The sequence below is a fragment of the Pseudobacillus sp. 179-B 2D1 NHS genome (assembly GCF_045370945.1).
Lineage (GTDB): Bacteria > Bacillota > Bacilli > Bacillales > Domibacillaceae > Pseudobacillus.
In genome coordinates, this window is sequence record NZ_JBIQDP010000011.1 from 1 (window position 1) to 57,671 (window position 57,671).

Consider the following 57,671-nt stretch of genomic DNA (forward strand, 5'->3'; position numbering starts at 1 on the left):
AGCCCCCATTCACAAGCAAAATAAAAAGGACTGTAGACAAACTCTAGAATTTCATTGAGTTTGTCTACAGTCTGAAAGGACCTCATAAGGTCCTTTATTTTATTGGTATGGGAGTAAGTTATATCGCATTAACAGAAGAAGCTCGAAAAACGGCTGGAAAACCAATTGGAGCGGCTTTTATTGTCTAAAGACAGCAAGCATATTGCTGCTAAAAAAGTGGATATTTCCTGCAACTGTCAGAGCCCAAAAATTGTTATTGATCGCATAAAAAATGCGTGGAAAAAATAAATAAAAAAAACTATAATTTATAAATGTGAAATCGTTTGTTTAGGATATGGCTCGCTCTGAGATTTCAACAAATTGAAATGTGGTAAGTTTTAAGAGGATTACTGACAATATAAATTTTGTAAGTTGATGAGAAACTAAAAAACCTGTATCAGCATAGTAAAAACCTCTTGCACTCCGTGGGATTCAAACGGATGTACAGGGGTTTTTCTAATTGTAATGAAAGCTAAAATAATGAGTGAAAGAAATTCAACCTGTGAATATTCCATTCAACAGGCTATTTTTTAGGTTGAAAAGCCAGCCTCTCAATGGATTTCTGCTTTGAAATTCAAAATAGCAGTAAAGAGATCTACGTAATTGGCACAAAGGGTATACGAAACATTTGAGTCAGTCTACAATAGGATAGTTGATATTTTACTGCATGGGGGTGACAACGATAGTAAAAGCGTATACTTGGCTGACCTTTTGTGTGGTTGTGTGGGGAAGTAATTTTGTTTTTGGCAAAATTTTAGTCCAGGATTTCTCACCAGCTTTATTAACTGCATTAAGGCTGCTATTTATTGTACTTTTTTTAGGTGGAGTTTCCTTCTACAAAAAACACTTTAAACGCATAAGTAAATCAGATTTTCTTGCAGTGTCTCTTCTTGGAATTATTGGTGTGCTGATAAATCAGTGGTCTTTCTTTGTCGGTCTGCAAACAGCTGATCCGACCACGTCCGCATTGATTTTAGCAATGACTCCCATTTTAACTGGCTTATTAGCAGCCCTTTTTTTAAAAGAGAAATTAACAATCCGGATGTTAGTAGGATCTATCGTAGCGATTACGGGAATTTATTTTGTTGTAACAAAAGGTCATTTATCGTCTTTGCACGTGGATAAGGGACTGGTATGGATCATAGTAACAATGATAACGTTCGCTATTATGATTATTATGACAAGGGTGCTCTCTAAAAGAATAGATGCACTGACTATTACCTTATATTCGAATGTAGTAGGTTTTGTTGTGTCGATTCCATTTGTTTTTCTATTAGATATCCCTTTACGAATAACTTCTAATAGCAAGGGTTGGGCTTTTCTAGCTGCAACGGCTATTGTAGTGCACGGTATAGCTACGCTGATTTGGAACAGTAACATTAGGTATGTGGATGCTTCAAAGGCTTCTATGTTATCTAATTTAGAACCATTTGTAGCCATGGTTACGGGATTAATCATTCTGCATAAACCAATAACTAAGATAGAACTTTTAGGCGCTTTATTCATAGTAAGCGGAGTTGTGCTATCTACCTATCAGCGAAAGAGTGCACAGGAACAAACGAAGGCTAGCGGTTAAGAGGAAATGTAACTTTTCTGCAATGAAAAGGCATGGTTTTATTTATGAGTTACCATCAGGAAAGGACTGTCTCAAAGAATGATAAAACATACAGCTCAGACAAAATTACTCATGGAATATTTATCTATTATCATTGGCTCGGCCTTAGTTGGCTTGGCATATAATATTTTTCTGCTGCCGGCTCGGCTCGCAGCAGGCGGTGTTTCTGGTATAAGCACGATCCTGTATGAGCTATATCAGTACAACCCCGCTTATGTACAATGGGCTATTAATATTCCACTCTTTTTTATTGGCCTTTTGCTTCTGGGAAAAGATTTCAGCTTAAAGACGTTAGTAGGGATTTTCTTTGTTCCATTTACTATTTGGCTCAGCGCTGATATTCCTTTTAAGATTGATAATCCTTTACTGTCCGCTATCTATGGAGGAATTCTCCTGGGGGTAGGGCTAGGAATTGTTTATAGAGGAAAGGGATCAACAGGGGGACTAGCTACTGTTGCGCAAATTGTTAAAAAATATACAGGACTCTCCAGTGGCTATTCCCAGTTAATCGTTGACGGATTTGTTGTTATTAGCTCCGCCCTTGTTTTTAACTTGGAGCTTGCTCTTTATGCCATGATGGCTATTTATGTTACGAGCAAAGTCATTGATTTTGTCCAGCTGCAAACCTCACCCTCAAAGCTTGTTCTTATTATTACTGAACAGGAAGAGCAGATTCAATCCATTATTAAAGACGAAATTGACCGAGGATTGACAAAAGTGCGCTCCATTGGCGGGTTTTCCAATAAAGAAAAAACGATGATCCTATGTGTGGTTGAACAGCAGGAGGCTATTTATTTGAAAAAGGTATTACAAGAGCAGGAGCCATCTTCTTTTGTTGTATTTCTTAATGCTTCTGAGATTCTTGGAAGAGGTTTTTCTCTATCTAAGATTTATGGAACAGAAAAGTAATGGAAGAATCAAAAGGCTAATCATAAAAGGGGCTTCAAGGAGAAAACTCAGAAAGTTTGCCAGTTCGTTTTATGAGAACCTGTAGAGTAAAGGGGTGTCCCATGAGGACAACCCTTTTGTTCTTTCCACAGGAAAAAGAGTGTGGATGAAAAATAGTGCGGATCATTCGATCGTTTGATAACTGTTTATATGAATAGCTTATTTCTATTCAAGTTCCACTTGACGCGTTTCTCGGCCGAAAATGACCAATACAGCTACGCCGATAAAGATGCTGATGCAGAACAAACCGAAGATGAATGCAATAGAATAGTCGGCAGCAATTAAAGCTCCAACGAGAAGCGGTCCCAATATGCCGCCAATCCGGCCGATGGAAGCGGCCATGCCGGCACCTGTTCCACGAATGACAGCTGGATATTGTTCTGGCGTATAGGCATATAAGGCTCCCCAGGCACCAAGATTAAAAAAGGATAGTAAGATACCAGAGGTGATAAGCACAGCAGTTGTTTCTGCATTTCCGAATACAAGAGCGGAGGCAGCCGTTCCAATTAAATAGGTAGACAGGACAAACTTCCGACCTACGCGCTCAATAAGCCAGGCTGCTGTAAAATAACCAGGCAGCTGAGCAAGAGTCATGATTAACACGTATTCAAAGCTTTGGATCATACTAAATCCTTTCATGACCATGACACTTGGAAGCCAGAGAAACATGCCATAATAGGAAAAGACAACAGTAAACCAAACGGCCCATAGTACGAGAGTGGACCGGGCATATGCTTTCGACCAGACATCACGGATATTTTGGCCGATGGTGCGTTTTTCTGCTTTTTTCGGTGAAAATGCAGGAGAATCAGGCATGTTTAGGCGCAAGTAAAGGGCATAAAACGCTGGAAGTGCCCCAAGTACAAGCGCAATTTGCCAGCCGAATGACGGAATAATAAAGTAAGAAATTAATGCAGCCAGCAGCCAGCCGAACGCCCAGAAGCTTTCGAGCAGAACGACTACTCGCCCTCGGTCTTTTGCTGGTACGCTCTCTGAAACAAGCGTCGAAGCAACCGGCAGTTCGCCGCCAAGTCCCATACCGACAAAAAAGCGCAAAATAAGGAAAGCGGCGAGTGTGGTCGTCAGTGCGGATAGGCCGCTTGCCAGTGAAAAGATCAGCAGCGTAATAATAAAAATATTTTTCCGACCCATACGGTCAGCCCAAAGACCGAATAGGAACGCACCAACAGCCATTCCGATTGAGTTCACGCTGCCGATCCAGCCCATTTGCTCTGGTGTCAAGTTCCAATCTACTTTTAGAGCAGCGATAATAAATGACAGCATGCCGACATCCATTGCATCAAACATCCAGCCAAGGCCGGCGATGCCAAGCAGCTTTTTCTGTGAAATTGTTTTTTCTGACATTGTGTCTATCTCCTTGTCTTGACAGCTATCTTTATATAAATATAGACGGGTGTAATGAAAAAAACAAGAAGTTTGTTGGAATATCGTTGAATTTGAAGGTTAGCAATTCTAATCTAAATTGCACCAATAGTATGGGAAAAACAAAAGAAGAAAATACTTAGGATGAAAATCGGCATTTCTTGCATGAATTACTCGCCCTTTGGAAATAAGATGACTAGAGGTCTTATTAAAACAAGAGGAATTTAAAAGGAGAGGGGTTATTGCATGGAAAATATTGAAGTAGGAGAAGTTTTCACGATTAGCGGTGAGAACGACGAAGAACAGAGGGTTGAAGTATTGGCCGCTATTAATATCGAAGGCACGCAATATGCGGCAGTCGGCTTTGTAGAGGATATTGAGGATGAAACAGAGGAAGACATTGACGTTTTCTTTTTAAAGGTCGACCAAGAGGGCGACTTTACCTCCATTGAAAGTGAGGAAGAGTTCGACAAAGTTTCTGCCGCCTTTGATGAAATTATGGAAGACTGATGGGCGCAGGAGGATAGACAAAGCAAGCTAAAGCACATGTACCCAAAGCCAACAAATTCTTGTTGGCTTTTTTTGGTGAGCAGGGAAAAAAGATAGTGTCATTGAGGTAAATCATGTAAAATCGATCTAATTAACATATTTTAGTATGGGGAAGGAAGGATCTTATGGAACATGAATTAACAGAGCTTATTAAAAAGTGTGATCTGGCAATTAAGCAGGAAGATTTTGATACATTGATGAATTACTATACCGATGATGCTATTCTCGTTATAAAGCCCGGAAAGGTAGCACAGGGCAAAGAGGAAATCAAAAAAGCATTTATCGCTATTTCCCAATACTTCAATAATACTCTCGTGCCGACACAGGGGGAAATGGTTATTCTGGAAGCTGGCGATACGGCGTTAGTTATTTCTCAGACGCTTTTGGATGCGGATAAACAGGAAACCGAATATTCAATGGATCGAAGAGCAACATACGTATTTCGGAAAAATTTACAAGGCAGCTGGCTTTGTGCGGTTGATAATTCATATGGAACAGAATTGATTACTAGATAGTCAAAAACGATCCCGTTAAGAAGTCTGTTTTTACTCCGAAAACGGAACCAGGTAAAGAATTATTCAGCAACTTTATATAACTCATTAAAAAATGATTTAGAAGCAGATGTTAAAAAGATTTTAATGACGGGGCTTAAAAGACTTTATTCGACAAGCGGATACAGAGAGTATAGGTCAGCGCATAGTATGCTGGCTTTTTTATTATGGTTATAAATGGGTGAATTGTAAATAATACCATTTATCTACTATGAGTCTATGTTTCTGAGGATTAATTTCCTTAAAATTCTACTTTTTCTAGTAAAATGGAATTAAATTGAAAAAAATAGTATAAAAATAATTTTCAGCATGGTATGATGATTTCTGAATTACCATTCATGTTAACCAAGGAGGACTTAAAGTGAACAGAAAAGTTTTAGCTCTTGGATTGTCTCTCGGTTTAGCCACTAGTGTCTTCTCTCCTGCCTCATCGCTTGCCGCACCAAAAAATGTTTTGTCAAACTACAAGTATAATCAGTCAGTCGGTTCGCCTGAATTTGTCTCGGGTAACCTGACAAAACCAGCTAAAAAAAATGCAGAAAGCGTTGTGCATGATTATGTAAGCGCTAACAAAGACAAATATAAGCTCGGATCTAAATCTGCTAAAGAATCCTTCAAAGTAACATCAAGTAAAAAGGAAAAGGACGGGTCCACTGCTCTTCGACTACAGCAGGTATACAACGGAGTCCCTGTCTGGGGGTCTACACAAGCAGCCATGGTAACAGATAATGGCATCTTAACTGTATTCTCGGGCACAGTCACCCCTAACCTGGAAGATAAAAAAGGGCTAAAACATGAAAGGAAAGTTAATGCCAACCAATCAATTAAAATTGCTGAAGCTGATCTTGGTTTGATTCCTGAATATGAAAAAGAGCCAACGTCAGAGTTGGTTGTGTACGTGCAAGGCGATGATGCTACTTATGCTTATCTAGTAAACTTGAACTTCCTATCTCCAGAACCAGGAAACTATAATTATTTTATTGAAGCTTCAACTGGAAAAATACTGAATAAATATAACGACCTTCATGAAGCTAACACTCAGGAAACAAGCAAAAAAGAGGCCGCTAAGCCAGGTGCTGCAGCATCTACCAATACAACAGGCACTGGAAAAGGGGTGTTAGGGGATACGAAAAACCTGAATATGACGCTTTCAAGTTCAACCTATTATTTACAAGATAGAACAAGAGGCGGCGGGATCGTTACTTATGATGCGGCAAACCGTTCCCAAGTTCCTGGCACACTTTGGACAAGCTCTGACAATCTTTTAAATAGCACCTATGAGGCTCCAGCTGTGGATGCTCATTTCTATGCGGCTAAAACTTATGATTATTATAAGACAAAATTCAATCGTAATTCCTATGATGGTAGAGGGGCTGCCATTAGGTCAACGGTTCATTACGGCAGCAGATACAACAATGCGTTCTGGAACGGAAGTCAGATGGTATACGGAGACGGAGACGGTTCGACTTTTATTCCGCTATCCGGCGCGATTGATGTGGTCGCTCATGAAATTACGCACGCCGTGACGGACAGCAGCTCAGATTTAATTTATCAAAATGAATCTGGAGCCTTAAATGAAGCGATTTCAGATGTTTTCGGTACTCTTGCTGAATTTTACCATAACAGTAACGCTGATTATGAGATTGGAGAAGACATCTATACACCCGGGGTTGCAAATGATGCGCTTCGTTCAATGAGCGACCCTGCGAAGTATGGAGATCCTGATCATTATTCTAAACGCTATACAGGTACAGCAGATAATGGCGGCGTACACACGAATAGTGGCATCATAAATAAAGCTGCTTACCTTCTGGCCAAAGGAGGGACTCATTATGGCATAACAGTACCAGGTATTGGCAACGAGAAGGTAGGGCAGATTTATTATCGTGCGAATACCGTTTATCTAACAGCATCTTCGACTTTTAGCCAAGCTCGAGCTGCGCTGGTGCAGTCAGCAGCCGACCTCTTTGGTGCCGGTTCGGCGGAAGTAAATGCCGTCAGTAAATCTTTTGACGCTGTGGGAGTTAAATGATTAGGTCCTTTTGAAAATATAGAAAATACAGGCCGCTTCTCTTTATGAAAAACCTGTTCTTCTAAACTCCCGTGAAAATGTTCACGAAGAAGGTAGTGATTTCCCTGTTATCCTATCCTTTTATTAATGAAATCAAGCTAGAGTGAGAGATGAATAGATCGCGAGTCGAAGAATTGACTTTTCTAATCACACAGCAGAAAAAAGCACCGCTTATGGTGCTTTTTCTTTTGGTTAGGCGCGTGCGCTCTGTGCGGAGTCTCACTAATACTCGCTTTTCCCGCTGGAGTCACTGTCTTCTGTTACAACTAACTCTCAAAAGAATATCCTTTCTTTTTAACAGAGCCTTTGTTTATAACAATAAATAAAGGAAGACCGATTCCATAAGCGGATAAGGTGCAATCAACAAATAACCTCTTCTTTATTTAAGTATGATTGATATTTTGTATACAACTGCAAGAGGTAAAAGTAACCTGCCAATCCTTTTATAGAAATGATTGGCAAGTTGAAGTGATTTCATTAACTTAAAAACTTATGTCCAAACAAATAATAAAGAACTAGCGAAGAGCTCATAAAAAAAACAAAAAACAGCACCTGTTGAGGTTTAGAGCGGTTTTTCAGCCACTTCCATCTTTTGCTTTCCACATCAAGCCAGAAGAAGTCAATCATTAATGCGCCTATGATGACGATAACAAATGACATTAAGCTCAAGTATTTATTCACTCCTTTCCTTATTTTTTTCATGATACCATAATAAGGAATAAAAGATGGAGAAGTCGATGCTTTTAGTTAGGCACAACAGCGGCAAGCAAAGACAATGACCCTCTTTATTAAAAGAGGGTCATTGTTAATAATAGAACCATTGCCGGTTTTGACAAGGAGGAAATCCGTTGATATCTTGGACCGACCGATAATCATACTGCTTCAATGCAAATTGAGATTTATATAAATATTCGATGACAGAAACTTTCCCTCCAGACACACTGCATAAAATACCGGACACTCCCCGGCCGTTGGACAATGAGACGCCCACGGGCTGACCGATGAGCTCGCTAGCTTTATCCTGCCACGGCATGCTGATCACCCCTTTAAAAGCATCTTATGTATCCAATAAAATTAGGTGCTGGCAACGATTTAGCCGCTAGAAGAGAGGCCACACTTTGTAAAGAAAGCAACACTATATTTTAGGGATAAGAGCTAGAGGCAAAGAAAGGATTGTTCGGAAAAGAATGATTCACTCCCTTTTTTACTTCCTGTTCGTGAGAAGAAATCTCTCTTTTACAACAGAAGTGGTCGTGCTATTATTTTAGTATATTTATTTCCAGTACTAGCTAGAAGGAGAAAGAGCCATGAGAAATAAGCTGAGTATAGGGGAAATGGCAAAGTTAAGAGGTATAACGGTGGATACACTGCGTCATTACGATAAAATTGGATTGTTAAAGCCCTACTACATTGACCCTGACACCGGATATCGTTATTACTCCATTTCCCAGTATGAAGTTCTCGGAACGATAAAGGAACTGAGGAAAATCGGTTTTTCCCTAGAGGAAATCAAGCAATTCTTAACAAACCGTAACGTTAAAAAATCCATTCAAACACTTCAAGAATCACTGGCTAATATAGAAGAAAGAATAAAGGGATTGCAAGATATCTATGATACTTTGAATACTCGACTATACAATATTGAATATTTCACTAATAGTTATAAGAATTCGGATATTGTAGTTAAACAATTTGAAGAGCGCGAATACATTCAGCTAGCTAGACCAGTAAGCTGGGGAGATAAAGAAAATCTTTATTTTGGACTATTAGAGCTCGAAAATAAAGTTGGTGGGATCATCCCAGTGTTGGCTAGTAACAAATTTGGGGATTTTATCAAAAAAGATTATTTTAACGACATTCGCCAATCAGCGGATGGACCTCTTAACCTTGATAAATATCAATCGCAACTATTTATTCTTGTAGAAAATCAATCGTCTGGACAATCAACACAAAAAATAGAAAAAGGGATATTTGCATGCTCTTACTATGGAGGGCTCACGAGAGAGAAAATGCTGACTCAGCTTAAAAAGCTGCTTCATTATTGTGATACTCATGGTTATATGATTACTGGTGACGCTATTAGGGTTATGCAAGTCGACATTTCTTTAACAGATCAATATGAGGAAGCCTACTATGAAATACAAATCCCTGTCCAAGAAAAACAAGTTCGAAGAAACCTTTGAAATGATAACGTTATCATTTCAAAGGTTTTTTCTATGGAAACAGTTGACTCTAGGGTTAGACGAGACTTTATGATGAAGTCATGCAGATGGAATGGGGGGATTCTTTAAATTCAGAATAATTGGATTTAAATAAAAATAGTCATTTTTCATTTTTATTATCAAATGTTAAGGAGAAACACTTTATAAGGAGGTTTAAGCTATGAAAAACATTGACTCACCAACCCTCAAGCGTTCGCTTACTCTTGTACATGTCGTTTTCTTCGGCTTAGCTTTTATGGCGCCTAAAACATTTTTTGCTACTTACGGGGTTGCCGTGCATAGCACCAATGGGATGATGCCAACTGCTTATGCAATCGCCTTAGTGGCTATGCTATTTACAGCTTACAGCTATGTCCAATTGGTGAAAGCGTTTCCGACTGCCGGGGCGGCTTATACGTTTACACAAAAATCAATCAGTCCGCATATTGGATTTATTGTTGGTTGGACGATCATTATTGATTATATGTTTAGCCCAATGATCAGCGCCCTAATCGTCGGAATTTCATTGAAAGCTTATTTCCCATCCATCCCGATAGTCGTTTGGATCATTTTGTTTATTGCGGTGATTACCACGGTCAATATTCTTGGTATTAAATTAGCGGCGAAACTTAATATTTATATGCTTCTTCTACAGATCTTATTGTTTGTGCTATTTTTTATTTTGTCGATTAAAGGGCTTCTTGAAGGAAAAGGGGCAGGTACATTATTTTCAACCGTTCCATTTTATGACCCCGGAGTTAGTGTACCGACGCTTCTATCTGTTGTCCCTATTCTCTGCTTTAGCTTTTTGGGTTTTGATGCAGTCACTACGTTGTCAGAAGAGACAAAGAATCCTAAGAAAACATTGCCAAAAGCGATTTATCTTGTAACGCTAATTGGTGGATTTTTATTTATTACGGGTTCGTATTTTGCTCAGCTGATTTTTCCGGAGTTCCAATCTTTTAAAGACCCTGAATCTGCTTATTTGGAGATTGCAATGTATGTCGGTGGAAGTCTTTTTGTGAGTTTCTTTATTGCAGTAGGACTAACCTCTACCACTGCTTCGGCCGTTGCCTCGGGAACGAGCGCCTCTCGCATTTTATATGCGATGGGAAGGGAAAATGTATTGCCGAAGAAGCTCTTTGGCTATGTGTCCCCTAAATATCATACACCTGTGCTTAATATTTTACTCATTGGCGCCGTTGCGTTAAGTGCTCTTTTTATCAATCTAACAACAGCCGTCTCATTTGTTAGTTTTGGGGCATTGTTCGCTTTTTTCTTTGTGAATCTTTCAGTGATCGCTCACTACTTCTTCAGAGAGAGAAAAAGGTCTTTCAAAGGAACGGTTCAATATTTGATCATTCCATTGATTGGCGCTGCTCTTATTGGACTGTTTTTCATAAAATTAGACCAGCATTCATTATTACTAGGCGGGGCTTGGCTTTTTATCGGATTTATTTATCTATTAAACTTAACGAAAATGTTTCGGCAACCGCCTCCTGAGCTTACCTTTGAAGAAGCTCAATAAAAGGGAGTAGATCTATATAATGAGAGGATTGATGAAGAATGAGTCAACAACTAGCTGATGTAATTATTTCAAGTAAGGCTGTATTTACAGGGCTTTGTGATCAACCGGAACCCGCGTCCATTGCGATTAAGGACAATAAAATCCTTGCGGTTGGTTCAGAGAAAGAGATAAAGGCTTACTTGGGTGAAAATACAAAAGTGTATCAATTTAAAGATCAACTAATTATGCCGGGATTCCACGATTTTCACCTTCATATTATGCAAGGAGCTGTTTCCCTTAATAGTGCGAATCTATTCGCGGCTCGTTCAGAAGATGAAGCGTTGGAAATGATCCAGGAATTTGCTCGATCAAATCCGGAAAATCCATGGGTCATCGGGTTTACATGGGATGCAGGGTACTGGGATACCCAGCAATTGCCGAATCGTTATTCATTGGACCGTATTCTTCCGGATCGCCCAGCGCTCATGTTTCATGCGGAAGGGCATTACGCATGGGTAAATTCAAAGGCGTTAGAAATCGCTCAAATTACCCGCAATACAAAAAACCCTTCTTACGGCATAATCGGCAAGGATGAAGAGGGAGAACCTGATGGTATTTTATATGAAAAAGCAATGAATGCGGTCGTGCATCATGCATTTAATTTTTCAAATGAATATAAAAGTAAAATTTTCTCTCATTTTTTAACCCATGCAGCAAGTTTAGGGATAACGGCTGTTCACGATTTACACGGGTTGAAAACAATAGAATCTCTCGATGTTTTCAAAGAATTTGAAGATAAAGGGGAATTAACCGCCCGCATTCATTTATGGCCTGCATTAAATGGCAATTTGGAGCATGTGAAACGGCTGCGGGAGACGTATCAATCGGACAAGCTTCGTGTATCGGGGTTGAAGCAATTTATTGATGGCGTGATTACCGCCCGTACGGCTTATTTAATAGAACCGTATGCAGACCAACCTGACACACGCGGAGAGGCGTCTTTTCCTCCGGAAACGATCAAAAAATGGGTAGTTGAAGCAGATCAGGAAGGGTTTAGCGTTCGCTTTCATGCCATTGGCGACGGAGCGATCCGCCTGGCTTTAGATGCTTATGAGGAAGCGCAAAAGACAAATGGCAAACGGGATTCCCGCCATTCCGTGGAGCATATCGAAGTGATTCACCCTGATGATATTCCGCGTTTCAAAGAGCTTGGCGTGACGGCGTCCATGCAGCCGGATCACTTTGCGATGTCTGAACGGGGGGTGTACACCGATCGAATCGGCCTTGAGCGTGAAAAGTATGTGTTTCCGATCAAGACATTGCAGGAAACTGGTGCAAACTTGGCCTTTGGAACGGATTTTCCCATCGATGTTTTGAACCCACTTCTGCAAATTTACCGTGCGGTAACGAGAATTGACAGCAGCGGAGAAACCGTCTGGCATCCGCATGAGCGCATCACACTTGCCGAAGCATTGAAAGCTTACACAGCCGGTCCTGCATATGGTTCATTTAGAGAGGGAGAGTTAGGAACATTGGAAGCAGGGAAGCTAGCGGATATTGTTGTGTTAGAGAAAAATCTCTTTGACTTACCTGCAGAAGACATACCTGATACAAAGGTGCAGGTAACAATTGTTGATGGGAAAGTAGTGTATGATCATGCCGGAGAATTAGTGAAATAATGAGTTAATTGTCCTATCAAAAGAACGGAAAATAAACAAACAAAAGCAGACCACTCATACTATAGAAAATGCAGGCGTAGAACAGATTAGCTATGAAATCACAAAGACGTGGAATAAGAACGGCTGAGAAGCAGTGCTTGAATAAGAAAGCAACTATTGATCTGTTAATTTCTTATGATCGGCCAGAGAACACACATAAACTAGGAGGTTTAGTCAGAAGTTAGGAACTTGAGCGATTTATCTGAAGCAATAGGGCTGCTGGCGAGACTTTGCAAAAAGACTGAGAATAGAAAAATATGAAAGGAACTTCTTGAAAAAGTGGAGTCTCGTCATCTAAAAAATATATGTGGGATAGAGAGCATCTTCATTTAAGCCATATAACGATTGAAAGGAAGCTAGAAACAGAGAATTAATTCATATATGAATTGTAATGCAAAAACAAATCAATCCTCCTGTTGTTAATTCAATTTTGCATTAGAGTATTCACATAATGACCTGGTTTTAAAGTAATCTAAACATTGGCACTATTCTTGCAAGTTATTAACTGAGCAAATATTACTAGTAGGAGGTTTATTAAGTCTTTTTGCATCACTAGGGGCTAAGCTCTTATAATGTAAAAATCGGTTTAGTGTTTTTGGAATATTTTTGACATCAGTTAAAGGGAGGATTTTATTATGAATCAAGTAACTATCGCATTAGCACAACTCATTTGTGAAGATGGGAAGGTTGAAAACAATCTTACTCGTTTGGATGAGGTCGTTAATAAGTATGGTCATTCTCACGACCTCATTTTGTTTCCTGAGACATTTATCATGGGGTTTCCTTCTCCAGAGGTTGCTCGTACATTAGCCGAGCCCTTGGATGGACCTCTTGTCAAACATTTAGAACGTAAAGCAAGAGAAGCTAATACTTCCATTGTTGTGGGCTTATACGAAAAGGAAGGAGAAAACATTTATAATACCACGATTCTAGTGGGACCGACAGGATTGTTGCTTTCTTATCGTAAGACTCATTTATGGGTGGGGGAAGAGGCAGTCGTCAATCCTGGAAATTGTTTCCGAAGCTGCGGCTGGCAAGACACAAAAGTCGGGCTGCTCATTTGCTACGATATAGAATATCCAGAAACAGCCCGGGCAGTTGCCAGCATGGGAACAGAGCTATTGTTAGTGACAGATGGAAATTGGGATGGTCCAGTACATCGTGTTGCCGTTCAAGCCAGAGCACAAGACAACCAGATGTTTGTTGCTTTGACAAATCGACTTGGAGAGCTGGAGGAAATTACGTTTTGCGGAGGGAGCATTGTCGTTGATCCATATGGACGGATAATTGCTGAAGCAGGATGCGAAGAAGAAGTATTATCAGCAACGATCGACTTGTCGCTTGTCCAGGAGAGCAGACAACAGTATCACTATCTGAAAGAGCGCAGGGTGTCACTTCCTACACCTTCGCAGGAAATTGGAGAGGGAGTTTGGGAAATTAAAATTTGATCATCTGAAGTATCTGCTTACTAAAAATGAATGGAAGTAAGAATATTAAGATGTAGTGTATGAATAAAAAAAGGAGGATTGATTAATGAATGCAAATTCCCCAACTCTTAAGCGTACCCTGTCATTAAAGTATATCGTGTTTTTTGGTTTGAGTTTTATGGCTCCCACCACTATGATCTCCACCTATGGAGTAGCTGTCACTAGCACAAACGGGATGATGACAACGGCTTATATCATTGCTCTAGTCGTTATGTTATTTACAGCCTATAGCTATGCACAAATGGTGAAAGCGTATCCAACGGCGGGTGCTGCTTACACGTTTACACAAAAGGCCATAAGTCCTCACGTTGGTTTTCTCGTAGGTTGGACCATTTTACTTGATTATATATTTAGTCCAATGATTAGCTCTTTATTTCTAGGAATAGCTATGAATGCTTATTTCCCTTCCGTTCCTATGTATGTTTGGATTATTATGTTTATTGTTATAGTTACAACTATAAATGTACTTGGTGTAACGGTTGCTGCCAAATTTAGTACCGCTATTCTGTTTATGCAATTTGGAACGTACGCCTTATTCATTATCTTTTCGATAAAGGGTCTTTTAAACGGTCAAGGAGCAGGAACGCTTTTTTCGATCCTTCCGTTTATGGATTCAAATGCGAATATATCTGACGTAATGTCCATCATTCCTGTTTTATGCTTTTCTTTTTTAGGATTTGATGCCGTCACAACCCTATCAGAAGAAGTGAAAAATCCTAAAAAATCGATCCCTAAGGCCATTTATCTGATTACAATCATTGGCGGGGCATTATATATCGTCGGTTCCTATTTTTTGCAGCTTGTCTGGCCAGACTACCAATCTTTTAAAAACCCGGAAGCTGCTTATATAGACATTGCCGCGTATATTGGCGGCAACTTTTTAATAAGCTATATCCTTGCAGAAGGAACTATGGCATGCTTTGCCTCTGCCATTGCATCAGGGACAAGTGCATCTCGTATTCTTTATGCAATGGGACGTGAGCGGGTACTTCCTGCCAAAATATTTGGGCATCTTTCACCTAAACATCGCACCCCTGTATATAACATATTAATCATAGGGTGTGTTGCTTTCAGTTCACTGTTCTTAAGTCTTACATTTGCTGTATCTCTCATAAACTTTGGGGCATTGTTTACTTTTACCCTTGTTAATCTTTCGGTTATCGCACACTATTATATCCGAAAAAAACAGAGATCCCTTAGGGGGACTATTCAGTACCTTATTATTCCGTTAATTGGCGCTTCGCTTACAGGATTATTTTTTGTGAAATTAGATATTCATTCACTAATACTGGGTGGAGTTTGGTTTACGTTAGGGTTTTTGTACCTGCTTAATCTTACGAAAATGTTTAAGCAGCCCCCGCCCGAGCTTGTTTTTGAAGAGGCGCAATAATAGCTGAGTACACAATTATAGATAAAAGGATGGATTAAAAATGAGTCAACAACTAGCTGATGTGATTATTTCAAGTAATGCAGTATTTACAGGGCTTTCCGATCAACCGGAACCAGCTTCCATTGCCATTAAGGATAATAAGATCCTTGCGATTGGTTCGGAGGAGGAGATTAGATCTTATTCGGGTGAAAGGACGAAAGTCTATCCATTTCACGACCAATTAATTATGCCGGGGTTTCATGACTTCCATCTTCATATGATGGATGGAGCTGTTTCGATGAACGGTGTTAATTTATTCTCAGCCCGTTCTGAAGAAGAAGCATTAGAGATGATTCGTACATTTGCCGAAGCGCGGCCGGAAGATTCATGGATCATCGGCAATTCCTGGGATGCAGGATACTGGGATACCCAGCAATTGCCGAATCGTTATTCATTGGACCGCATTCTTCCGGATCGCCCAGCGCTGATGTTCCATGCGGAAGGGCATTACGTATGGGTGAATACGAAAGCTTTAGAGATTGCTAACATTAATCGAGATACAGAGGATCCTTCTTACGGTATGATCAGCAAAGACAAAAATGGAGAGCCCGACGGTCTGTTGTACGAAAAGGCCATGGATACAGTATTCCGTCATGCTTATAATTTTACAAAAGAACAAAAGCGGGAACTGTTCGCTAATTTCCTTAATCATGCCGCAAGCTTAGGAATAACGGCTGTTCACGACTTATTTGCAATAGAGGCATTGGAAATGCTTAATGACTATGATGTATTCAAAGAGTTCGAAGAGAAAGGAGAATTAACCGCCCGCATTCATTTATGGCCTGCATTAAATGGCAATTTGGAGCATGTGAAACAGCTGAGGGAGACGTATCAATCGGACAAGCTTCGTGTATCGGGGCTGAAGCAATTTATTGATGGGGTGATTACCGCCCGCACCGCTTATTTACTTGAGCCTTATGCTGACCAACCCGACACTCGGGGAGAGGCATCCTTCCCTCCGGAAACGTTTAAAAAATGGGTGGTTGAAGCGGATAAAGAAGGATTTAGCATTCGCTTTCATGCCATTGGCGATGGAGCGATCCGTCTGGCTTTAGATGCCTATGAGGAAGCGCAAAAGACAAATGGCAAGCGGGATTCGCGCCATTCGGTTGAACATGTCGAAGTGATTCACCCTGATGATATCCCGCGCTTCAAAGAGCTTGGCGTGACGGCGTCCATGCAGCCGGATCACTTTGCGATGTCTGAGCGGGGGGTGTACACGGATCGAATTGGTTCTGAGCGAGAAAAGTATGTGTTTCCGATCAAGACATTGCAAGAAGCCGGGGCGAAATTGGCGTTTGGGACGGATTTTCCCATTGATGTCTTGAATCCGCTTTTACAAATTTACCGTGCGGTAACGAGAATTGACAGCAGCGGAGAAGCTGTGTGGCATCCGCATGAACGCATCACACTTGCTGAAGCATTGAAAGCTTACACAGCCGGCCCTGCGTACGGCTCATTTAGAGAGCAGGAATTAGGGACATTAGAGGCAGGGAAGCTGGCGGATATTGTTGTGTTAGAGAAAAACCTTTTTGACATACCCACTGAAGACATACCGGATACGAAAGTGCAGGTAACAATTGTTGATGGAAAGGTTGTTTTCGATCATACCGATTCATTAATAGAAAAGTAAGATAGCTCAAATTTCCAATTTAGGGGACAAGAAGATGGGTGTGAAAGGCAGATTAGGTGGATTAGGCATAAAGATAGCTAATATTGCTGCAATTATTATTGTTATCTTAACAGTTGTAAGTGGGAGTATGATATATCATACTGCTCAAGAGGCGGCAGAGCGTGCTATCTCAAATGTTAGTATAGACACAGCCGAAACGATTGTTAGCCATATAAATCCTGAAACTTATAAACAATTCTTACAAAATCAGAAAAAAAATAAAGTATATTGGGAATTGAGACAGCAACTGAATGATTTTAGAGTAAAAACAGGAGCATTATATGTATATACACTTGGTGTAACAGATACAAAAGAGATTGAGATTCTAATAATCGGAGAATCCGCCAAGACTGCATCAACAATAGGTGAGACAACTAATGCCACGACTTACAAGTCTATTGAGCCGGTACTTAAAGGAGAAACGGCAAGCACTGAAATCGTAAATGATCCTAAATATGGCGAGTTTTTATCAGCTTTTGCGCCGATAGAAGATAAAACAGGAAAAGTAATCGGTATTTTAGGTGTTGATATTAATGCGGAGAAAGTAGGCTCAATAACAGATAAAGTAGTATTGGAAAGTTTACCGACCTTTCTGGTGACTACAATTATTTTTATGGTTATCGCTGTGATCATTTTATATGTATTTATTATGAACGCGTTGAAACCACTTAATATCGTGAAATACACGGCAGAGCATGTAGCGGAAGGCGATTTGAGGGGCGCTAATAAATATATCGCAGGCTTGCCGGTGAAACGCAGAGATGAGATTGGCCAATTAAGTCAATCATTTCACCATATGGTCTATCAATTAAAAGAGATCATTCAAAAGGTTACTTTTACATCTGAGCACATTGCCGCTTCTTCGGAGCAGTTGTATGCAAGTGCCGAACAATCAACACATATGAATCAGCAAATTGAGCAAGCAATTGAAGAAGTTGCCACCGGCTCTAGCAAGCAATTAAACGCTTCAGAAGAAGGATTTCAAGCGATAGAAGAAATGTCATTGGAGGTTCAGCAAATTGCAAAATCTGCTTCTTTTGTTTCAGATATATCGATGGGAGCATTGAAAGAGGCACAACAAGGGAAAGAAGCGATAAATAAGGTTCTTTCGCAAATGAGTTCAATTAATCATTCAGTTGAAGGAACCGCCAAAGTTGTTGAACGATTAGGTGAACATTCGAAGGAGATTGTTCAAATATTAGATGTCATTACAAATATTGCAGACCAAACGAATTTGTTATCTCTTAATGCCGCTGTTGAAGCAGCACGTGCTGGAGAACATGGTAAAGGCTTTGCAGTAGTTTCCAATGAAGTCCGAAAGCTGGCCGATCAGTCAAGGCAATCAATAGATAAAATTGCCGGGCTAATTAGGGGCATTCAAGAAGATACACAAGAAGCGATAGTGGCAATGGAAACAGGAGAAGAAGAAGTACGTTCAGGTTTGACTGTTGTAGAGGAAGCAGACCGATCCTTCCAGCGCATATTAGAAAATATTGAATATGTCGTAAAACAGATACAGGACGTTTCAGCCTCATCACAAGAAATGTCTGCCAGATCTAAACAAGTAACAGGCTTAATAGAAGAGATATCAAAAGTCGCTAAGAGCGCTACAGTAAATTCTGAACATGTAGTATTTATCACAAAGGATCAGTTTGCCTCGATGAATGAAATATCCAGCTCTTCTGAAAGCCTGGCCCATATCGCTCAGGAGTTACAGAAAGCCATTCATCGATTTAAACTGTAAGGTTGAAATAAAGCCGGTCGTTAAGAGAACGGAGCATTAAGAGCATTGAAAGCAGGGAAACTTGCAAATATTGTTGTCCTAGAGAAAAATCTCTTTGAAATACTCATGAAGGAGATACCTGGTACAAAGGCGCAGTTACGCACGTTTATAGTAGAAAAGTGAGTTTCCCTAAATAGAGAGGAAGGGAAAATACAATAGAAGGATTGGCACACTTGACAGTTCCATTAGATTCTATTTTATATTCGTTGCCGTAGCTAGGTTGATTTAGGATATAAAATCGCTGAAATTCTAAATGGATTCTTGAAAAAGGCCTGCTCTTGGTGAGCAGGCCTTTTTCTTGCTAGGGGAGTCCATATTAATAAATTACTTGAAAGGACTTATAAAAGAGGAGCCAATTTATTCAATCGATCTTCCAGCAGCTCTTTCCACTCATTGGCTAATTCATCAACAGCCAGCATCTTTTTCATTCCTTCCGCATCTTTCGGTTTACGAAAGTAAATTTCATTCCCTTCGAGGATGGATACCTGTTTTGGATGTGATTCTAACAGCGTTATGTTAGAGTCATTGCGAACGGTACCTTCTTCTAAAACCCGGCACAAATAGCCCGTGAAACCTGTTTGGACCATCCTTTTTAGGAGAGCTGGATTATTACTCCTCTTTGTAATCGTGCTGCACGGAATGCGGCCTTGAGTTACTTGGATGACGGCTTCACCTAGACGAAAAACGTCCCCAATATACACGTCTTTTTCCAGCATATTCGTTACTGTTAAATTCTCTCCAAAAGTGGAAGAGGACAAGGGGATTGCAAACTCCTTTTCCCAAAGTGAATAATGCTCATACGGATATACACATACGGCGCGGTCGGGCCCTCCATGATACCTTAAATCTGCTACTCCATCGCCCCGGAAGCCTTCTTTCGTTAAGAAGGCTTCTTCAACCGTTTGTTTACAAATACCAGTCTCCATTTCTTTGCCGTTTCCGTACGTCAATTTTTTAGGCAAGCCAATGGAGAAATTTTTTAATTCAATCACTTGGCTGTTTCTCATTTCATTTACACCTGCTCCATACTGTTAATAGATGATTATTAAATTTTACCATTTATACAGTTTATTTCTATAAAAACTTTATTAATTATCAATGACAATCAGGTAATGAGCGTCTGAAAAAGCAAAAATAACAATAGCACACAAAAGTTCAGCCAACCTTAGCAGATTGATGGGAAGAATAGGGATATTCCTTTAATCAATAGCAAAATGCCGTATTGAATATTCAGAATAATTTTGCTACATTTAAGGATAACTAATGATTCTAGAGTTCAACAAAAACATTCATCGAGACATATATCCTCTATTAAAGTCTGGGGAGGTAGTAATGATGTTAGAAAATGATCATGTTTTGAGACAGAAAGGTGTAAAAAAAACAAACAACCTTTCTAAACAATTATCAGGAAAAATAGATGATTTTCTTATTCTGTGTGTTTATGAACAGGATAGTAGATTAGGGCTCGATCACAGATTTGGAGGCAGATCAGAGAGGACAGCATCCGATTTACCGATCTTTATTGAAAATGAAGGGTTTAATTCATTTATCATTTGGGAGCGCGTCTACCGGGAGAGTGCCCAAGTGTTTAACAGTTTGCGTGTGGCTGCACGCAACCGGTTCATTAGACAAATTGCTGATAACATTGTTACCCACCTGTTGATGAAATATAAAAAGTTTTCCCCATCCCTATCCTCCATCTTGAATGATAAGACGTTGAAAAGCTCATCCATCCACTACATAGAGAATATTTTGAAAAGGGATACTTTTTTAGTGAATGACGAAGTGTGGGAGAATTTTTGTAGGTGGTGCCGAATGCATTTAACTGAATGGGTCCTTGAAGAAATGGCACAATCTCTTGGTCCTCATGGCTTAGAGGCATTAAATAGGAAAGAGTTAAATGAGCTTTTTTATGAGTATATATCAAAAAATTTATCTGAGGATCAAGAATTTATTATAAGGTTTACAAGTATAGTGAACACTTACACGTTAGAATGGATTAAGAAAATTAGTAGGATGTTAAATCTAGAAGATTGGACGATGCACGAAATTGAGGCCATGTTCAATTTAAAAAAGAATGCTTTGTTTCAACCATTTTCTGCATTGTCGCTTGAATACGACTCAACTCTAGCTACAAAAGATTTTTTGTCTGTCATGAACAATGCCCCCTACCAATCTGTTCGGGAGGCTCTTTATAAGAACCATTTTCTACATGAACAGGGCTTTTGGCCAACCATGCCGCTTTCTAAAGGAAACATGACGGGCGTACTTCAAATCAAGCCCTTTAAAAAAGATCACTATCGATTTCACGCTACCCACCCCATTATTAAGGAATCGTGGAAGCAAGCTGAAGGATTATCAGACTTAGATGCAGATGTATTTGATGCGCTTTGTGCTATTTTCTTGTCTAAAGCAAAACACTATAAAGATGTAGTTGAAGTGGAGATCGATGATTTGTTATCTATTCGTGGCCTAAAGCCAAAGTTGGGCGGGGAGGGGCGACGGGGCGGCTATGAATTAAAGCAACGACGCCAAGTGTTGAAATCGCTTTCAATCATCCAAAATCTATGGATTGAGCTAGATAAAGCGATAGTATATGAAAAAGGAAAACCAGTAGAGACAAAACTCGAAGGACGAGCCTTTTTATTTGTTGATCAAGAAAGACAAGACTGTCGGATAACGGAGGAAATGAACGGAAAAAAACTAAGGTATACAGTCGATCAAGTATTTGCAAAGTATTTAAGCGGCTCTGGAAGGCAGGTAGCACTTCTTCCTATAAAAACTTTGCATTATGATCCTTACCGTAAAACGTGGGAAAAGCGGTTGGCCAGATATTTAAGCTGGCGTTGGCGGATTCAGGCAAGAAAAGGAGACTTTCTTCAGCCTAATAAAGTCAACACGTTACTAGAGGCGATAAGTGTCAATACTAATGAACGTATGCCTTCGCGCACGAGAGATCGATTGGAAAAGGCACTTGATACCTTACAGCAAGATGGCCTTATTCAGTCCTGGCATTATGAAAAGTGGAATGAGTTGATTGCCGATCAAAAAGGATGGGGCCGTGTTTGGGCTCATTCGACGATTGTTATCGATCCACCTGAATATGTGAAGGAACAATATCGGCCGATTAAGAGAAATCAATCCGTACAAAGCATACCAAAGGCTCAGCCAGATCATTATAGCGTAGAGGGATCAACAGAAATCATGGGGAGCCGAGTAAGGGAAATAAGAGAAAGATTAAACCTATCTTTGCATGAGGCAGCGGAAGAAATTCAAATCTCTTCTTCTTATTTGAGCAGCATTGAAAGAGGAAGGAAAATTCCGTCAAATAAAATTCAGGCAAGATTGATCAAGTGGCTGGAACGATTTCATTAACAATCAAAAGAACGGTATCTCCATTTTGAAGATTGGAGATACCGTTCTTTTTTGTTTGTAAAAGCGGAGGTCCTCATAAAGCAAGAAGTCTATCTTATTCATTTGTCGAGGTTATCAAGCATAAAGTCGGGGTTATCGTGTACACAAAAATTGTTCTTTATTATTTTACCTCTTATATAACAAAGGATGTACGGATTTTTTTAAAAACTTCAAAGCCTAATAATTAAATAATCTAAGTATCTTTTTTTTCTGAATTATTAAATCGGGTTTTATATGATAGCAATCAAGGATGGATATCTATTCAAATTATGTTAAATCGGGGTGAAAAGCATGAGTAATGAAAGCGTTGCCGAAAGAAGTCTCGAATCATTATTTTATCCTCGTTCTGTTGCCGTATTGGGTGCATCAAAGAATCCTAACAAGCTTGGTTACATTCAAATGAAAGCCTTAATCGACGGAAAGTTTAGCGGAGAGATTTTTCCGATCAATCTAAAGTCTACAGAAATAGAAGGATTGCCGTGTTACTCGTCTATTACGGACGTACCGAAGCCTGTAGATTTAGCGATATTTTGTGTCAGTGCGAATCAAATTCAGCAAAGTCTTGAAGAGTGTGCGCAGAAAAAAGTAAAAGCTGCCATCATCTTTGCTTCCGGTTTTTCTGAAACTGGCGAGGAGGGGGCAAAGCAGCAGGAGCTCCTTGCTGAGATTGCCAGAAAGAATGGCATTCGATTGATCGGCCCGAACTGTGTAGGCATGGTAAATACACTGAATGGGCTCGTTGGTACCTTTTCACCTGGCGTGATGGCCTATCCATTAAGTGACAATCGCGCCGTTGGGTATGTTTCTCAAAGCGGGGCTTTTGGCGTCCTTACTTATATGGCGGCAGCCCAACATGGTTTAAGCTTTAACTATTTTGTTACTGTCGGGAATGAAATGGAAACGGAATTTGCGGACATCGTCGAGTATATGGTTCATGATCCAAATACGAAAGTGATCAGCGGCTATTTAGAAGGCGCAAAAGATCCTGCTAAGCTGCGCCGATTAGCAAAAGAAGCACTTGACCGCAATAAGCCTATGATCGTGATGAAGACGGGACGAAGTTCGGCAGGAAGCCGGGCGGCCGCTTCTCATACCGGGTCTCTGGCTGGTTCAGACCAGGTTTATGATGCTTTCTTTAAGCAGACAGGCATGATTAGAGCGAATGATTATGAAGAAATCATTTCTTTTTCCAAGCTGTTTCTTTCGGGGAAATTACCTACGGGGCGCAATACCGTCATTATTACAAGTTCCGGCGGAAGAGGGATCAACGAAGCGGACCGTTGTGAAGCGAACGGCCTTACAATCATTCCGCTTAAAGACGAGACGAAAGCAAAAATTAAACAAGCTGTTCCGTCATTTGCCAGTACATCTAACCCTATTGATTTAACAGCTGCTGCGGCAGTGACGAATCCAGAACTATTTATCGCACCATTGCGGGCACTGAGTGAAGATCCGGAAGTCGATAATATCATTTTAACCGAGTTCCCTATGCATTGGGAGGCTGATCACCCTTTGCTTCAGGAATTTATTGAGATTTGCAAAAGCTCCGATAAATTCATTTTGGTTACGACATTTCCACTGCAAGGAATGTCTATTCCTAAAGGGGCCGCTGAAATGGAGAAAAATGGAATACCGGTAATAACAGGGGATTTACATCCCGTCTCAGCTCTTGCCAAGCTGGTCGATTACAGTGAGAAATATCGCCGTAACAAACAGGCGAATGAATCGGCAGAACAGCGTGAGACAGCAGGGAGCGAGGCAAAAGGTATTTTGGAGAACTTGCTAAAGCCGGGTGTTACATTAAGTGAATTTGAAGCGAGCGAAATATTAGAGATTTACCAAATTACAACGGCTCAAAAAGCCCTGGCAGCTACGGCTGAGGAAGCTGTTCAATGTGCCAGAAGCATTGGCTATCCGGTTGTGCTGAAGGTAGATTCCAAAGATATTCCTCACAAAACAGATGCTGATGCAATCAGACTTCATTTGCAAAACGACCATCAAGTGATCGATGCGTATGCTGATATTTTGCGATCTGCTAAAGGGTACAAGCCGGATGCAGTTATTAATGGTGTATCTGTTCAAGAAATGCTTCCTAAAGGCACAGAAGTCATCATCGGTGTCACGAAGGACCCTGCCTTTGGTCCGGTCATCATGTTTGGTCTAGGTGGAATTTTCGTAGAAACACTCAAAGATGTGTCTTTCCGAGTGGCTCCGCTTACAAGGCAGGATGCTATCGAGATGGTGGAGGAAATCAAAGGAAAAGCCATCCTTTCCGGAGTGCGTGGTCAAGCACCTGCCGATCGTGAAGCCATAATCAATGTGTTACTAAGAGTCTCAGAACTCATTGCTGACTCGGAAGGCAGGATTGATGAGTTAGACATTAATCCACTCATTGTCTATGAGAATGGCTTGAAAGCAGCCGATGCGCTTATTGTGACAAACAGCCATATGGCTGAAAAAACAGAGGTTGGAGGGTAAACCAATGGATTTAGATAAAAGCATCATCGGTTTAACAGGACCGGAATTTACGTTTGAAGTGGACAAGAGGCATATTCGGCAATTTGCCCAGGCCATCGGTGATCAAAACCCGTTATACGTGGATGAAGAGTATGCAACCGGCACGCCTTATGGAGGAATCATTGCTCCACCTACCTTTCCGATTGTCATTGGTTCAGAAGGTGAGGGCATTGATCTTGAGCTTGATCCGAAACGAATGCTTCACGGTGAACAGGAGTTTATTTACACTCGTCCAATCAAGCCCGGAGACCGCCTGACCTGTCAGATGAAAGTAACTGATTTATATGAAAAGGAAGGAAGAAGCGGACGAATGCAGTGTTTAGTGCTTGATACAGAAATCAAGGATGAAAACCAAAACAGAGTAGTTATTAGCCGTATGAATATTATTTACCGCTCAAAAATGACCGTTCAATAAGCCAAAATATAACAGTTATTTTTGGAAAGAGAGAGGAGGAGCAGCGATTGCTGACATACAGTGAATTGCAAGAAGGACAAGTATTAGAATCGCTTACAAAACCGGCCGTTACAAAGGTGCAACTCGTTAAATATGCTGGCGCTTCAGGAGACTTCAATCCGTTGCATACGGATGATGAATTTGCCAAAAGTATCGGAATGCCGGGCGTTATTGCCCATGGCATGCTCATCATGGGGTTTCTTGGCGAATATGTGATGCATATAGCCGGTGTGACAGCTGAATCAACAAACTTTCGTATGAGATTTGGAGCGATAACAAGACCAGGGGATGAGATTACCTGTTCGGCAGTTGTCCGCAGTGTCTATGAAGAAGAAGGAAAGCAATATGTCAATCTAGAGATTAAAGCTGAAAAAGCACCTGGGAAAGTTGTTGGATCAGGTCAAGCTACTTTGCGTTTTTTCTAAAATGAAGAGGGGTGTTTTGTATGGCACAAATAAAAGACCGCTATGCCATTGTTGGTGTAGGAGAAAGTGAGCGTTCAAAAAACTCTGGCACGACACCGCTGCATCTGGCGCTAGATGCAGCAAGAGCGGCCATTCAGGATGCGGGACTTGAAGCGAAGGATATCGATGGATTTATGAGCTATAGTGAGAATGACTCTTGTACTTCCCATCAATTGGCTACTTATCTAGGTGTTCGTCCTAAATACGTTAAAGATATTATGGGGGGCGGCAGCAGTACGGAAATGCTAATTGCAGATGCAATTGGGCTCATTGAAACAGGACAGGTGAACACGGTGCTCATTTATCGTTCGATGAATGGACGCTCGGGAGTGAGAATGGGCGGCGGCGGATGGGACATCAATATGCTGCAGTCTGCTATTGACGGCGGCAGCTTTATCATCCCTTACGGAGCAGGGGGGCCGGCTCAATGGTTTGGGCTTTTTGCTACTCGACATATGCATGAAACTGGGCTTACACAAGAGCATTTAGGTCACGTGTGCGTCAGCTTTTACGAACATGCCCAGCGAAATCCGAAAGCTTATTTTTATGGAAAGCCATTAACGATGGAGGCTTATAAAGAAACCCCTTATTTAAGCTACCCGTTCAATAAACATGATTTTTGCCTTGAATCAGATGAAGCGAATGCCATTATCGTAACATCGGTTGAAAGAGCAAAGGATTGCCAGTCAAGGCCGGTTTATATTATGGGGATAACCGCCAGACAATGTGTATCCCACTCTCATTACTGGTCCGACTTATCAGAAGTAGCAGCCGATTACGTAGCTCCTGAATTGTATAAAAAGGCCGGCATTTCTCCGGAAGATTTAGATGTCGCTTCCATTTACGATTGCTACAGCTGGGTTGTTTTGCGGCAGTTAGAGGCTTATGGCATCGCGCCGCGCGGAGAAGTAGGGGACTTTGTAGCAGCAGGCAATCTGAAAATGGGCGGAAAACTCCCAAGCAATACAGCCGGTGGCATGCTCTCAGAAGGCTATACACATGGAATGAACAACGTTCTTGAGATTGTCCGCCAGATTCGTCATGACTATCAAGGAACAGACCGCCAAGTGGAAAATTGTGAAATCGGTCTCTGCACGGGCTGGGCTGGTCCGGATATTGCTGGTGCTATGATTCTTAGAAACTAGGAGGGGAAACTATGGACTATCAAAAACCAATACCATTAAAAAATCAGGATAATCACCCATATTGGGATGCAGCCGATCGTCATGAGCTGATGATCCAAACATGTGAAAATTGTAAGCATTATTCACATCCGCCTGGACCGGCCTGCTCCAAATGCGGCAGTACAGAACTCAGCTGGGAAAATCTCGGCAGTGAAGTGAATGGAACTGTCTATTCATTTATCGTTTCCTACCGGCCGTTTCTACCTGGATTTCAAGATGACCTTCCGCTTGTCATCGCTGTTGTAGAGCTGGAAAAAGCACCACAAGTAAAACTGATTGCCAACGTGTTGAATTGCAGCCCGGAAGATGTAAGCATCGGGATGAATGTAAAAATGACGTGGCAAGACATCACTGAAGAACGCGCTCTGCCACAATGGATTCCTGCGTAATTCGATAATCGTTTGATTTGAAAGGGGAGAAAAAGAATGGATTTTTCTTTTACAGAAAAAGAAGAAGCATTTCGCCAGGAATTTCGTACATGGCTGGAAAGCAATTTGCCCGATGGCTGGTTGGAAGGAAAGAGAGACATTCCGGAAGACAAGGAACAATATTCAGAGTTTTTGAGAAACTGGCAAAGAAAGTTATACGAAGGTGGCTGGGCAGCCATTGCTTGGCCGGAAAAATACGGGGGCAGAGCAGCCAGCTTAATGGAGGAGATCATTTATCAGCAGGAGCTAGTACGCGTTAAGGCTCCGCCGCTCGTAAATTATGTTGGCATTCATATGGTAGGACCCACGTTAATGCAAATCGGGACGGAAGAACAAAAGGAGGCGTACATCCAAAAGATATTGACTGGTGAAGAGGTATGGTGTCAGGGCTATTCGGAGCCGAATGCTGGATCAGACTTAACTGCTATTCAAACATCAGCCGTCCGTGACGGAAACCGTTGGAAAATTAATGGCCAAAAGGTGTGGACGAGTTTCGGACATCTAGCTGACCGCTGTTTTCTTCTCGCCAGAACAAGCCGGGGAGAAAAGAAACATAAAGGGATTACGGTTTTTCTTTTAGATATGAATCAGCAGGGGGTGGAAACGCGGCCAATTATTCAGATGGACGGAAAGCATGATTTTAATGAGGTGTATTTAGAAGATGCTATTGCCTACGATGCAGATATTGTTGGTGAAGTGGATGAAGGCTGGAGAGTCATGATTGCTCTGTTGATGCATGAAAGATCCGGCATTGGGGCCCAGGTATTCACCCTTGAGCAGCAATTTGAAGATTTGGTCGTATTGGCGAAAGAGTTGCAAGAAGACGGCCAGCCTCTGATCGAAAACCCGTTTACCCGCAAAACAATGGTGGATTTATATACCCGCTCCAGGGGCTCGCTCTTAAACTATTATCGAAACCTGACAAAAACATTAAAAAATGGGCAGCCGAGTGCAGAGGGATCAATGGATAAGTTAATAGTGAGCGAATTGACGAAAGAACTGTTCTCTCAATCACTCTCCATACAGGGCCACCAGGGCGTATTGTGGAAAGAGGATGCGATTTTCGGAGATTCCTATTGGCAAGATAACTTCCTGTATTCATTCGGCATGACGATCGGAGGAGGAACGAGCGAGGTGCAGAAAAATACGATTGGAGAGCGCATTCTCGGCTTACCTAAGGATCTGGGACGCTAAACATAATGGAGGTGGCATAGCATGGATTTTTCATTAAGTGAAGAGCAAGAAATGTTTCGCGGGTACGTGAACAAATATTTAAATAGTATGGGTCACACGAAAACAGCTCGCGAATTTATCAAAGGGGAGACAGAGTCTTACAAAACGATTGTTGCCGGGCTGGCCGAATTAGGCTGTACAAGCATTAACATCTCTGAGGAATATGGCGGTATGGGGCTCGGAGCACTCGATTTAGTTCCGGTACTTGAAGAGTTAGGACGCAGTGTTCTGCCTGGTCTTTATCTAGAGACGAACAGCTTTGCCGTACCTGTGCTTGAAAGATTTGGTTCACACAGCCAGAAACAAAAGTACTTGCCAGCCATTGCAGAAGGCAATCAAACTTTCTCGATTGCCTGGCTGGAGCCTGGTGGCAGCTACTATCCGGCTGGTATTCAAATGACGGCCTCTTTGGAGGGGGAGTCCATTCGATTAAATGGGACAAAAACATTAGTACCAGATGCGGAACTGGCGGATAGCTTATTTCTCCCTGTGCGCACAAGTGGAGAAAGAGGAGAGGAAGGAATTTCGCTTGTTATCGTAGATTTGGCTGAAACAAATATTGCAATACGCAAGCAAAAAAATATTGATGACAGCCGGCATTTGGCGGAAATTACGTTCCATAATGTCCAGATCCCTCAAGAGCAAATGGTGGGACCGCTTCATAAAGGATGGGACATTCTCCAGGAGGGGGTGATCGCGGTTAATGCTGCTCTTGCTTCCGTCATGGTCGGCGGAATGGAAGCCATTGTAGAGATGGCTGCAGAATATGCAAAAATCCGCGAACAATTTGGTCAGCCTATTGGCCGTTTTCAAGCGATTAAGCATAAAATCGTCGACATGAAGGTAGACCTTGAGATGGCCCGTTCGCTCGCTTACTACGCAAACTGGGCATTGGAGAATGAGCCCGAAGATCGGGTACAGGCAATAGTATGTGCCCGGCTATTTGCGGCAGAAGCGTACAATAAAGCAGCCGCTAATAATATCCAGATTCATGGAGGGATCGGTTTTACCGAAGAAATTGACTGTCACCTCTATGTCAAACGGGCACGCTTTTATGAAAATTACTTGGGAAGCACACAATCGTACTATGAAAAAGCGGCCGCTGCATTGGGCTGGTGTGAACCAGAAAAGGTGAAACAATTTTAATACGCAAGAGGCGAAAATCCATTTATAAGCAATGAAAAAAGTAAAGAATTTCATATACAGCCAATCATCTTTGTTCATGGAAAATGCCCGCGCAAATACATGTGTTGTAAATGGGATATGTGGAGAGCAGCTGAGCCGGCTGTTTCGGCTTCAAAACAGGTAAAATAGCTGGCTGCAATATTAAGCAGGCCGAGTGTTGTTCCCCCCGCTTATCCCAATTGCACACACTGTTATAGTGTTTTTTAAAACAAGGAGGAAAGCTAATGGAAGAAAAATCAGTGAGGAAAGCCTTTCATTTTTTGTGTCTTGGAATTCTTCTTGTTGTTTTTGCGGAAGCAACACATATCCCCGCCTATCCTAAAATGCTTGAACACTTTGGTTTAGGTACAGGGTATTCGGTCTATATGCAATTGGGATTTGCGCTAGGGTTAACAGGATTTCAACCACTCATGGGGTGGATGTCAGATTCCTTCGGGCAAAAAATAGTCATCTTATTCGGAGCTGCCTGTATGGCACTTGGTTCACTTTTTATTGCGGCTGCTCCTACTTTTTGGATATTGGTTGCCGGGTTGTTTTTAAAAGGATTCTCCGGGGCCGCTGTGATTCCTGCTGGTGTCACCTTCGTTGGGAGATATTTTACGAACGAGCAACGGGGAAAAACCATGGGGCTTTACGGATTTTACACAGTTATTGGCGGCTTGGCAGGTCCGCTGTTAAGCGGGATATTCGTTGACCGCTTCGGTTGGTCTTCTATTTTCTTCCTATGTGCGGCATTGGGTGTGATTTCCTTTTTATTGTTTGCTTACGGAGTACCCCATGTAAAAGGTAAAAAGTCTGAACATTTCGACTTTGGTGGTGTAATATTAGTTTTCTTCATATTAGGAGGGCTTTTAACCGTACCAACGTTCATTAACAACTATGGCATTTCTTCGTGGATGTGGGTGCCTGCTTTTGTGATTTCTGTCATTTCTTTTATTTTATTACTCGTTGTTGAAAAAAGACAAAAAAAGCCTTTGCTGGATATCGATTATGCCAAGACGAGAAATTTCTGGGTGCCGTCTGTTATTGCTGTCATTATGTACATGTCATTTAGCAGCGTCATGTATCTATTAACGTTCTTTGTACAAAGTGTGCAAGGAAAGCCTTCAACAGTTGTCGGCTTGCTGCAGTTTCCTCTTTTTTTAACGATGGCACTGGCCAACTTGTTGAGCGGCCGGTTAATGGGCAAGCTCTCGGCACGAGCGCTAATTGGCACGAGTATTAGTTTGTTAGTGGTGGGGATCGGCATGCTGACTGTCGCCAAAATCGACACGTCCTTTTTCTATCTATTCGTGTCCATGAGCTTAATCGGCACAGCAATCGGGACAGTTGGACCAGTCGTGAAATCTGTTATTGTATCAAAAGCACATGAGGCTCGTCTGGGGGTTGTGTCATTTACCTATATTACGATTGAGAATGTAGCTTCTCGCGTTGGAGCGTCGTTCGCGCTTGTTACGTTTGCGTTGTTTGCAGCAGGAGGAAATTCAGTAGGCGCTCTTTCGTCTACAGCCCTATTGCTAACTGTTTTTACAGCGGCTGCCTTCCTCTTTCTGATCTTAATTCCGAAAAAAATAACGGGGATTCAAGAGAAGACAGAGAAATTACCGGAAAGCAAAGAAGATACGGAAGTCATTTAAGGGATAAAGACCAATATTTAATCAAAGGCCAACAAATTAAATAGAAATAGGAGGATTTCGCATGAATATTTATGTTCTGTTAAAAAGAACATTTGATACAGAAGAAAAAATCAATCTGTCAAACGGGGAAATCAGTGAAGAAGGAGCGGAATTTATTATTAATCCGTACGATGAGTACGCAGTGGAAGAAGCGATACAAGTGCGTGACGTTCAAGGAGGGGAAGTAACAGTTGTTTCCGTCGGGTGCGAGGAAGCGGAGAAGCAGCTGCGAACGGCTTTAGCCATGGGAGCGGATAAAGCGGTATTAATTAATAGTGAGGATGACGTTGAAAATGGCGATCAATATACAACAGCTAAAATTATCGCTGAATATTTAAAAGATAAACAGGCCGATTTAATCATCGCCGGCAATGTAGCTATTGACAGCGGCTCTGGCCAAGTGGGCCCTCGTGTAGCTGAAATGTTGGGAATCCCTGCTGTAACAACGATTACAGACCTTGAGATGGATGGTCAGAATGTAACGATTGTTCGCGATGTGGAAGGTGATTCTGAAACAATTGAAGCCTCTTTGCCGCTGCTAGTCACTGCCCAGCAAGGCTTAAATGAACCACGTTACCCTTCCTTACCGGGAATTATGAAAGCGAAGAAAAAGCCATTAGAAGAATTGGAGCTAGATGATCTTGACCTTGATGAAGAGGACGTGGAACCGAAAACTAAAACCATTGAAATTTTTTTACCGGCGAAAAAAGAGGCAGGAAAAGTATTAAGCGGTGAATTGAATGAGCAGGTAACTGAGCTCGTTCACCTGCTGCGTAACGAAGCGAAAGTCATTTAATAAAAATAAGCTGTAATGGCAAAACAGATCATCAAAATAAAACATGGCATAGGAGGTTTTTAAGATGAGCAGAAAAATTCTCGTATTAGGAGAAGTGCGCGACGGAGCTTTAAGAAATGTCTCATTTGAAGCGATTCATGCAGCCAAGATCGCTGCAGGGGATGGAGAAGTAGTAGGGATCTTGATCGGTGAAGCTGTTCAGCCGTTAGGAAGTGAACTTATCCAATATGGTGCAGATCGGATTGTAACTGTAGAAAGCGATCAATTAAAGCACTACACACCCGATGGCTTTTCCCAGGCAATAATGGCTGTCATCGACCAAGAAAATCCAGACGGATTAATCTTTGGCCATACCGCACTGGGGAAAGACTTGGCACCAAGGATCGCCAGTAAACTTGCGTCTGGTTTGATTTCTGATGCCACAGGTGTGGAAGAAATCGACGGAACGCTTGTTTTCACTCGACCCATTTATTCGGGAAAGGCATTTGAAAAGAAAATTATTATAGATGGCCTTGTTTTTGCAACGCTTCGTCCGAACAATATTGAACCGTTAGCAAAGGATGAGTCTCGTTCTGGAGAAGTCTCTTCCTTAGATGTTGAGGTTCAGACGGTACGCACCGTCATCAAAGAGGTGGTGAGAAAAACGAGTGAAGGGGTCGATCTTTCAGAAGCAAAAGTCATTGTCGCTGGTGGACGCGGAGTGAAAAGTAAAGAGGGATTTAAACCAATAAAAGAACTTGCCAAGGTTCTGGGTGGTGCGGTTGGTGCTTCTCGTGGAGCATGTGATGCCGAGTACTGTGATTATTCACTGCAAATTGGTCAGACGGGAAAGGTGGTAACTCCAGATCTATATATTGCTTGTGGGATCTCTGGAGCGATTCAGCATCTGGCAGGCATGTCCAATTCAAAAGTGATTGTGGCGATCAATAAAGATCCGGAAGCGAGCATTTTCCAAGTAGCCGACTACGGCATTGTCGGTGATCTATTTGAAGTCGTTCCGATGTTAATTGAAGAGTTTGCTGCAGTCAAGCAGTAAGCAAAGGGGCGCTATCACAATAAAAGGAAGTGACCATAATGAATCTATTAATCATCAATACCATCGCCTTTCTTTTAGTGACAGGTTACGCCCTTTACTTGTTTCTATATCTGGTGAAGACTCGTTATGAATATATCAAGTTAGGCCGCAAGCAGGAGTTTGACCGCAGGTTTAAAGAACGGCTCGATTTAGTGAAGATTAACGTTTTTGGCCAGAAAAAGCTATTAAAGGATAAGAAGAGCGGGATCATTCATGTCATGATGTTTTATGGTTTCCTCCTTGTCCAACTAGGGGCGATTGATTTTATCATAAAGGGGCTTGTGCCGGGTGCTCATCTTCCGCTCGGTCCAATTTATCCTTTCTTTACATTCTTTCAGGAAGCTGTCACATTAATGATTTTGATAGCTGTTGTCTGGGCGTTCTATCGCCGGTATATTGAAAAACTCGTACGTTTGAAACGTGGGTTGAAGGCAGGGCTTGTGTTAATTTTTATCGGGACACTCATGCTTTCCGTTCTGTTCGGCAATGGAATGTCTATCATTTGGCACGGGCATGCGCCGTCGTTAACTGAACCGGTAGCTTCTGTTGTTGCTAGTATTTTTAGCTGGCTGAGTGAGCCCGCTGCCATGGCACTATTTTATGTTTCCTGGTGGATTCATTTGCTGGCGCTGTTTTCTTTTCTCGTCTATGTTCCTCAATCTAAGCATGCTCACTTAATCGCCGGGCCAGCCAACGTGTTTTTCAGCCGGTTAACTCCGCCTGGAAAGCTGGCAGCCATTGACTTTGAGGATGAATCACAAGAAACGTTCGGTGTTGGCAGAATTCAGGACTTCACACAAAATCAACTTATTGACTTGTATGCTTGTGTAGAATGCGGACGCTGTACGAATATGTGTCCAGCAGCCGGTACAGGAAAGATGCTTTCACCGATGGATCTAATCGTGAAGCTGCGGGATCATCTGACCAACACAGGCGCTGCAGTAACTGCTCAATCGCCATGGGTTCCAGGATTTGCTTTTGCTAATACGCAGGGAAATCAGCTCGCCGCAATGGCTAAAGTGAATACGCATCAGGAAACCGTCGTCGCTCTTGATTACAACCCAAGCCTGATCGGGGACGTGATTACAGAGGAGGAAATCTGGGCTTGTACAACTTGCCGAAATTGTGAAGATCAGTGCCCGGTTATGAATGAGCATGTAGATAAAATTATTGATCTTCGCCGTTATCTCGTATTAACGGAAGGCAAATTGGATGCGGATGCCCAGCGTGCAATTACTAACATTGAACGCCAGGGCAATCCTTGGGGAATCAATCGCAAAGAACGGGAGAATTGGCGGGCCGGACGTGAAAATATTGAAGTGCCGACCATTAAGGAGCTAGAGAAAAAAGGAGAAGAATTTGAATACTTATTCTTTGTGGGATCGATGGGCTCTTATGATAATCGCAGCCAAAAGATTGTTCAATCCTTTGCCAAATTACTAAATGTAGCGGGCGTGAAATTTGCCATTTTGGGCAATAAGGAAAAAAATTCCGGAGATACTCCCCGCCGGATTGGCAATGAATTTTTATTCCAAGAGCTGGCAAGGGCTAACATTGAAACATTTCAGAAGCACAATGTAAGAAAAATTGTAACCATTGACCCGCATGCCTACAACATATTCAAACATGAGTATCCAGAGTTTGGACTTGAAAATGTCGAAGTCTATCACCACACGGATCTTCTATTTAAACTGATCAAAGAGGGCAAGCTTGTTCCGAAATACGAAGTGAACGAAACGGTTGTCTATCACGATTCTTGTTACTTGGGCCGTTATAACAATGTCTATGATCCGCCGCGAGAAATCCTGAAGTGCATACCTGGAGTAAAAGTTGCGGAGATGGAGCGCAATCGTGAAACAGCTATGTGCTGTGGGGCAGGCGGAGGCATGATGTGGATGGAAGAAGATACCGGACAGCGGGTAAATGTAGCACGGACACAGCAGGCCCTGGCTGTAAATCCGAGTGTTATAGGCAGTGGATGTCCGTATTGCCTGACGATGTTAAGCGACGGCACAAAAGCGATGGAGAAAGAGGGCAGTATTCAAACATTGGATATTGTAGAAATCCTCGAAAAATCCATACTAGCATAACCTTGTCATTCCACTAGAGAGTTAGATAGAAAGATAAATGGAAAGTGAAAGATGGCTAGTTGAAAGTAGTTTAATATTCTAAAAAAGGTGGGATTACATTGACGACAAAGCAAGAATTAAAGCAGTACCAGAACTTTATCAATGGCCAGTTAATGTCAGCCTCTTCTGGAAATACAATGGATAGTATTGAACCTTCTACAGGAGAAGCTTGGGCTAAGATTCCATTAAGCCAACAAGAGGATGTAGAAACCGTTGTTGCAGCAGCACGTCAAGCCTTTCCTGCCTGGTCGGCACTTTCTGCTGAAGAACGTTCAGGTTATTTAAGACGTATCGGCGATTCTATTTCGTTGCATGCTGAAGAATTAACAACGCTGGAGACTAGAGATAACGGAGAAGTGATCGCCGTCGCACCTTATCTAGCTGAAGCTATCAAATCAGTCTGGTATGACGCGGCAGGAGCTTGCAAAGATGGTAGCCAGGGAAAAACGGTTCAAATGGGACCAACTAGCATCGGATATACCTTGAGAGAACCATTTGGAGTTGTAGTAGGAATCCTGCCATGGAATGCGCCGCTTTTTACATTCACAATAAAAGCCGCTTATGCTCTCGCTGCGGGCAATACGGTCATTATTAAACCGTCTCAGCAGGCTTCTGTTTCCTCATTGCGGTATGGTGAATTGCTGGGTAAAATTCTTCCTCCGGGTGTGCTTAATGTTATTTCCGGATTGGGGAGAGACATAGGGGATGCTTTAGTAGCTAATCGTGGGGTGAGCAAAGTAAGCATGACAGGCTCCGGGACAACTGCTGGTGCCATCCTTCGTGCAAGTGCTCCACATCCCAAACCAGCTATTTTTGAATTAGGCGGGAAATCACCGAATATTGTGTTTGAAGACGCGGATCTTGATAAAGCGGTCGATGGAGTCATTCATGGCATCTACACGAGTAACGCTGGACAAAGATGCACAGCTGGCTCAAGAATTCTCATTCAACGTTCTATATTCAATGAAATGATCAATCGAATAGCGGAAAGAATTAAAAGTACGATAAGCGTAGGTGACCCCATGGATCTGAAAAATACAATGGGTCCTCTTTCAAGCCTGGATCAATACGAAAAAATCCGTTCTTATATCGAGCTGGGATTAGAAGAAGGGGGGGAAATAGTTTGTGGCGGTCGCCATGGAGGGGAGACTATTCTTCCAGACAAGCCTGAGCTCTCCGGCGGTTACTGGGTGGAACCTACTTTGTTTAAAGTGAACAGTAACTCGTTGCGTATCTGCCAAGAGGAAATTTTCGGTCCGGTAGCGGTTGTTATGCCTTTTGAAACAGAAGAAGAGGCTGCGGCAATAGCAAATGATACCTGCTTTGGCCTAGGGGCGGGAGTGTGGACAAGGAATCTTAATCTTGCCCATCGGATGATTCGGAAAATAGAATCCGGAAATGTATGGGTAAACACTTATTCAAGAGTAGGAGCCGACCTGCCGTTTGGCGGTTTTAAAGAAAGCGGATATGGCACAGATTCGATTCTTGAGTATTCGCGTGAAAAAGCTTGTGTGATTGAGATCGGGGAATAATTAAAATTCTCAACCGATACGTACAATTTTAAGAGAAAAAGAAGCAACCAACAGTTTGGGCGAACTGTTGGTTGCTTTAGCATGAATGATCAAGCTTTCAATCAAAGAAAATAATAGACCTCTCTCTGCAATCATTAAATAGGTTGAACATTTACTGTTCTTTGGATAGTCAATAATGCCTTATCAATATCTGTTCTGGTAACACCATTGTTCGTCACAAATCTAATCAAATGGGGGCCGAACTCTCCAGCCAAGACGCCATTCCTTTTTAATTCATTTAAGAAGATCTCTGTTGTTTGGTTAGAACGAGCAATATTAACTAGCACAATATTCGTTTCGACCTTGTTTTCTAGTGTGATTCCTTCAATACTATGAAGACCTTCAGCAAGATGCCTGGCATTTTCATGATCTTCATGAAGGCGCTCGATGTTTTCTTGAAGGGCGATCATACCAGGTGCAGCCAGAACTCCAGCCTGCCGGAGACCACCGCCTAAGCGCTTGCGCCACTTCCGTGCTTTGGAGATGAAACGAGAGGAACCAGCAATAATTGAACCAACTGGTGCGCCTAATCCTTTAGATAAGCAAAATTGGACTGTATCGGTGTGTTTAGCAAATTCTTTTGCTGGAATTCCGGAAGCAACGGAAGCATTAAACAATCTGGCACCATCTAAGTGAACAGGCACGCCGTTTCTTTGGGCAATTTGATAGATTTCTTCCATGATTTTAAGCGGAACAACAGCCCCACCAGCTTTGTTGTGTGTGTTTTCTATACAAATCAGTCCTGTTTCGGGTTGGTGGATATCGTCCTCTCGGATAGCTGCTTTCACATCACTTGGCTTCATAGCTCCACGTTCCCCAACTAATGTTTTGGTTTGCACACCAGCAAATGCTGACATGGCAGCGGCTTCGTAGAGGAATATGTGTGATTGAGCTTCTAATATCACTTCTTCTCCAGGCTTACAATGTACCAAGCCGGCAATTTGATTTCCCTGCGTGCCACTTGTGACAAATAAAGCCGCTTCTTTTCCAAGCATCTCCGCAGCAAGCTCTTCTAATTTATTGACTGTTGGATCCTCGCCGTAGACGTCATCTCCTACCTCGGCTTCATACATGGCTTTTCTCATTTTTTCGCTTGGTTTTGTTACCGTATCACTGCGCAAATCTATCATTATATAGCCTCCTATAGTTAAACCGTAAATACAGATGTGAGGTACCTGTTCACTCTACCTAGTCATTTAGCAGGATTTATTGATCACACCTTTATTCCGAAATTTTACCATAAGAGATAATCGTTTCAAAGAAAAAACTGAATTGTCTAATAACAAAAAAGGCAAATAGGAAAATAAAGGATTCATAAATAAAGCGAGGAATATATAGAGAATGAACTTATTTACCTATTCTAGTTTGATCGGAGAGAAAAATGAACATAAAAATTAAAGAATTACCGGGATTTGATGTGGCGTTTATTAGGCGTACGGGAAGTTATTTTGAACCGCAGGAACACTGGGGAAAGTTGATCGATTGGGCAGCGAATAATGGGCTTTTTCCGCCGAAGCAGTCTTTCATAGGAATCTCCTTAGATAATCCGAGTATAGTTGAGAGCCACAGCTGTCGTCATGATGCGTGTGTAACCATTCCTCAAGACTTTGAAACAGAGAAACATAAACAAGTGCAATTTAGAAAATTAGCGGGAGGGGTATATGCAGTATATTCATTTTGTGATGCGCCCGAGAAATTGAATGCCGCGTATCAATACATGTTTGAGGATTGGCTGCCGCGAAGCGTCTATCAGGCAGATTATGAGAGGCATAACCTGGAATTTAATTTAAACAACCCAGCGGAAGATCCAGAAGGAAAATGCAAGGTTGACCTGTATGTTCCTATAAGATAGGAAAGGAATCATTCGTTTTTCTCTACTCCTTCTTCATTAGTAAGATTTTTTATCGAATAAACGCTTTATAAGCTTTAGATTAAGTTCCTTTACATAGAAGTGCACTATTTTGGTAAATAAAAAGAGAAATAGAATCAATTAAGGAGCTTCTAACTCTTGGCTTATGTTATTCTTAGGAAGAGAATGAGTAATGGAGGCTGTTCAATCTATGAAGATATCAATTACGAGAGCCCTGGCAGAGCTAAAACTGTTAGATAAACGCATTCAAACAACAATGAATCAAACTCCTTTTATTAGTTATGCTGTGGGCAATAAGCCTGTTAGCGGATTTGCTACGAATAAAGAGTTTGAAGATAAAGCCAAATCGGCTTATCAATCCACACTTGATTTGATTAAGCGCCGAAATGCTATTAAATCTGCGATTGTTTTATCTAATGCTATGACGCAAGTTGAAATTGCGGGCAATCAGTATACAGTAGCAGAAGCTATTGAACGGAAAACATCTATTCAATACGAACAGCAGCTTCTCCGAAAAATGAAACAAGAATTTTCACTGGTTACCGACCAGGTAGAAGATATCAATGATGAAGTAAAACAACAGTTAGATCGCCAATTGGAAGTATTGTATGGTCGCGAAGCGAAATTAAAAGCAGAGGAAAGCAATGAGCTGACCAAAAGTTATCGGGAAAAACATGAGGCGAAAATCGTTGACCCGTTGAAGCTGCGACAGGAATATGAAAGATTAGAACAAAAGATTGATGAGTATTTAACAGAAGTCGATTTTGTGCTATCGACATCCAACACATTGACAGAAATTGAAATTCCTGAGTAAATAGAGATGGTTAGTTAGCCGAAAATCAATAAAACTGAACAGGTGCCAGCGGCTTCGACCTTACAGCCGCTAACTTTTATCATAATGAGGTTATCTAAAACATTTAGTCATGCGAAGCTATCGCATACTTGGATAAAAGTTCAAAGCTCAAAGCTCAGCCCTTAGAGTTCAGGAATCAAACTTCTTACTATTCAAAGCTAAAGATTCATAGTTCATACGTTCGATAAAATCCATGAGAACGGCTAATGCGGTGGTTGTTCATCGACCGTGTTGGTTGCCGCATGGCTGGCTGGCTAACGATTATACATATTAAGAGGCTTAATGAAGCGATGGCTACTATATATAGTAGCCATCGCTTTTTTATGGATGCAGTTTGGCTTTTAGACGGCTCATTTTTTGAGAGGGCCGTTCCATGCTACGTGAGATAATCAAGGTTAAACGCCTGAATTTCACTATTGATGAGCGGTGACACACACAATTTGGACATCAAGCTTTTCCTCCTGAACCAGTGCAGGTTAATCAACCCCATTAATTCCTAGTAGATGAATAGCAAGGAAAGCGATATTGACGAAAACATTATCAATGATTCCCATTTGCTAAATCGCTTAAATTATAGTTATTCCTCTCTTTTCCCTTTCAGATAAGTTTATTGTAAGAGAAAAGAGAGAGGAGTGTAAGAATGGAGTTATAAAATGAAATGAGTCAGGGAAACAAAGAGAGGAAGATCTCTATGGATAATCAGCAGAAGAAGCTAGTTGAAAGTGAGGGATCCATGAAGGACGAACTGGAAAAATGGAAGTATTTAGCGTTACACCATGAGCTGACAAAGCTGCCTAATCGTCGTATGTTTTATATGTCAATAGAATCATATATGAAACGTGCCCAACAAGCTGGAAACAGCTTGGGAATCGCTTTGATTGATATTGATGAGTTTAAAGGGATAAATGATCTATTTGGACATTCGGCGGGAGACCGGTTTCTCATTGAGACAGCTAAACGCTTAGAAGCGCTAGCAGAGTACGGCATTGATGCCTTCCATTTAAGCGGTGATGAGTTTTTATTGTTAATAGAACAGGATGATCACCTAGAAGAAAAGATGAATCAAGTAAAAGCAGTATTCGATACATCCTTCCTCGTAAAGGATAGTCATATTTCTATTCGTGCAAGCATAGGTATCAGCCTTTATCCAGAACAAGGCCAGGATATAGATAAACTTTTGGAATATGCCGATCTGGCTCTCTATCAAGCTAAATCTTCGATGCATCACCAATGCTGCTTTTGTTATTTTACTCCGCATTCTCCAAAAGAATAATTATATAATTGCCAACAAACCATCGATTAAGAGACTGGAATCTCTTGGGAGACTTAAAAATAAAAACCTCGCTTATAAGCGGGGTTTTTTATTGCCAATGTTTTTTTTCAGTTTCTTAATCTGGCTCCTGGATGGTTAAAATACATATCATCATTAGTTGAAAATTTATTGGTTTTAGGATTTATACCTGTATTCATCATTCTTTCATCATGAGCAATGATCAATAAATGAGTGGGTACATCCTTCCTTACATAATATAGATCAGTATTCTCTCCGGAATGAGGATAGCCGTCGACCATACACAAAGAAGTATTTTCAGATAAAGCTCACCAGTCAGGCTGTTTTTGCTATGGGAAAGTTGATTTCCCGCAAATGTATGGAAGCCTAATTTTTCCTAGTTATATAGAGGGGAGGATCTCTATCACTAATGAATCAAATAAATGATGGGACAATCATTCTTTTTTGATCTAGTGATTGTCTAAGAATCCACATTATACGATACACCCTGCCATTTTCAGTTGATTAGAAAATTGAGCGAAATGCCTTTCCAGTTATTGCTAAAACGCCGACACGAATTGTCCACTAGAAGAATAGTAATATTACATGCAAGGTTCATTGAAGTGAAAAATTTTAAAACTGGGAGGGTTAAAATGAACGTAAATGAACTATTAGCAAAAGCGGATCGGCGCTTGAAAGATGTTCATCCGTTGCTCGCAGAGAAAGCGAGAGAGCTTATTAGACAAGCGCATAGTAAAGGAATCTATATCCTTATTACTCAAGGATTGCGAACGATTGCTGAGCAAAATGAATTATATGCACAAGGACGTGAGAAACCGGGGGAGATTGTTACAAATGCCAAGGGGGGCTACTCTTACCATAACTTTGGATTGGCTTTCGATTTTGTTATTGCGTCGTCGGATGGGACAGCCGTATATTGGAACGAAAATGTTGATACCAATAAAGACGGGAAAAAAGACTGGTATCAAGTGGGGCAATTAGGTAAATCACTCGGACTTGAATGGGGAGGAGATTTTCGCAGTTTTAAGGATCCTCCGCATTTTCAGCTAACATTTGGCTTATCTCTTGCAGAACTCCGATCAGGAAAGAAGCCGCCGCCATCTGGCAGCTACACACCTCCTGAAAAATCTTATCTTGAGCAAGGAGACCGAGGCAACAAGGTAAAAGAATTGCAAGGAAAACTTGTTAAGCTTGGTTACGATACAGGGGGTGTGGATGGGATTTATGACAACGCTACCGCTAATGCTGTGATGGTTTTGCAAAGGCGTACTGGACTCCAAGCCGATGGTATCACAGGTGAAAAGACGCTGGCTAAGATAGAGGAACTGTTGAAAGAGTTAAAGGAAAATAACAAAGATACAGAAAAGGAGGAACCAAACGTGGAATACAAAAAAGATGCGGCTGCATCCCCGCGCTTCAGAGAAGCCCAGAAGTGGGTTAAAGAAAAGGGCATATCCGATGGTACTTACCCACAACGGCCGGTGACAAGGGAAGAAGTATGGTCTATGTTATATAGAGCAAGTCAAATGGATCAATAAACTATGTTAAAAGGAAGCCTCTACGGAAAGAATGTTGCAGAGAACTAAACCGTACTTCCATCTCCAATGAATGGGGACTTAGGGGTGTGACAAAGGTATAAGAAGAGGAAGTGGCTGGTTGAAATTTATAGGTGAATAGAGTGAAGTGTTAAAGTATACCAGAGTTGCTCGGGAAAAGGGAAATGCTACTAGGCTCATAAATTAGCAAGTAAAGTTCGAGTTTTCTAATTGACACAACCTTTAATCTCCTCCCGATTATTTATGATGGATGATTAACTTTATTCACCTGTTGCTAAGATGATCTTTTCATCCTTGCTGCTGCTATTGCTACAATTAACCGCCGCCAGTAGAAAAACTATAAACAATGGGGAACTTTCTTTCAATTTCTTCGTATAATTGTGTTAACAGAATAAGGAGGACGGTGTCATGTATACTCTTGAAGGAAATGGAGATTGGTTATTCACGGCTGTTCCTGTTGTTATAGGGCTGATTTTTACGGTCGCTCTTATCGGCATTATAGTTAACGGATTCAGAGGGCTTAGCCAATGGAATAAAAATGAGCATTCTCCCCGTTTGTCTGTTCCTGCAAGCGTGAAGGCTAAACGAATAAATGTTACAAGACATAATCAGTCATATGATGAGAATACTTACTCTAACAGTTCCTCTACGACTTACTTCGTTACATTTGAATTTGAGAGTGGCGATCGATCAGAGTTTCGTGTTCCAGGCAAGGAATATGGACTGATGGCAGAGGGCGATATAGGAACTCTAACTTTCCAGGGAACGAGATACATCGCATTTTCCAGAGGAAAGCCGACTGAACTATCATAGGCAGGGCTTTTCGGAGGAATAAAATAAGGACTTACGCAAACATTGAATGGAACTGGACAGTGTCTGAAGGTAGAGACAGCGAGTATGAATAAAGAAAAATGACTTGAGGCTGGCACAGTTTTATAGGAACAGCTTAAGGAAGAAAAGACAGAGGACTTCAAAGGAAGTTGAATACTTGGGTATACAGGAGAATTTGAATAGAAATGAACAACGAAGCATCCTAAAAGGGTGTTTTATTTTTGGAGCAAAACAGTCTTATGTACTCTATTTTACTGTTTTAAGCAAGAGTCCTATAAGAACATTCTTCCATTTGTTTCTTTAATGCACTGGAAGAGGATTTACTGCTTTAACAGGTTGAGGGAAGACTAGAGTGAACGAATAAATCGGGAGTTTATCCGCTATATTGTATTTATCATTTGCTTATATTGCACATATTATCTAGAGGAAAATGAATACTAAATTTGGAAGCTAAAAGAGGTGATATAAATGAAACAGTGTCCGTTGTGTAATTCATTTAAAGAATTGGAATTGTATTGCCCGGATTGCGGTTCCCAATTAGATGATTCGGGCAAAGTATCCGATTTTTTAGATCCATACGGCCATTATAACGATGAAGAAACAGTAAAGATGGGGGACGGCTATCCGAACACAGCGAGAGATCAGATTTGTCCCCATGTAATGTATTGTCATAATTGTGGATATGATGAGGTAAAGCTTGTTCAAGAAGAGTAGCGGATGAACCTGTATGTTTCTTTATTTCTTGCGCCTGTATGATTATCAGTAGCACCTGCACAACTGATAATAACCACAGCGATCTGTCTTGCTGTGGTTGTTATTTGATCGTTTGCTTTTCATCCTCCGGTTGTTTAATCATGGCATAGGCAAGATACACTATCAGCCCAACAAACAAACCGGTACCAGCTAAAATATAAACGATTGTAAACACCTTGCCAAACGCTGTTTGAGGCTCAAAATTAGGATGGCCAACTGTACTGAGCGTCACAACGCAAAAATAAAGAGCTTCTATTATACTTAACCCTTCTTGCTTAACATAAAAGATCGTTCCCGATAGTAAAAAAATCAAAACTAAAGTGAAAAGCACTTGAAAGTTCTTCAATTTAAAAGCATGTTTTAGGGCTTTTAAAAATCGTTTTAAAGTTAGCAAAAAAGAAATCATTATTACTTCTTATCCCCTTTATGTGGCAAAAGTTTGTTTAATGTAAAAAATTATACTATATGTGAAAGTATGCGCTATAACAAAAAATAACAAACAAGTGAACAAAAATCGGCGAATTGAAGAATGGAAGAGCACTTGGTTTAAATGGAACAGCCAGTATTTGTAGTGAATGTGACAGTGGAATTTTTATTGAGAGAGAATCTTACCCAAATAAAATAAGAGAACCCGCTGACTAGTTAGATCTTCAGCGGGTTGTTATCCTCTCTATAGATTATAAGAACAGAGGAAATAGTGTTAAAGTTTACTCATCTCTCGCAAGCAATGCCATCTTTATCTCTGTCAAGCTTTGAATTTGACTTATAAAGGGCTGCAGATACTGTGGGCTTATACTTAGTTTTGCCGCCTTTATTTTTTACCTTGGCGTCTTTGGCGACTCCACCTTGATAGGATTTGTTTAGTTCCGTACAGTTTTTATAAGATTTTGCCGCTGCATCCACAGTGGAAGGAGTGACGGCTGAAACTCCTAATATTAGGGACGAAGATAAGATTACTGTAGCAATACGATTCATAATAAATCGGCTCCTTTAATTCATGTGTAGTTACCTCTTAAAAATCCAATCATCTTTATTGCACTCCAGCTAATTTTTTAGCAATTCTATCTAAACTTTACACATAAAAGATGAAATGTACTTTCTTCCATTTTCCTACAACTTAATTGGGGATTCCAGATCATTTTTTCGTCAAATAACGACAAAAGGTCTAGAGGGGAGATAGTTTATTGGGCTTATATGCCTGATTTTGCGCAGATAAAGCTAGGGGCATAACCTAGTCTCTCTTGTATTTCGTGACCTGGGGAGTCATTGGTAAAGATTGTATCAACTGAACAGAACAACGAAGACGAATTAGCGATTATTTTTTAGTAAAGGGATGATTGGTTTAACGACGTGAAGAGGGATAGACGAAAGGAAGGGGCGAAAATCAGAAATACGCTCAGAGATCATACTGATGAAGCAGTGTTCCAAGTGTAAGTATCTAGGGAAGCAATTGAACATGAAGATTGAGGAATAGTGGACATAAGCGGTGTGAAACATTACAAAAAGCACACGAATGCTGTTACGCAGTTCATAAAATATACGAAGGAGGGGAGGGTGTGCAACTTATTTTAAATGATTGCTGTAGACATTGCTTGTTTTGGTTTGAGAAGCAACATGCAGATGTTATGTAGATGGATAATCGAGAATTTACCGATACATTATGCGATGAACGGATAGTATAAATCAAACTAGACATTATAGCAGAATTTCGAAATCGGCTATTAACGAAGGAGCATTTTATGTAGTTGTCTTTGAGCTGTCGTATTTGTGAAAGGCTAGCGAAGATCCATGGTTGGCCAAAAAATATGGAAAGCTTAATGACTTGCAGCAATTGGATAGTAGGAAAGGTTTCAATAAGTGTATGCGCGTTCTTAAAACAAATAGAGAGTAGAGCGAGGATCAAATAAAATTACACGAAATTGAGAATGAACAGCTCATGATAAATACCCTGCTTAGTAGCAGGGCAGTATTCATCTATGGCTTTAATCGCTGCTGGCTGATCCACCAGTCAATGTGATCTAAATTAAAAATAATGAGGTGTTTTAAAGGTCTGAGGTGAGGGAGTTCTTTTTTTAATAATAGATCGTTGACCTGTTCTTCCGTAAGTGGAAAATCCACGAATTCTAAATAAGCGATTAAATTCTTTATGCCATGAACTTTTCTCATGTAATCACCTCCCACCGGGTTTTCCTTATTCAAACCAAATAAAGAAAGCTCAGTGCTAGATATTAGATGAGAAAGCTTAATAACTTGGTACCCCTTTTTCTATAAAATACACCTATAACTTATGAATGTACTTTTATGGCGTAGTACTTTAATGGAGTCACAGATCAAGCCTTTTCCTTTCTCATTCTACAATTTTAAATGGAGCAGCAAGTGCGCCTATAAGAGCTTGGTATTCACCCGGTGTAAGCTCGTAATTTAGATCATCAACATTAAGGATTAAGGATGATACTTCATTTGGAAGGTGAATCATTCCTTGCTCTGTGAAGACTTTTGCTTTCATTGGCACCTTGCGCCATATACCGTCTACCTTTTTTACAAGAAACACGTGAGCAAATGTCATGTATTCTTTATCACTTTCATTATAGATCTCGACAGTGATCACCTTCACTGCAGCTGGGTACTTAGCTTTCTCAGTTTTGATAGTAACCCCATTTTCCGAGTTAGAGTGCTTTTGAGCAGGATATTTTTCTAGGTTCGATTCATTTATTTGGCATCCAGTGGAAACGAGGAGTAACGCTGCGAGACATTGACGAACAGTTCGGTTGTTCTAAGTCATTGTAGTTCGGTGAAAAAAGTGAGGTTCCACTATTCCGTTTTATTCTTCCAAGTAAGGAAGTAAATGGTATAATAAGTGTGTACATAGAGTGGGGGTTATTAAAATGAACAAGATTAAAAAATTGTTGGTATCTGGGATTGCGGCAGCCGGACTCCTCATCTCCGGCGTGTCATTTAATATAGAGGCGGCTCCAATCAAAACTGATAGAGTCGTTGCTTTTGGGGACAGTAACACGTCTGGATCATATTTGCCGAAAGAGTTCCCGGATTATCCTGACTGCAACTGGCCTAACGTTGCAGGTGTGATCAATAAAGGCGTAAGCGGAAATACAACGGATCAAGCCATAAAGAGATTTAAGAAAGATGTGCTAGACCTAAATCCAGCAGTTGTTGTGATTATGTTTGGACTAAACGATGCATTGATTAACCCTAAAACTGGACAACCACAAGTTAGTAAGGCTCAGTTTGAAAGAAATCTTGCCAGCATGGTCTTACAGTTAAAAGAAAGACCTGCTAAAGTCATATTGATGACTAATCTGCCTGTGAATGAGGGAGTATATTATCAATTCCATTCAGCAAGCAATCCTAAAGTGAGAGCATTATACGCTGATAAGGGCGGCCTACGCAAATGGGAGAACAGCTATAACGATGTGATCCGAAAAGTGGCAAAGGTGCACAAGGTTCAACTCGTAGATAACTATGCGAATGCCGTATTGAAAGCTGGAAATGCGACAGATACAAAGATTTCAAAAAGCGGGTTAGTTGATCCGCTGCTAGGCTTCCATTGGACGCCAAAAGGACATAGCATGGTCGCTTATTCTGTAAACTACTATTTAAATAGGATGTTTCCCTACGTCTAAATAAAAATTCACTATATCACATGAAAAAATTCGACTTCTTCACTCCGCTAGAACGATCTATAATGTGGAAAATATAAAAACTTAATACACAGCCTAACAGAAAAATCAAGGGCACTAAAACTTTAAGGCAGGTTGCAACTGCTTGATTGTTTGGAACCCTCCTTTATTTTAGAAAATAGTATAAAAAGCAGCGAGTAGCTATAACATATCATCTTGCTGCAGCGCTTGGACCATCTGAGCATTGGAGATTTGAAACAAAGGTTGAGAAAAATCCTGCGTTAAATCAGGATTTTTCTTTTTTGTTGTGATAAGGTAAAACTCCATTCATCTTTCTTTGCTAAGGGCCAGGTTGTGGGGTAACCCGGTTGATGGATTTGAAAACGGATTGTGAAGAATTCCATTTGAACTATCAAGATATACTAGCAATCCAAGGAAATAAGTTGAATTTAAATAATAAATACAGTGGAACTCACTCATTATTAATTAACGAACATAAACTTACATAATCAATTCCGTATAGAGGTGGATGTATATGCCTAAAAGTGACAATCTACTAGCAATTCTATGGATGCTTAGTTCAGGTAAAAAAGTTACTGCAAAACAAATTTCAGAAAAGCTAGAGATGAATATAAGAACGGTGTACCGTTATATTGATACACTTTCAACAAGTGGCGTACCTATCATTTCAGACACAGGCCATAACGGTGGATATACTTTATTGAACAATTTTCTTGAAGCTCCTCTTTTTTTTGATTTTGAGGAGCAAACCGCCCTATGTCATGCTGCTATTTTTGCAGAAGAAGCCGGATATTATGGAGGTGAAGCACTAAAAAGGGCTATTTCAAAGCTAAGCAAATATTCAAATCAAGAGCAAGAGACAAAAATAAACCAACATGTAACCAGTCTTGAAGTAATACGTCGATTAAGTTCGCTTTCTATGGAACCTTTGTTAAAGGACTTGGAGCAGGCCGTAGCTGACGGATACTCTGTGAAAATTCTATACAACAGAAGTGGCGAAGAGCAATCAAAGTACAGGTTGGTTGATCCATACAGAATGATTTATTGGAATAATAAGTGGTATGTGATTGGATTTTGTCACCTCAGGAATGACATCCGTAGTTTTAAAATAGAGCGGATTGAAAATCTAATGTTGACCGAAAATAAATTTACTCGACCAGAAGAATTTTCCGCACGTGACGTTTTTATGAAAAACCTTCTTCCAACGATAGAAAATAAGAAAGAGATTATTTCTTTGGTTATAAATGGAGAGGCAAGGGCGTTGAGTGATGTTTGCGGACATTGGTTTTTAGAACATTATTTACAAGAACGAACTTCAAATCAAGCAGTATTTCTTCTTGAAAAAGATATCCTCCATACATATGTACCTTACTTACTTTTACCGTACGGTCAATCTATCGAAGTTATTCAGCCAATAAGCCTTAAGGAGCGGCTTATTGACATTCTGTCGGAATTAATAAAATTTCATCAAGTAAGATAACTTCCCTGACATTAGCTGTCAGGGAAGTTATCTTATAATAAGCTATATTACTTGTGATTGGAGTGTTATTAGATGCAGACCCCAAAAGTTTATCTTTATGTATTCAATACAATGTCAGACTGGGAATACGGATATTTAATTGCCGAACTACACTCAGGGAGATATTTCAAAAAAGATGTAGCGCCTTTAAAAGTAGTTACAGTAGGAGCGAATAAAGAAATGATTACTACGATGGGAGGACTGAGCATAAAACCAGATATTTCCCTTAATGAGTGTACTCTTGAGAGGAAAGATCTTTTAATTTTACCTGGAGGGAACACGTGGGGAGAAGAGCTTCATCAATCTATCCTGCAAAAAACTGGTGAAGCTTTAGAACTCGGCACTATTGTTGCTGCCATTTGCGGTGCAACGGAGGGTCTCGCAAACATGGGATACCTAGATTCTAGAAAGCATACAAGTAATAACTTGGAATATATGAAAATGGTTTGTCCTAATTACAATGGAGAAAAATTTTATGAGGGAAGATCCGCGGTATCCGATGAGAATTTGGTTACTGCCTCAGGAGTAGCTCCTCTGGAATTCGCAATGGAAGTACTGAAAAAACTAGATGTATGTGCACCAGATACATTACATTCCTGGTATAACCTACATAAGACTCATCAACCTGAATACTTCTTTCAATTGATGAATTCAGTAAATGAATGAGTTAATAAAATTAACTTAGCAAATTTATACGAATTTAAATAATTGCCATGCTTGAAATTATGTTAAATCCTAATTTTTGTATACAACTTAAAAATATTTATGGAAGTAAAAAATCACATTAAATCTTTTTGAACGACGGTGGGCTTTTTCTTTGGGAATGAGGATGAAATGGTCTTCAAGAATCGGGCGCTTTAGTTGAGCCAGATAATTACTTACAGACTGATCGGTTTTTGCTGTTCAGTCTATTTTTCTTAATAAGCCTTCTCCTATGGAGAAGGCAAAGGTTTATTGATTTTCAAGGATTTAAAGTTTCCTGAATGCAATGATCAAAATGGATTACACGGCATTTACTCCTATGGTGGCCCCTGACATCCAGAATCGTTTCCGTATCCCTATAAAAAAAAAAATAAATGCAGAAAGATAGAAGTCAATAAGTGTATAATGATAAAAAGTTTTCACCTTCCTAGAGAGTAAAGGAGGTTTATAGGACAGCTAATGATTTTTTATAGTGAATACAAGGAATATAAGAATAGATAGTTAAAAGAGACAGGCGGGCGCTATTCGTTTCTATTACAAAAACGAAAGAGCTGCCCGTTTGTTTTTCAAAAATATATAAGCAGGTGTTAATGTGAAAAGAAGATTGTTGGATATTTTAACGATTATGGTAGGGTCCTTTATTTTTGCTTTGGCGATTAATGTTCTTATCATTCCTACTAACCTTGGAGAAGGCGGAGTAACGGGGGTTGCGCTTATCTTCTATTATTTGTTCGAATGGTCTCCTGGACTTGTAACCCTCGTGGTAAACAGCCTTTTAATTGTGATTGGCTATAAATTTTTAAGCAAGACCTCTGTTCTTTACACGATTATTGCTGTTATTTTTAACTCTCTCTTTCTCCATATAAGCCATGATTGGCGGGTAGAGGCATCGGATATGCTGGTGAATGCGATATTTGGCGGCGTTCTTGCAGGACTCGGCATCGGGATGGTGATTAGAACAGGCGGGACAACAGCTGGGTCCACGATTCTTGCCCGCATTGCCAATAAATATTTCGGATGGAGTATCAGCTACGGGTTGCTGTTCTTTGACCTCATTGTAGTATTTTCCTCATACTTTATCATCGGAACAGAGCGTTTGATGGTCACGATTGTCATGCTTTATGTCGGAACAAAAGTTATGGACTTTATTGTGGAAGGAATGAATCACAAAAAAGCGGTCACCATCATCTCGAAGAGTCATGAAGAAATTGCTGAGAAAATTAACCAAAAAACACATCGAGGCATCACGGTATTGACAGGATACGGCTATTACACGAAAGATGATAAAAAAATCCTTTATGTCATTATTCATAAACAAGAGGTGCTGATGCTTAAGAAAATTGTGAAAGCCATTGATGATGAAAGTTTTGTGGCCATCCATGATGTGCGGGATGTTATCGGAAAAGGATTTATGGACAGTGCAAATGTATAAATAACAAAAACAGGCGAAAATATCTTTATTAAAAAGGGATAGAATCAGCGAAGCTGTCACCCCCCATAGGAAGTGTCAAATTAATAATAAGTTGTTTAAGGTTTCAAAATTAAATATCCTATACGCTGGACATTTCAAACCATTAGTTTTAAAGATCATCTTCTTATCAGGTGAGGAAATTTTATTATCTGGGGAGAATGATACAAACAGTGCATGGAGCGTCCAATTTGATAGTAAAATTATCGATATATTTACATTCCTTCATTGAGCACCCTTTAGGGTGCTTTTTTCTATGCTCTAACACACGATTATTACCCCGAGCATGGCTGCGGCACCCGGGGATTGACGAAAGATTGTATGGGATTCTTTTAACTATTTTTAAGTGAATGTGAGAAATAGTCATCAGAGGGATCTCCAGGAAGTGTATCATGATCGAGCACTTTAGATTGATATATTAAATCAGAAACCGTAACACATTGATAGCCGGATTTGTCTAAATAATCCAGTATCTTGTCTAATGCCCGAATGGTTTGAGTGCGATTGCCGCCAGCATCGTGAAGGAGAATAATATCGCCAGACCGCAAATGTTTAATCACGTGATTGCTAATTTTGTTTGCAGGCAGTCGAAGCCAATCTTTAGGATCCTGATGCCAAGACCACATGACGACAAGATGGTTCTTGTCAGCAGCTGTGGTCATGATGGAGTCATTATACATGCCTCCAACAGGGCGATAAAGTGAGGTTTCCTGGCCCGTGATTTTTTTTACCGTTTGAGCGGTTAAATCGATCTCTCTTTTTAACTTTTTTACGCTCTTGCTTCTGTCATAAATATGGGTATACGTATGGTTGCCCACCTCATGGCCTTCTTTCACCGTTCTTTTTAAAACATTAGGATATTTATTTGCATTTTTCCCGGTGACAAAAAAAGTGGCTTTTGCCCTATGCTTAGCCAAAACATCCAGTATTTGCGGAGTGTAGGTTGGGCTTGGGCCATCGTCAAAAGTGATGGCTACAACTTTCTTTTTAGTAGCCGTTTCCCATATGGCTTGACCTGACTTCTCATATTCCTGACGACTGCTCATATGGGCATCTGCAGACAATACAATGGAAAAGCAACCAATAAAAAGAGTGCAAAAAAAGACCATATATTTCAGCAAACCACATCGCCTCCAGCTTGAGATAGGATGTTGAATTGAATACAGATACAAACAGCTGGTTTTACATTACACATTGAGCAAGCATTGTCTATAGATGTATTTACAAAATAAAGAGAAACCATAGAAGTCGGGAAGGTTCCCGGCTAACCAAAAGCAATTTTGAATAAAGCAATGAGGGTATCTACCTTGATTATAGTTAGTGTCTCTCTCTAAAAAGAAAACATACAAAAAACAAGGATGTCTGTGACTTGCTAGATGGAGGTTCAGGTGAGGCCTTTCCATAGTTAAAAGGAATGATTAAAAATAACCACTTAAAATTAATAAAATTGTTCCTAAATGAATGGCTAAAACAAAGGCCCGTGATTATGGAGAAGAATAAAGGAAAACTATTCCATTTAATAATTGAATGATTCATTCGGAGCCCTGTCGAAGAAGGAGTTGAGTTCATTTGAAAAGAGGGAGGTGAAACCTTTTACATCTTGATTAAAAAGCTGGACTTCATTTTGAAGTCCAGCTTTGTTTTTACTTCGTCCTCTAGAGGAGCAAGGTGATACAGTCTAGGCCTTTTTTCAATTTTATTTGTCGCGAATAGTCAAGATATATTTTCCATGTACTAAGAGTAAAACAATACACATAGCGATGATGGAAAACAACTGAGAATTCTGTGAGAGCATGGAGTAGATGACAGCGGCTGCAATTGCAACTGTCAGCGCAATGCTTAATAAGTTATACGATTTATATAAACCATGCATAATAATATGTTTTTCCCCTTCATCAGAGATTTCCAAAAGCTTTTCCGAAAACTGCGTGTCAGAAAGAGGGGGGATCTCACGATCGGGATACACAAATTTCATTAACTGAATCATATAGGCAGTAAACGCATAACCGACAATCAACAGAATAATTGCTAGGATAACCAAGACTATATCCATTTTACAAACAAGGGTGAAACTTAACGCTAAAAACGATAAAACGGTACTGGATTGAGCAAATAAGGAGTAGTCTGAAAACTTTTTATATTTTAGTTCCCCAGCGGCATCTTCTTCCTCACCCGTAAGCTCTGTATTATGCAACTGTTTAATTTGTTTGCATAACAGCAAGCTCCATCCCAGCAGGATAACGTTTAGAGAAAACAAGCAAATAACGGCGGGTTTTGCGTAATGTGAAAAATCAATGGTAGAAAAGTTCAGGGCGCTAATTGCTATAATAAATCCCACTATGGCTCCGATCAACAGTTGCTTGATTATTTTCATTTATAATTCATCCTCCTCAAAGAAAAATACATTTTCTACAGGCTCCCGGAATATCCGTGAAATACGAATGGCAATTAAGAGAGAAGGGATGAACTCTTCGCGTTCGATTAAACTAATTGTTTGTCTAGAAACTTTTGCCAGTTTGGCGAGCTGTGTTTGGTTCAAGCCATCCCGAGCTCTTAATTCCTTAAGACGACTTTTCATAAAATTTCACCTCTTGCCATTGATTGTAAAGTATAATGGTTATTTTGACAAGTATATTTGTCAAAAAAGATGGTATAGTAGTCAAATTATAAGGACGCTCTATTGGTTTGAGGGGTTCTGCGCTTAAGTTATATAGATGAAGAGAAGGGTTTAGGAGAGCTTGTTATCAAGTAGTAGACATAAATAAGAGACAATTTTTTGCTTATCCATTCAACCCTCTTTTTTTAAAGTGCTAATTTTCATTGTCTTGCAAGTAATATTATAGTATTATTGTCACGCATTCCCAAGGCATCTAGGAAGACTAGACTATAAGAAAAGAGGGGGTACTTTATGAGTACTACAATAAATAAAAGCACACAAGTATTGGATTCAGCGGCTGTATTATCATCACTTGAAACGAATCTTGCCATGATAGAGTTTGATATTAATGGCAAAGTGATATGGGCAAATAAGAATTTTGCGCAGGTATTAGACTATGATGTGAATGAATTAGGTCATATGATGCATAAACAATTTTGTACGGCAGAATTTAGAGAAAGCGAAGAGTATGTTGAACTGTGGAATAATTTACGGGCTGGAAAGAAGTTTCAAGAAAAGATACAGAGAGTAGGGAAAAATGGAAAACTCATTTGGCTAGAAGCTACCTACATCCCCATCTTAAATGAAGAGCGGAGGGTAGACGCTGTTCTTAAAATTGCTACTGATATTACAGAGCGAGAAATTAAAACAGAGAGTGTAGTTTCTAAGTTAAACAATGTGTCCACAGAACTTGGCGATTTGGTTGTTGCAAAGTCTAAAGAAAATATGCAAGCTCTTCAGTCATTAAAAGAACAAACTACATTGATCAGTGAGCTATCTAAAACAATCAAGAATATTTCCTCACAGACGAACATGTTAGCTTTAAATGCTGCTATAGAGGCAGCACGTGCTGGTGAGCACGGAAAAGGTTTTAAAGTGGTAGCTGATGAAGTTCGAAAATTAGCAGGAAATGTTTCAGATGCTATCGTTAAAGTGAATAATAACGTTGAGAATATAACCCAAGAAGTGGTGAAGGTAAGTGACATCACAGAGAACTTGCAAAGCTTAGTAACGGAGACTCAATTGAAAATTAGTGAAACGATGAAAGAGTTCAAAAATATTAACGAATAAACGTTCAGTTTAATCAATAAAGTAAATAGGAATGCCTGGCTGCTGGTTTTTGGGATGTGATGGGATATGGCGCAGTGTAAAGCATCTAACAGAACAGGCCTATTTTACGTAAAAAAAGGAAACAGTTGAAATGATCGCAGGAATAATATAACTATTCAGTTAATTTTATATTGACAACTAGAGTTCACTCATATAGTATGGCATATAATTACATAATGAAAAAGCGAAGATTGGAAATAGTAGGAGGTTTATAATCTTTTCAGAGAGTCGATGGTTGGTGAAAATCGACAGTTATGGCCTTTGAACTCATCCAAGAGCTGCTCCCTGAACACACGAAGTAAGTAGGGGGTGCCGGATTTCTCCCGTTATGCAGATAGGTGGTGATGGCCACCGAAAATGAGAGGGTTAATGTAGTTTGATTAACCAATTAGAGTGGTACCGCGAGCAAAGCCTCGTCTCTATATTTTATAGAGACGAGGCTTTTTTTATAAATTAACGATGTTAAAGGAGTGTTTTTTACATGACAAGGAAAATTTGGGTATTTGATACGACTTTAAGAGACGGAGAACAAGTTCCGGGCGCAAAATTAAATTTATACGAAAAACTGGAAGTTGCCAAGCAATTAAAAAACCTCCAGGTAGACATCATTGAAGCTGGCTTTCCTTCTTCATCGGCTGGCGATTTTAATGCCGTGAAAGAAATTGCCATGAAGGTAGGAAACACAGATGAGGTAATGATTACAGCATTAGCAAGAGCCGTACAGTCTGATATTGATGCGGTATATAATAGTGTGAAATATGCGGAAAGCCCGCTTATCCATATCGTGTTAGGCACATCAGATGTTCACTTAGATAAGAAGTTTGGCAAGTCGAAAAGTCAAATTTTGGACATGGGGGTGGATGCTGTCAAATACGCCAAAACACTTCTTCCGAATGTCCAGTACTCTACAGAAGACGCGTCACGCTCAGATTTTGAATATTTGTGGGCAACGATAGAAGCTGTTGTAAAAGCAGGAGCCACAATGATTAATGTGCCTGACACAGTTGGCTTTGCAGAGCCGGAAGAGTTTGGTGAGTTAATATACAAATTAAATGATCGCTTGAAAAATTTAAATGACCGAACACTTTTAAGTGTCCATTGCCATAATGATCTTGGAATGGCTACTGCCAATACGTTAGCGGCAATCAAAAATGGGGCGGATAAAGTGGAATGTACGATCAATGGAATTGGAGAGCGTGCAGGAAATGCAGCATTGGAAGAGGTGATAATGGCGATAAACACACGTGCGGAAGTTTATCGAGTCCACACGAACATTAATACAAAAGAAATAATGAATACTTCAAGAATGGTAAGTGGATTTATGGGGCTCGATGTACAAGTAAATAAAGCGATTACAGGAGAGAATGCTTTTGCTCATTCTTCAGGCATCCATCAGGATGGTTTAATCAAGTCAAGAGATACTTACGAAATCATCAATCCGGTTGCAGTGGGGTTAGATGACATGGAGCTTGTATTAACCGCTCGTTCTGGTCGGCATGCTGTGAAAACGGCAATTGAAAAATTGGGCATCCATCAGTTTACCGATGTGAAATTTGAAGAAATCTTTGCCGCTTTCCTTGAGTTAGCTGATGTTAAAAAAGAGGTGTATAATCATGACTTATATGTGATTATTGAAAACTGTTATAAAAAATATAACAGCCAGGAAATCCATCCATATAGCGACAATTTCTATGAGCTAATGGATCTGCAGGTCATCAGTAATACCAATTTCCCATCCGCCAGTGTAGAGTTGAAGAAAGCGAATCAAACAATAAAAGGCAGTGCCGTAGGTTCCGGCCCAATTGATGCACTATATTCTGCAATCAGCAATATATGTGATTTAGATATTAAGCTAATTCAATATGATATAAAGAGCATTTCAAGAGGCAAAGAAGCATTAGGAAAAGTGAAAATTCAAGTGGAGTTCAGAGGAGAAAAGTATATCGCCAAAGCATCAGATACCGATATCCTAAAAGCAAGTGCCGAAGCCTACATTAATGCCATCAATAGCATCGTTATCGATCATTTACTTCCAGTGAAATGATTAATAGGTGAATGTAATAGCTACTTGAGAGCCGAAGAGGTGGGAGGGGCCGTAACAGGCGATAAAAACTAAAGTCATTTTTAGATGGGGGAGGCCTTCTGTACTCCCGGATTCGTCAAAGGTTGTTGATAAAGAGGGAGGGGAAGAAGTCTAGGATACTAATTTCTTTAGGCGGAATGAGACGATGGAAAGAGGGTTTTTCCCCTCTTTTCCCTTCTTTTAGAAGGGACTTATTTTCAATTTAAATTGTTTTTCGTATGTCATTCTTCTTGCATCGTAT

The 57,671-nt window shown here is 40.5% G+C and carries 50 protein-coding genes and 1 other annotated feature; of the genes, 38 read left to right on the forward strand and 12 right to left on the reverse strand.

Annotated elements, in window-relative coordinates:
* The first annotated feature begins 721 nt into the window (after positions 1 to 721).
* A complete protein-coding gene (locus ACH0BF_RS12290) occupies positions 722 to 1,615 on the forward strand; it encodes a DMT family transporter (protein ID WP_340856383.1) in 894 nt (297 codons plus the stop codon).
* 78 nt (positions 1,616 to 1,693) lie between these two features.
* A complete protein-coding gene (locus tag ACH0BF_RS12295) occupies positions 1,694 to 2,563 on the forward strand; it encodes a YitT family protein (RefSeq protein WP_340853640.1) in 870 nt (289 codons plus the stop codon).
* A gap of 204 nt (positions 2,564 to 2,767) precedes the next feature.
* On the opposite strand, the gene ACH0BF_RS12300 is transcribed toward ACH0BF_RS12295, so the two are convergent.
* Positions 2,768 to 3,967 (reverse strand): MFS transporter, encoded by a 1,200-nt coding sequence (locus ACH0BF_RS12300; protein ID WP_120032231.1) that lies wholly within the window; start codon positions 3,965 to 3,967, stop codon positions 2,768 to 2,770.
* Between the two features lie 264 nt (positions 3,968 to 4,231).
* Here ACH0BF_RS12300 and ACH0BF_RS12305 point away from each other — a divergent pair, with 264 nt between their 5' ends.
* The 3 genes from ACH0BF_RS12305 to ACH0BF_RS12315 all read left to right on the forward strand — a co-directional run bounded on the left by ACH0BF_RS12305 (position 4,232) and on the right by ACH0BF_RS12315 (position 7,117).
* Positions 4,232 to 4,495 (forward strand): DUF1292 domain-containing protein, encoded by a 264-nt coding sequence (locus tag ACH0BF_RS12305; RefSeq protein WP_340853642.1) that lies wholly within the window; start codon positions 4,232 to 4,234, stop codon positions 4,493 to 4,495.
* Between the two features lie 164 nt (positions 4,496 to 4,659).
* Positions 4,660 to 5,049 carry a YybH family protein gene (locus tag ACH0BF_RS12310; RefSeq protein WP_120032229.1) on the forward strand — a complete coding sequence of 130 codons (390 nt, stop codon included), beginning with the start codon at positions 4,660 to 4,662 and terminating at the stop codon, positions 5,047 to 5,049.
* A 397-nt stretch (positions 5,050 to 5,446) separates the two neighbouring features.
* Positions 5,447 to 7,117 (forward strand): M4 family metallopeptidase, encoded by a 1,671-nt coding sequence (locus tag ACH0BF_RS12315; protein ID WP_340853646.1) that lies wholly within the window; start codon positions 5,447 to 5,449, stop codon positions 7,115 to 7,117.
* A gap of 516 nt (positions 7,118 to 7,633) precedes the next feature.
* On the opposite strand, the gene ACH0BF_RS12320 is transcribed toward ACH0BF_RS12315, so the two are convergent.
* Complete coding sequence (locus tag ACH0BF_RS12320) at positions 7,634 to 7,816, reverse strand: hypothetical protein (RefSeq protein ID WP_259455778.1); 183 nt, start codon at positions 7,814 to 7,816, stop codon at positions 7,634 to 7,636.
* A gap of 145 nt (positions 7,817 to 7,961) precedes the next feature.
* Positions 7,962 to 8,189, reverse strand: coding sequence for a hypothetical protein (locus tag ACH0BF_RS12325; protein WP_120032222.1), 228 nt, complete (start codon positions 8,187 to 8,189; stop codon positions 7,962 to 7,964).
* A 274-nt stretch (positions 8,190 to 8,463) separates the two neighbouring features.
* Between ACH0BF_RS12325 and ACH0BF_RS12330 the strand changes: the two genes are divergently transcribed.
* From ACH0BF_RS12330 to ACH0BF_RS12360, 7 genes are all read left to right on the forward strand, one after another.
* Positions 8,464 to 9,339 carry a MerR family transcriptional regulator gene (locus ACH0BF_RS12330; RefSeq protein WP_406909426.1) on the forward strand — a complete coding sequence of 292 codons (876 nt, stop codon included), beginning with the start codon at positions 8,464 to 8,466 and terminating at the stop codon, positions 9,337 to 9,339.
* 199 nt (positions 9,340 to 9,538) lie between these two features.
* A complete protein-coding gene (locus ACH0BF_RS12335; RefSeq protein WP_340853649.1) occupies positions 9,539 to 10,885 on the forward strand; it encodes an APC family permease in 1,347 nt (448 codons plus the stop codon).
* Positions 10,886 to 10,923: 38 nt separating this feature from the next.
* The gene (locus ACH0BF_RS12340; RefSeq protein ID WP_406909427.1) at positions 10,924 to 12,543 is read left to right on the forward strand and encodes an amidohydrolase; all 1,620 of its coding nucleotides are present in this window, start codon (positions 10,924 to 10,926) and stop codon (positions 12,541 to 12,543) included.
* Positions 12,544 to 13,217: 674 nt separating this feature from the next.
* Positions 13,218 to 14,030, forward strand: a complete 813-nt coding sequence (locus tag ACH0BF_RS12345; RefSeq protein WP_120032214.1) for a carbon-nitrogen hydrolase family protein — start codon at positions 13,218 to 13,220, stop codon at positions 14,028 to 14,030.
* Positions 14,031 to 14,115: 85 nt separating this feature from the next.
* Complete coding sequence (locus ACH0BF_RS12350; protein ID WP_340853654.1) at positions 14,116 to 15,459, forward strand: APC family permease; 1,344 nt, start codon at positions 14,116 to 14,118, stop codon at positions 15,457 to 15,459.
* A 40-nt stretch (positions 15,460 to 15,499) separates the two neighbouring features.
* A complete protein-coding gene (locus tag ACH0BF_RS12355; protein WP_340853656.1) occupies positions 15,500 to 17,131 on the forward strand; it encodes an amidohydrolase in 1,632 nt (543 codons plus the stop codon).
* Positions 17,132 to 17,165: 34 nt separating this feature from the next.
* Entirely contained in the window at positions 17,166 to 18,914 is a 1,749-nt protein-coding gene (locus ACH0BF_RS12360) for a methyl-accepting chemotaxis protein (RefSeq protein WP_340853658.1), read from the forward strand.
* A 377-nt stretch (positions 18,915 to 19,291) separates the two neighbouring features.
* Here ACH0BF_RS12360 and ACH0BF_RS12365 read toward each other — a convergent pair whose 3' ends face one another.
* Positions 19,292 to 19,960: an MOSC domain-containing protein gene (locus tag ACH0BF_RS12365; protein ID WP_340853661.1), complete on the reverse strand. Its 669-nt coding sequence runs from the start codon at positions 19,958 to 19,960 to the stop codon at positions 19,292 to 19,294.
* A 325-nt stretch (positions 19,961 to 20,285) separates the two neighbouring features.
* On the opposite strand from ACH0BF_RS12365, the gene ACH0BF_RS12370 reads away from it, so the two are divergent.
* From ACH0BF_RS12370 to ACH0BF_RS12430, 13 genes are all read left to right on the forward strand, one after another.
* Entirely contained in the window at positions 20,286 to 22,328 is a 2,043-nt protein-coding gene (locus ACH0BF_RS12370; protein ID WP_182916959.1) for a helix-turn-helix domain-containing protein, read from the forward strand.
* Positions 22,329 to 22,658: 330 nt separating this feature from the next.
* A complete protein-coding gene (locus ACH0BF_RS12375) occupies positions 22,659 to 24,845 on the forward strand; it encodes an acetate--CoA ligase family protein (protein WP_406909428.1) in 2,187 nt (728 codons plus the stop codon).
* A 4-nt stretch (positions 24,846 to 24,849) separates the two neighbouring features.
* Positions 24,850 to 25,299, forward strand: coding sequence for a MaoC family dehydratase N-terminal domain-containing protein (locus ACH0BF_RS12380; protein ID WP_340853665.1), 450 nt, complete (start codon positions 24,850 to 24,852; stop codon positions 25,297 to 25,299).
* Between the two features lie 47 nt (positions 25,300 to 25,346).
* The gene (locus ACH0BF_RS12385) at positions 25,347 to 25,763 is read left to right on the forward strand and encodes a MaoC/PaaZ C-terminal domain-containing protein (protein WP_120032169.1); all 417 of its coding nucleotides are present in this window, start codon (positions 25,347 to 25,349) and stop codon (positions 25,761 to 25,763) included.
* Between the two features lie 20 nt (positions 25,764 to 25,783).
* Positions 25,784 to 26,947 carry a thiolase C-terminal domain-containing protein gene (locus tag ACH0BF_RS12390; RefSeq protein ID WP_340853667.1) on the forward strand — a complete coding sequence of 388 codons (1,164 nt, stop codon included), beginning with the start codon at positions 25,784 to 25,786 and terminating at the stop codon, positions 26,945 to 26,947.
* Between the two features lie 11 nt (positions 26,948 to 26,958).
* Complete coding sequence (locus ACH0BF_RS12395; RefSeq protein ID WP_120032165.1) at positions 26,959 to 27,375, forward strand: Zn-ribbon domain-containing OB-fold protein; 417 nt, start codon at positions 26,959 to 26,961, stop codon at positions 27,373 to 27,375.
* A gap of 36 nt (positions 27,376 to 27,411) precedes the next feature.
* Complete coding sequence (locus ACH0BF_RS12400) at positions 27,412 to 28,608, forward strand: acyl-CoA dehydrogenase family protein (RefSeq protein ID WP_120032163.1); 1,197 nt, start codon at positions 27,412 to 27,414, stop codon at positions 28,606 to 28,608.
* Positions 28,609 to 28,629: 21 nt separating this feature from the next.
* Entirely contained in the window at positions 28,630 to 29,793 is a 1,164-nt protein-coding gene (locus ACH0BF_RS12405) for an acyl-CoA dehydrogenase family protein (protein WP_340853670.1), read from the forward strand.
* Between the two features lie 263 nt (positions 29,794 to 30,056).
* Positions 30,057 to 31,469, forward strand: a complete 1,413-nt coding sequence (locus tag ACH0BF_RS12410; protein WP_340853671.1) for an MFS transporter — start codon at positions 30,057 to 30,059, stop codon at positions 31,467 to 31,469.
* 61 nt (positions 31,470 to 31,530) lie between these two features.
* Positions 31,531 to 32,304, forward strand: a complete 774-nt coding sequence (locus tag ACH0BF_RS12415; protein WP_340853673.1) for an electron transfer flavoprotein subunit beta/FixA family protein — start codon at positions 31,531 to 31,533, stop codon at positions 32,302 to 32,304.
* 64 nt (positions 32,305 to 32,368) lie between these two features.
* Positions 32,369 to 33,340, forward strand: coding sequence for an electron transfer flavoprotein subunit alpha/FixB family protein (locus tag ACH0BF_RS12420; RefSeq protein ID WP_340853674.1), 972 nt, complete (start codon positions 32,369 to 32,371; stop codon positions 33,338 to 33,340).
* Between the two features lie 38 nt (positions 33,341 to 33,378).
* Positions 33,379 to 35,469, forward strand: a complete 2,091-nt coding sequence (locus ACH0BF_RS12425; protein ID WP_406909430.1) for a (Fe-S)-binding protein — start codon at positions 33,379 to 33,381, stop codon at positions 35,467 to 35,469.
* A gap of 98 nt (positions 35,470 to 35,567) precedes the next feature.
* Positions 35,568 to 37,040 carry an aldehyde dehydrogenase family protein gene (locus ACH0BF_RS12430; protein WP_340853676.1) on the forward strand — a complete coding sequence of 491 codons (1,473 nt, stop codon included), beginning with the start codon at positions 35,568 to 35,570 and terminating at the stop codon, positions 37,038 to 37,040.
* A 134-nt stretch (positions 37,041 to 37,174) separates the two neighbouring features.
* Here ACH0BF_RS12430 and ltaE read toward each other — a convergent pair whose 3' ends face one another.
* The gene (gene ltaE / locus ACH0BF_RS12435) at positions 37,175 to 38,209 is read right to left on the reverse strand and encodes a low-specificity L-threonine aldolase (protein ID WP_340853678.1); all 1,035 of its coding nucleotides are present in this window, start codon (positions 38,207 to 38,209) and stop codon (positions 37,175 to 37,177) included.
* Between the two features lie 251 nt (positions 38,210 to 38,460).
* On the opposite strand from ltaE, the gene ACH0BF_RS12440 reads away from it, so the two are divergent.
* The 7 genes from ACH0BF_RS12440 to ACH0BF_RS12470 all read left to right on the forward strand — a co-directional run bounded on the left by ACH0BF_RS12440 (position 38,461) and on the right by ACH0BF_RS12470 (position 44,194).
* The gene (locus ACH0BF_RS12440) at positions 38,461 to 38,931 is read left to right on the forward strand and encodes an AraC family transcriptional regulator (protein ID WP_120032151.1); all 471 of its coding nucleotides are present in this window, start codon (positions 38,461 to 38,463) and stop codon (positions 38,929 to 38,931) included.
* Positions 38,932 to 39,139: 208 nt separating this feature from the next.
* Complete coding sequence (locus tag ACH0BF_RS12445) at positions 39,140 to 39,763, forward strand: hypothetical protein (protein WP_120037789.1); 624 nt, start codon at positions 39,140 to 39,142, stop codon at positions 39,761 to 39,763.
* Between the two features lie 245 nt (positions 39,764 to 40,008).
* Positions 40,009 to 40,191, forward strand: coding sequence for a hypothetical protein (locus ACH0BF_RS12450; protein ID WP_142927210.1), 183 nt, complete (start codon positions 40,009 to 40,011; stop codon positions 40,189 to 40,191).
* 302 nt (positions 40,192 to 40,493) lie between these two features.
* The gene (locus tag ACH0BF_RS12455; RefSeq protein WP_340853681.1) at positions 40,494 to 41,075 is read left to right on the forward strand and encodes a GGDEF domain-containing protein; all 582 of its coding nucleotides are present in this window, start codon (positions 40,494 to 40,496) and stop codon (positions 41,073 to 41,075) included.
* Positions 41,076 to 41,725: 650 nt separating this feature from the next.
* Positions 41,726 to 42,631: a peptidoglycan-binding protein gene (locus ACH0BF_RS12460; RefSeq protein ID WP_340853683.1), complete on the forward strand. Its 906-nt coding sequence runs from the start codon at positions 41,726 to 41,728 to the stop codon at positions 42,629 to 42,631.
* Positions 42,632 to 43,057: 426 nt separating this feature from the next.
* Positions 43,058 to 43,462, forward strand: a complete 405-nt coding sequence (locus ACH0BF_RS12465) for a DUF2500 domain-containing protein (RefSeq protein ID WP_406909431.1) — start codon at positions 43,058 to 43,060, stop codon at positions 43,460 to 43,462.
* Between the two features lie 486 nt (positions 43,463 to 43,948).
* Complete coding sequence (locus ACH0BF_RS12470; RefSeq protein ID WP_340853686.1) at positions 43,949 to 44,194, forward strand: hypothetical protein; 246 nt, start codon at positions 43,949 to 43,951, stop codon at positions 44,192 to 44,194.
* A 100-nt stretch (positions 44,195 to 44,294) separates the two neighbouring features.
* Here the strand turns inward: ACH0BF_RS12470 and ACH0BF_RS12475 are convergent, their stop codons facing one another.
* The 4 genes from ACH0BF_RS12475 to ACH0BF_RS12490 all read right to left on the reverse strand — a co-directional run bounded on the left by ACH0BF_RS12475 (position 44,295) and on the right by ACH0BF_RS12490 (position 46,946).
* A complete protein-coding gene (locus ACH0BF_RS12475; RefSeq protein ID WP_120032142.1) occupies positions 44,295 to 44,639 on the reverse strand; it encodes a potassium channel family protein in 345 nt (114 codons plus the stop codon).
* Positions 44,640 to 44,944: 305 nt separating this feature from the next.
* Positions 44,945 to 45,208: an excalibur calcium-binding domain-containing protein gene (locus tag ACH0BF_RS12480; RefSeq protein ID WP_120032140.1), complete on the reverse strand. Its 264-nt coding sequence runs from the start codon at positions 45,206 to 45,208 to the stop codon at positions 44,945 to 44,947.
* A 999-nt stretch (positions 45,209 to 46,207) separates the two neighbouring features.
* On the reverse strand, positions 46,208 to 46,399 hold the full coding sequence (locus tag ACH0BF_RS12485) for a hypothetical protein (protein ID WP_340853687.1): 192 nt from the start codon (positions 46,397 to 46,399) through the stop codon (positions 46,208 to 46,210).
* Between the two features lie 181 nt (positions 46,400 to 46,580).
* The gene (locus ACH0BF_RS12490; RefSeq protein WP_340856386.1) at positions 46,581 to 46,946 is read right to left on the reverse strand and encodes an immunoglobulin-like domain-containing protein; all 366 of its coding nucleotides are present in this window, start codon (positions 46,944 to 46,946) and stop codon (positions 46,581 to 46,583) included.
* Positions 46,947 to 47,118: 172 nt separating this feature from the next.
* Here ACH0BF_RS12490 and ACH0BF_RS12495 point away from each other — a divergent pair, with 172 nt between their 5' ends.
* The 4 genes from ACH0BF_RS12495 to ACH0BF_RS12510 all read left to right on the forward strand — a co-directional run bounded on the left by ACH0BF_RS12495 (position 47,119) and on the right by ACH0BF_RS12510 (position 51,545).
* Positions 47,119 to 47,874: an SGNH/GDSL hydrolase family protein gene (locus tag ACH0BF_RS12495; RefSeq protein WP_340853688.1), complete on the forward strand. Its 756-nt coding sequence runs from the start codon at positions 47,119 to 47,121 to the stop codon at positions 47,872 to 47,874.
* Between the two features lie 532 nt (positions 47,875 to 48,406).
* Positions 48,407 to 49,372 carry a helix-turn-helix transcriptional regulator gene (locus tag ACH0BF_RS12500; RefSeq protein WP_340853689.1) on the forward strand — a complete coding sequence of 322 codons (966 nt, stop codon included), beginning with the start codon at positions 48,407 to 48,409 and terminating at the stop codon, positions 49,370 to 49,372.
* 72 nt (positions 49,373 to 49,444) lie between these two features.
* Positions 49,445 to 50,077, forward strand: a complete 633-nt coding sequence (locus tag ACH0BF_RS12505; RefSeq protein ID WP_120032130.1) for a type 1 glutamine amidotransferase family protein — start codon at positions 49,445 to 49,447, stop codon at positions 50,075 to 50,077.
* Between the two features lie 628 nt (positions 50,078 to 50,705).
* Positions 50,706 to 51,545, forward strand: a complete 840-nt coding sequence (locus ACH0BF_RS12510) for a YitT family protein (protein ID WP_120032128.1) — start codon at positions 50,706 to 50,708, stop codon at positions 51,543 to 51,545.
* A gap of 368 nt (positions 51,546 to 51,913) precedes the next feature.
* Here the strand turns inward: ACH0BF_RS12510 and ACH0BF_RS12515 are convergent, their stop codons facing one another.
* The 3 genes from ACH0BF_RS12515 to ACH0BF_RS12525 all read right to left on the reverse strand — a co-directional run bounded on the left by ACH0BF_RS12515 (position 51,914) and on the right by ACH0BF_RS12525 (position 54,159).
* A complete protein-coding gene (locus ACH0BF_RS12515; RefSeq protein WP_340853693.1) occupies positions 51,914 to 52,702 on the reverse strand; it encodes a polysaccharide deacetylase family protein in 789 nt (262 codons plus the stop codon).
* Positions 52,703 to 53,277: 575 nt separating this feature from the next.
* Positions 53,278 to 53,955 carry a DUF3169 family protein gene (locus ACH0BF_RS12520; RefSeq protein WP_340853694.1) on the reverse strand — a complete coding sequence of 226 codons (678 nt, stop codon included), beginning with the start codon at positions 53,953 to 53,955 and terminating at the stop codon, positions 53,278 to 53,280.
* Entirely contained in the window at positions 53,956 to 54,159 is a 204-nt protein-coding gene (locus ACH0BF_RS12525) for a helix-turn-helix transcriptional regulator (RefSeq protein ID WP_340853695.1), read from the reverse strand.
* A 330-nt stretch (positions 54,160 to 54,489) separates the two neighbouring features.
* On the opposite strand from ACH0BF_RS12525, the gene ACH0BF_RS12530 reads away from it, so the two are divergent.
* Both ACH0BF_RS12530 and ACH0BF_RS12535 read left to right on the forward strand, forming a co-directional pair.
* Entirely contained in the window at positions 54,490 to 55,308 is an 819-nt protein-coding gene (locus ACH0BF_RS12530; RefSeq protein WP_120032117.1) for a methyl-accepting chemotaxis protein, read from the forward strand.
* Positions 55,309 to 55,525: 217 nt separating this feature from the next.
* Positions 55,526 to 55,771: a binding site (T-box leader), on the forward strand.
* Between the two features lie 57 nt (positions 55,772 to 55,828).
* Positions 55,829 to 57,391 carry a 2-isopropylmalate synthase gene (locus ACH0BF_RS12535; protein ID WP_120032115.1) on the forward strand — a complete coding sequence of 521 codons (1,563 nt, stop codon included), beginning with the start codon at positions 55,829 to 55,831 and terminating at the stop codon, positions 57,389 to 57,391.
* Positions 57,392 to 57,671: the final 280 nt, after the last annotated feature.

Excerpts from the sequence above, each read along its gene's own strand:
- ACH0BF_RS12295 (WP_340853640.1), top strand. The coding sequence starts at position 1,694 with ATGATAAAACATACAGCTCAGACAAAATTACTCATGGAATATTTATCT.
- ACH0BF_RS12300 (WP_120032231.1), bottom strand. The coding sequence starts at position 3,967 with ATGTCAGAAAAAACAATTTCACAGAAAAAGCTGCTTGGCATCGCCGGC.
- ACH0BF_RS12305 (WP_340853642.1), top strand. The coding sequence starts at position 4,232 with ATGGAAAATATTGAAGTAGGAGAAGTTTTCACGATTAGCGGTGAGAAC.
- ACH0BF_RS12310 (WP_120032229.1), top strand. The coding sequence starts at position 4,660 with ATGGAACATGAATTAACAGAGCTTATTAAAAAGTGTGATCTGGCAATT.
- ACH0BF_RS12320 (WP_259455778.1), bottom strand. The coding sequence starts at position 7,816 with ATGTCATTTGTTATCGTCATCATAGGCGCATTAATGATTGACTTCTTC.
- ACH0BF_RS12325 (WP_120032222.1), bottom strand. The coding sequence starts at position 8,189 with ATGCCGTGGCAGGATAAAGCTAGCGAGCTCATCGGTCAGCCCGTGGGC.
- ACH0BF_RS12330 (WP_406909426.1), top strand. The coding sequence starts at position 8,464 with ATGAGAAATAAGCTGAGTATAGGGGAAATGGCAAAGTTAAGAGGTATA.
- ACH0BF_RS12335 (WP_340853649.1), top strand. The coding sequence starts at position 9,539 with ATGAAAAACATTGACTCACCAACCCTCAAGCGTTCGCTTACTCTTGTA.
- ACH0BF_RS12340 (WP_406909427.1), top strand. The coding sequence starts at position 10,924 with ATGAGTCAACAACTAGCTGATGTAATTATTTCAAGTAAGGCTGTATTT.
- ACH0BF_RS12345 (WP_120032214.1), top strand. The coding sequence starts at position 13,218 with ATGAATCAAGTAACTATCGCATTAGCACAACTCATTTGTGAAGATGGG.
- ACH0BF_RS12350 (WP_340853654.1), top strand. The coding sequence starts at position 14,116 with ATGAATGCAAATTCCCCAACTCTTAAGCGTACCCTGTCATTAAAGTAT.
- ACH0BF_RS12355 (WP_340853656.1), top strand. The coding sequence starts at position 15,500 with ATGAGTCAACAACTAGCTGATGTGATTATTTCAAGTAATGCAGTATTT.
- ACH0BF_RS12360 (WP_340853658.1), top strand. The coding sequence starts at position 17,166 with ATGGGTGTGAAAGGCAGATTAGGTGGATTAGGCATAAAGATAGCTAAT.
- ACH0BF_RS12365 (WP_340853661.1), bottom strand. The coding sequence starts at position 19,960 with ATGAGAAACAGCCAAGTGATTGAATTAAAAAATTTCTCCATTGGCTTG.
- ACH0BF_RS12370 (WP_182916959.1), top strand. The coding sequence starts at position 20,286 with ATGATGTTAGAAAATGATCATGTTTTGAGACAGAAAGGTGTAAAAAAA.
- ACH0BF_RS12375 (WP_406909428.1), top strand. The coding sequence starts at position 22,659 with ATGAGTAATGAAAGCGTTGCCGAAAGAAGTCTCGAATCATTATTTTAT.
- ACH0BF_RS12380 (WP_340853665.1), top strand. The coding sequence starts at position 24,850 with ATGGATTTAGATAAAAGCATCATCGGTTTAACAGGACCGGAATTTACG.
- ACH0BF_RS12390 (WP_340853667.1), top strand. The coding sequence starts at position 25,784 with ATGGCACAAATAAAAGACCGCTATGCCATTGTTGGTGTAGGAGAAAGT.
- ACH0BF_RS12395 (WP_120032165.1), top strand. The coding sequence starts at position 26,959 with ATGGACTATCAAAAACCAATACCATTAAAAAATCAGGATAATCACCCA.
- ACH0BF_RS12400 (WP_120032163.1), top strand. The coding sequence starts at position 27,412 with ATGGATTTTTCTTTTACAGAAAAAGAAGAAGCATTTCGCCAGGAATTT.
- ACH0BF_RS12405 (WP_340853670.1), top strand. The coding sequence starts at position 28,630 with ATGGATTTTTCATTAAGTGAAGAGCAAGAAATGTTTCGCGGGTACGTG.
- ACH0BF_RS12410 (WP_340853671.1), top strand. The coding sequence starts at position 30,057 with ATGGAAGAAAAATCAGTGAGGAAAGCCTTTCATTTTTTGTGTCTTGGA.
- ACH0BF_RS12415 (WP_340853673.1), top strand. The coding sequence starts at position 31,531 with ATGAATATTTATGTTCTGTTAAAAAGAACATTTGATACAGAAGAAAAA.
- ACH0BF_RS12420 (WP_340853674.1), top strand. The coding sequence starts at position 32,369 with ATGAGCAGAAAAATTCTCGTATTAGGAGAAGTGCGCGACGGAGCTTTA.
- ACH0BF_RS12425 (WP_406909430.1), top strand. The coding sequence starts at position 33,379 with ATGAATCTATTAATCATCAATACCATCGCCTTTCTTTTAGTGACAGGT.
- ltaE (WP_340853678.1), bottom strand. The coding sequence starts at position 38,209 with ATGATAGATTTGCGCAGTGATACGGTAACAAAACCAAGCGAAAAAATG.
- ACH0BF_RS12440 (WP_120032151.1), top strand. The coding sequence starts at position 38,461 with ATGAACATAAAAATTAAAGAATTACCGGGATTTGATGTGGCGTTTATT.
- ACH0BF_RS12445 (WP_120037789.1), top strand. The coding sequence starts at position 39,140 with ATGAAGATATCAATTACGAGAGCCCTGGCAGAGCTAAAACTGTTAGAT.
- ACH0BF_RS12450 (WP_142927210.1), top strand. The coding sequence starts at position 40,009 with ATGCGGTGGTTGTTCATCGACCGTGTTGGTTGCCGCATGGCTGGCTGG.
- ACH0BF_RS12455 (WP_340853681.1), top strand. The coding sequence starts at position 40,494 with ATGGATAATCAGCAGAAGAAGCTAGTTGAAAGTGAGGGATCCATGAAG.
- ACH0BF_RS12460 (WP_340853683.1), top strand. The coding sequence starts at position 41,726 with ATGAACGTAAATGAACTATTAGCAAAAGCGGATCGGCGCTTGAAAGAT.
- ACH0BF_RS12465 (WP_406909431.1), top strand. The coding sequence starts at position 43,058 with ATGTATACTCTTGAAGGAAATGGAGATTGGTTATTCACGGCTGTTCCT.
- ACH0BF_RS12470 (WP_340853686.1), top strand. The coding sequence starts at position 43,949 with ATGAAACAGTGTCCGTTGTGTAATTCATTTAAAGAATTGGAATTGTAT.
- ACH0BF_RS12475 (WP_120032142.1), bottom strand. The coding sequence starts at position 44,639 with ATGATTTCTTTTTTGCTAACTTTAAAACGATTTTTAAAAGCCCTAAAA.
- ACH0BF_RS12480 (WP_120032140.1), bottom strand. The coding sequence starts at position 45,208 with ATGAATCGTATTGCTACAGTAATCTTATCTTCGTCCCTAATATTAGGA.
- ACH0BF_RS12485 (WP_340853687.1), bottom strand. The coding sequence starts at position 46,399 with ATGAGAAAAGTTCATGGCATAAAGAATTTAATCGCTTATTTAGAATTC.
- ACH0BF_RS12495 (WP_340853688.1), top strand. The coding sequence starts at position 47,119 with ATGAACAAGATTAAAAAATTGTTGGTATCTGGGATTGCGGCAGCCGGA.
- ACH0BF_RS12500 (WP_340853689.1), top strand. The coding sequence starts at position 48,407 with ATGCCTAAAAGTGACAATCTACTAGCAATTCTATGGATGCTTAGTTCA.
- ACH0BF_RS12505 (WP_120032130.1), top strand. The coding sequence starts at position 49,445 with ATGCAGACCCCAAAAGTTTATCTTTATGTATTCAATACAATGTCAGAC.
- ACH0BF_RS12520 (WP_340853694.1), bottom strand. The coding sequence starts at position 53,955 with ATGAAAATAATCAAGCAACTGTTGATCGGAGCCATAGTGGGATTTATT.
- ACH0BF_RS12525 (WP_340853695.1), bottom strand. The coding sequence starts at position 54,159 with ATGAAAAGTCGTCTTAAGGAATTAAGAGCTCGGGATGGCTTGAACCAA.
- ACH0BF_RS12530 (WP_120032117.1), top strand. The coding sequence starts at position 54,490 with ATGAGTACTACAATAAATAAAAGCACACAAGTATTGGATTCAGCGGCT.
- ACH0BF_RS12535 (WP_120032115.1), top strand. The coding sequence starts at position 55,829 with ATGACAAGGAAAATTTGGGTATTTGATACGACTTTAAGAGACGGAGAA.